This window comes from Phytobacter cepae (genome assembly GCF_054165735.1).
The window spans coordinates 3,554,104-3,611,774 of sequence record NZ_CM135107.1 but is presented as its reverse complement, the minus strand read 5'-3'; the positions used below and the strand labels follow the sequence as shown (position 1 = coordinate 3,611,774).

Annotated in this window: 51 protein-coding genes and 7 tRNA genes (2 of these 58 only partly in view); 15 read left to right on the top strand and 43 right to left on the bottom strand. The window is 53.3% G+C overall.

Annotation, left to right across the window (positions count from 1 at the left end):
• The 7 genes from dacA to ACUY4Q_RS16955 form a co-directional block, all read right to left on the bottom strand.
• Positions 1-213: the 5' end (the start) of a D-alanyl-D-alanine carboxypeptidase DacA gene (gene dacA, locus ACUY4Q_RS16985; RefSeq protein ID WP_458043886.1), read on the bottom strand. It extends 999 nt beyond the left edge of the window; 213 of the gene's 1,212 nt are visible here — the first part of the coding sequence; it begins with the start codon at positions 211-213; the stop codon falls past the left edge of the window.
• A 137-nt stretch (positions 214-350) separates the two neighbouring features.
• Positions 351-1,532, bottom strand: coding sequence for an endolytic peptidoglycan transglycosylase RlpA (rlpA, locus tag ACUY4Q_RS16980; RefSeq protein ID WP_458043885.1), 1,182 nt, complete (start codon positions 1,530-1,532; stop codon positions 351-353).
• 10 nt (positions 1,533-1,542) lie between these two features.
• A complete protein-coding gene (gene mrdB, locus ACUY4Q_RS16975; RefSeq protein WP_458043884.1) occupies positions 1,543-2,655 on the bottom strand; it encodes a peptidoglycan glycosyltransferase MrdB in 1,113 nt (370 codons plus the stop codon).
• A 2-nt stretch (positions 2,656-2,657) separates the two neighbouring features.
• A complete protein-coding gene (gene mrdA / locus ACUY4Q_RS16970; RefSeq protein ID WP_458043883.1) occupies positions 2,658-4,559 on the bottom strand; it encodes a peptidoglycan DD-transpeptidase MrdA in 1,902 nt (633 codons plus the stop codon).
• A gap of 26 nt (positions 4,560-4,585) precedes the next feature.
• A complete protein-coding gene (rlmH, locus tag ACUY4Q_RS16965; protein ID WP_041852135.1) occupies positions 4,586-5,053 on the bottom strand; it encodes a 23S rRNA (pseudouridine(1915)-N(3))-methyltransferase RlmH in 468 nt (155 codons plus the stop codon).
• Between the two features lie 3 nt (positions 5,054-5,056).
• Positions 5,057-5,374, bottom strand: coding sequence for a ribosome silencing factor (gene rsfS / locus ACUY4Q_RS16960; RefSeq protein ID WP_458043882.1), 318 nt, complete (start codon positions 5,372-5,374; stop codon positions 5,057-5,059).
• A 256-nt stretch (positions 5,375-5,630) separates the two neighbouring features.
• On the bottom strand, positions 5,631-6,242 hold the full coding sequence (locus ACUY4Q_RS16955; RefSeq protein ID WP_458043881.1) for an adenosylcobalamin/alpha-ribazole phosphatase: 612 nt from the start codon (positions 6,240-6,242) through the stop codon (positions 5,631-5,633).
• 103 nt (positions 6,243-6,345) lie between these two features.
• Here ACUY4Q_RS16955 and cobD point away from each other — a divergent pair, with 103 nt between their 5' ends.
• Entirely contained in the window at positions 6,346-7,440 is a 1,095-nt protein-coding gene (gene cobD, locus ACUY4Q_RS16950) for a threonine-phosphate decarboxylase CobD (protein WP_458043880.1), read from the top strand.
• Here the strand turns inward: cobD and nadD are convergent.
• The 4 genes from nadD to leuS are packed head-to-tail and all read right to left on the bottom strand — an operon-like array spanning position 7,415 to position 12,234.
• The gene (gene nadD, locus ACUY4Q_RS16945) at positions 7,415-8,065 is read right to left on the bottom strand and encodes a nicotinate-nucleotide adenylyltransferase (RefSeq protein ID WP_458043879.1); all 651 of its coding nucleotides are present in this window, start codon (positions 8,063-8,065) and stop codon (positions 7,415-7,417) included. The two genes, cobD and nadD, sit on opposite strands and share 26 nt — an antisense overlap.
• A complete protein-coding gene (gene holA, locus ACUY4Q_RS16940; RefSeq protein ID WP_458043878.1) occupies positions 8,058-9,089 on the bottom strand; it encodes a DNA polymerase III subunit delta in 1,032 nt (343 codons plus the stop codon). Before holA ends, nadD begins: the two co-directional genes overlap by 8 nt.
• A complete protein-coding gene (lptE, locus tag ACUY4Q_RS16935) occupies positions 9,089-9,637 on the bottom strand; it encodes an LPS assembly lipoprotein LptE (protein ID WP_458043877.1) in 549 nt (182 codons plus the stop codon). The genes holA and lptE overlap by 1 nt, the downstream gene beginning before the upstream one ends.
• A 14-nt stretch (positions 9,638-9,651) precedes the next feature.
• Complete coding sequence (leuS, locus tag ACUY4Q_RS16930) at positions 9,652-12,234, bottom strand: leucine--tRNA ligase (protein WP_458043876.1); 2,583 nt, start codon at positions 12,232-12,234, stop codon at positions 9,652-9,654.
• 225 nt (positions 12,235-12,459) lie between these two features.
• Here leuS and ACUY4Q_RS16925 point away from each other — a divergent pair, with 225 nt between their 5' ends.
• The gene (locus ACUY4Q_RS16925; RefSeq protein WP_458047371.1) at positions 12,460-12,942 is read left to right on the top strand and encodes a zinc ribbon-containing protein; all 483 of its coding nucleotides are present in this window, start codon (positions 12,460-12,462) and stop codon (positions 12,940-12,942) included.
• A gap of 505 nt (positions 12,943-13,447) precedes the next feature.
• On the opposite strand, the gene rihA is transcribed toward ACUY4Q_RS16925, so the two are convergent.
• From rihA to miaB, 10 genes are all read right to left on the bottom strand, one after another.
• Positions 13,448-14,389 (bottom strand): pyrimidine-specific ribonucleoside hydrolase RihA, encoded by a 942-nt coding sequence (rihA, locus tag ACUY4Q_RS16920; RefSeq protein WP_458043875.1) that lies wholly within the window; start codon positions 14,387-14,389, stop codon positions 13,448-13,450.
• A gap of 119 nt (positions 14,390-14,508) precedes the next feature.
• The gene (locus tag ACUY4Q_RS16915; RefSeq protein WP_458043874.1) at positions 14,509-15,234 is read right to left on the bottom strand and encodes an amino acid ABC transporter ATP-binding protein; all 726 of its coding nucleotides are present in this window, start codon (positions 15,232-15,234) and stop codon (positions 14,509-14,511) included.
• Entirely contained in the window at positions 15,231-15,908 is a 678-nt protein-coding gene (gene gltK, locus ACUY4Q_RS16910) for a glutamate/aspartate ABC transporter permease GltK (RefSeq protein WP_458043873.1), read from the bottom strand. The genes ACUY4Q_RS16915 and gltK overlap by 4 nt, the downstream gene beginning before the upstream one ends.
• A complete protein-coding gene (gene gltJ, locus ACUY4Q_RS16905) occupies positions 15,908-16,648 on the bottom strand; it encodes a glutamate/aspartate ABC transporter permease GltJ (RefSeq protein ID WP_458043872.1) in 741 nt (246 codons plus the stop codon). Before gltJ ends, gltK begins: the two co-directional genes overlap by 1 nt.
• A gap of 158 nt (positions 16,649-16,806) precedes the next feature.
• Complete coding sequence (locus ACUY4Q_RS16900; RefSeq protein WP_458043871.1) at positions 16,807-17,733, bottom strand: amino acid ABC transporter substrate-binding protein; 927 nt, start codon at positions 17,731-17,733, stop codon at positions 16,807-16,809.
• A 362-nt stretch (positions 17,734-18,095) separates the two neighbouring features.
• On the bottom strand, positions 18,096-19,634 hold the full coding sequence (gene lnt / locus ACUY4Q_RS16895; RefSeq protein ID WP_458043870.1) for an apolipoprotein N-acyltransferase: 1,539 nt from the start codon (positions 19,632-19,634) through the stop codon (positions 18,096-18,098).
• 5 nt (positions 19,635-19,639) lie between these two features.
• On the bottom strand, positions 19,640-20,518 hold the full coding sequence (corC, locus tag ACUY4Q_RS16890) for a CNNM family magnesium/cobalt transport protein CorC (protein ID WP_458043869.1): 879 nt from the start codon (positions 20,516-20,518) through the stop codon (positions 19,640-19,642).
• A gap of 102 nt (positions 20,519-20,620) precedes the next feature.
• Complete coding sequence (ybeY, locus tag ACUY4Q_RS16885) at positions 20,621-21,088, bottom strand: rRNA maturation RNase YbeY (RefSeq protein WP_043865644.1); 468 nt, start codon at positions 21,086-21,088, stop codon at positions 20,621-20,623.
• Positions 21,085-22,131, bottom strand: a complete 1,047-nt coding sequence (locus ACUY4Q_RS16880; RefSeq protein WP_458043868.1) for a PhoH family protein — start codon at positions 22,129-22,131, stop codon at positions 21,085-21,087. Before ACUY4Q_RS16880 ends, ybeY begins: the two co-directional genes overlap by 4 nt.
• Before the next feature lie 169 nt (positions 22,132-22,300).
• A complete protein-coding gene (gene miaB / locus ACUY4Q_RS16875) occupies positions 22,301-23,725 on the bottom strand; it encodes a tRNA (N6-isopentenyl adenosine(37)-C2)-methylthiotransferase MiaB (RefSeq protein ID WP_458043867.1) in 1,425 nt (474 codons plus the stop codon).
• A 210-nt stretch (positions 23,726-23,935) separates the two neighbouring features.
• Here miaB and ubiF point away from each other — a divergent pair, with 210 nt between their 5' ends.
• Positions 23,936-25,111 (top strand): 3-demethoxyubiquinol 3-hydroxylase, encoded by a 1,176-nt coding sequence (gene ubiF, locus ACUY4Q_RS16870; protein WP_458043866.1) that lies wholly within the window; start codon positions 23,936-23,938, stop codon positions 25,109-25,111.
• A gap of 90 nt (positions 25,112-25,201) precedes the next feature.
• Here the strand turns inward: ubiF and ACUY4Q_RS16865 are convergent.
• The 12 genes from ACUY4Q_RS16865 to nagB all read right to left on the bottom strand — a co-directional run bounded on the left by ACUY4Q_RS16865 (position 25,202) and on the right by nagB (position 32,209).
• Positions 25,202-25,275 (bottom strand) — tRNA-Gln (locus ACUY4Q_RS16865).
• 77 nt (positions 25,276-25,352) lie between these two features.
• Positions 25,353-25,426, bottom strand: a tRNA-Gln gene (locus tag ACUY4Q_RS16860).
• Positions 25,427-25,480: 54 nt separating this feature from the next.
• Positions 25,481-25,557 (bottom strand) — tRNA-Met (locus ACUY4Q_RS16855).
• Between the two features lie 16 nt (positions 25,558-25,573).
• Positions 25,574-25,648: transfer RNA gene (locus ACUY4Q_RS16850), tRNA-Gln, on the bottom strand.
• A gap of 33 nt (positions 25,649-25,681) precedes the next feature.
• Positions 25,682-25,756: transfer RNA gene (locus ACUY4Q_RS16845), tRNA-Gln, on the bottom strand.
• A 23-nt stretch (positions 25,757-25,779) separates the two neighbouring features.
• A tRNA-Leu gene (locus ACUY4Q_RS16840) sits at positions 25,780-25,864 on the bottom strand.
• A 9-nt stretch (positions 25,865-25,873) separates the two neighbouring features.
• Positions 25,874-25,950 (bottom strand) — tRNA-Met (locus tag ACUY4Q_RS16835).
• A gap of 228 nt (positions 25,951-26,178) precedes the next feature.
• The gene (gene asnB / locus ACUY4Q_RS16830; RefSeq protein WP_458043865.1) at positions 26,179-27,843 is read right to left on the bottom strand and encodes an asparagine synthase B; all 1,665 of its coding nucleotides are present in this window, start codon (positions 27,841-27,843) and stop codon (positions 26,179-26,181) included.
• 283 nt (positions 27,844-28,126) lie between these two features.
• Positions 28,127-28,879: an HAD-IIA family hydrolase gene (locus tag ACUY4Q_RS16825; protein WP_458043864.1), complete on the bottom strand. Its 753-nt coding sequence runs from the start codon at positions 28,877-28,879 to the stop codon at positions 28,127-28,129.
• A gap of 86 nt (positions 28,880-28,965) precedes the next feature.
• Positions 28,966-30,186 carry a DNA-binding transcriptional regulator NagC gene (gene nagC, locus ACUY4Q_RS16820; RefSeq protein ID WP_458043863.1) on the bottom strand — a complete coding sequence of 407 codons (1,221 nt, stop codon included), beginning with the start codon at positions 30,184-30,186 and terminating at the stop codon, positions 28,966-28,968.
• A 9-nt stretch (positions 30,187-30,195) separates the two neighbouring features.
• The gene (gene nagA / locus ACUY4Q_RS16815) at positions 30,196-31,344 is read right to left on the bottom strand and encodes an N-acetylglucosamine-6-phosphate deacetylase (RefSeq protein WP_458043862.1); all 1,149 of its coding nucleotides are present in this window, start codon (positions 31,342-31,344) and stop codon (positions 30,196-30,198) included.
• A gap of 64 nt (positions 31,345-31,408) precedes the next feature.
• Complete coding sequence (gene nagB, locus ACUY4Q_RS16810) at positions 31,409-32,209, bottom strand: glucosamine-6-phosphate deaminase (protein WP_437890183.1); 801 nt, start codon at positions 32,207-32,209, stop codon at positions 31,409-31,411.
• A gap of 323 nt (positions 32,210-32,532) precedes the next feature.
• Here nagB and nagE point away from each other — a divergent pair, with 323 nt between their 5' ends.
• The 4 genes from nagE (at position 32,533) to chiQ (ending at position 38,531) form a co-directional block, all read left to right on the top strand.
• Positions 32,533-34,554: an N-acetylglucosamine-specific PTS transporter subunit IIBC gene (gene nagE, locus ACUY4Q_RS16805; protein ID WP_458043861.1), complete on the top strand. Its 2,022-nt coding sequence runs from the start codon at positions 32,533-32,535 to the stop codon at positions 34,552-34,554.
• 173 nt (positions 34,555-34,727) lie between these two features.
• The gene (glnS, locus tag ACUY4Q_RS16800) at positions 34,728-36,395 is read left to right on the top strand and encodes a glutamine--tRNA ligase (RefSeq protein ID WP_458043860.1); all 1,668 of its coding nucleotides are present in this window, start codon (positions 34,728-34,730) and stop codon (positions 36,393-36,395) included.
• A gap of 385 nt (positions 36,396-36,780) precedes the next feature.
• On the top strand, positions 36,781-38,181 hold the full coding sequence (gene chiP, locus ACUY4Q_RS16795; protein ID WP_458043859.1) for a chitoporin ChiP: 1,401 nt from the start codon (positions 36,781-36,783) through the stop codon (positions 38,179-38,181).
• Between the two features lie 17 nt (positions 38,182-38,198).
• A complete protein-coding gene (chiQ, locus tag ACUY4Q_RS16790; protein ID WP_458043858.1) occupies positions 38,199-38,531 on the top strand; it encodes a ChiQ/YbfN family lipoprotein in 333 nt (110 codons plus the stop codon).
• 64 nt (positions 38,532-38,595) lie between these two features.
• Here chiQ and fur read toward each other — a convergent pair whose 3' ends face one another.
• From fur to ybfF, 4 genes are all read right to left on the bottom strand, one after another.
• Positions 38,596-39,045 (bottom strand): ferric iron uptake transcriptional regulator, encoded by a 450-nt coding sequence (fur, locus tag ACUY4Q_RS16785; RefSeq protein ID WP_437430885.1) that lies wholly within the window; start codon positions 39,043-39,045, stop codon positions 38,596-38,598.
• A gap of 287 nt (positions 39,046-39,332) precedes the next feature.
• A complete protein-coding gene (gene fldA / locus ACUY4Q_RS16780; RefSeq protein ID WP_437889239.1) occupies positions 39,333-39,863 on the bottom strand; it encodes a flavodoxin FldA in 531 nt (176 codons plus the stop codon).
• A gap of 134 nt (positions 39,864-39,997) precedes the next feature.
• Positions 39,998-40,306: a LexA regulated protein gene (gene ybfE / locus ACUY4Q_RS16775; protein ID WP_458043857.1), complete on the bottom strand. Its 309-nt coding sequence runs from the start codon at positions 40,304-40,306 to the stop codon at positions 39,998-40,000.
• Positions 40,307-40,438: 132 nt separating this feature from the next.
• Positions 40,439-41,212, bottom strand: coding sequence for an esterase (gene ybfF / locus ACUY4Q_RS16770; RefSeq protein WP_458043856.1), 774 nt, complete (start codon positions 41,210-41,212; stop codon positions 40,439-40,441).
• 182 nt (positions 41,213-41,394) lie between these two features.
• Between ybfF and seqA the strand changes: the two genes are divergently transcribed.
• On the top strand, positions 41,395-41,946 hold the full coding sequence (seqA, locus tag ACUY4Q_RS16765) for a replication initiation negative regulator SeqA (protein WP_458043855.1): 552 nt from the start codon (positions 41,395-41,397) through the stop codon (positions 41,944-41,946).
• A gap of 24 nt (positions 41,947-41,970) precedes the next feature.
• On the top strand, positions 41,971-43,611 hold the full coding sequence (pgm, locus tag ACUY4Q_RS16760) for a phosphoglucomutase (alpha-D-glucose-1,6-bisphosphate-dependent) (RefSeq protein WP_458043854.1): 1,641 nt from the start codon (positions 41,971-41,973) through the stop codon (positions 43,609-43,611).
• Positions 43,612-43,674: 63 nt separating this feature from the next.
• Here the strand turns inward: pgm and kdpE are convergent, their stop codons facing one another.
• From kdpE to kdpF, 6 genes are read right to left on the bottom strand one after another with little or no spacing between them, the layout of a single operon-like run.
• Complete coding sequence (gene kdpE, locus ACUY4Q_RS16755; protein WP_458043853.1) at positions 43,675-44,352, bottom strand: two-component system response regulator KdpE; 678 nt, start codon at positions 44,350-44,352, stop codon at positions 43,675-43,677.
• The gene (gene kdpD, locus ACUY4Q_RS16750; protein WP_458043852.1) at positions 44,349-47,036 is read right to left on the bottom strand and encodes a two-component system sensor histidine kinase KdpD; all 2,688 of its coding nucleotides are present in this window, start codon (positions 47,034-47,036) and stop codon (positions 44,349-44,351) included. Before kdpD ends, kdpE begins: the two co-directional genes overlap by 4 nt.
• Positions 47,037-47,039: 3 nt before the next feature.
• Entirely contained in the window at positions 47,040-47,615 is a 576-nt protein-coding gene (gene kdpC, locus ACUY4Q_RS16745; RefSeq protein ID WP_458043851.1) for a potassium-transporting ATPase subunit KdpC, read from the bottom strand.
• Between the two features lie 12 nt (positions 47,616-47,627).
• A complete protein-coding gene (gene kdpB / locus ACUY4Q_RS16740; RefSeq protein ID WP_458043850.1) occupies positions 47,628-49,676 on the bottom strand; it encodes a potassium-transporting ATPase subunit KdpB in 2,049 nt (682 codons plus the stop codon).
• 14 nt (positions 49,677-49,690) lie between these two features.
• The gene (kdpA, locus tag ACUY4Q_RS16735; RefSeq protein WP_458043849.1) at positions 49,691-51,370 is read right to left on the bottom strand and encodes a potassium-transporting ATPase subunit KdpA; all 1,680 of its coding nucleotides are present in this window, start codon (positions 51,368-51,370) and stop codon (positions 49,691-49,693) included.
• Positions 51,370-51,459 (bottom strand): K(+)-transporting ATPase subunit F, encoded by a 90-nt coding sequence (gene kdpF, locus ACUY4Q_RS16730; RefSeq protein ID WP_041852093.1) that lies wholly within the window; start codon positions 51,457-51,459, stop codon positions 51,370-51,372. The genes kdpA and kdpF overlap by 1 nt, the downstream gene beginning before the upstream one ends.
• 337 nt (positions 51,460-51,796) lie before the next feature.
• On the opposite strand from kdpF, the gene ACUY4Q_RS16725 reads away from it, so the two are divergent.
• The 6 genes from ACUY4Q_RS16725 to ACUY4Q_RS16700 form a co-directional block, all read left to right on the top strand.
• Positions 51,797-52,003 (top strand): YbfA family protein, encoded by a 207-nt coding sequence (locus ACUY4Q_RS16725; RefSeq protein ID WP_458043848.1) that lies wholly within the window; start codon positions 51,797-51,799, stop codon positions 52,001-52,003.
• Positions 52,004-52,629: 626 nt separating this feature from the next.
• A complete protein-coding gene (gene phrB / locus ACUY4Q_RS16720; RefSeq protein ID WP_458043847.1) occupies positions 52,630-54,048 on the top strand; it encodes a deoxyribodipyrimidine photo-lyase in 1,419 nt (472 codons plus the stop codon).
• An 11-nt stretch (positions 54,049-54,059) separates the two neighbouring features.
• On the top strand, positions 54,060-54,809 hold the full coding sequence (locus tag ACUY4Q_RS16715; protein WP_458043846.1) for a type 2 GTP cyclohydrolase I: 750 nt from the start codon (positions 54,060-54,062) through the stop codon (positions 54,807-54,809).
• Positions 54,810-55,292: 483 nt separating this feature from the next.
• On the top strand, positions 55,293-55,997 hold the full coding sequence (locus ACUY4Q_RS16710; RefSeq protein ID WP_458043845.1) for a fimbrial biogenesis chaperone: 705 nt from the start codon (positions 55,293-55,295) through the stop codon (positions 55,995-55,997).
• Between the two features lie 25 nt (positions 55,998-56,022).
• Positions 56,023-57,141 carry a fimbrial protein gene (locus ACUY4Q_RS16705; protein ID WP_458043844.1) on the top strand — a complete coding sequence of 373 codons (1,119 nt, stop codon included), beginning with the start codon at positions 56,023-56,025 and terminating at the stop codon, positions 57,139-57,141.
• A 290-nt stretch (positions 57,142-57,431) separates the two neighbouring features.
• Positions 57,432-57,671, top strand: partial view of a fimbrial biogenesis chaperone gene (locus ACUY4Q_RS16700; protein WP_458043843.1) — the start only. It continues 390 nt past the right edge of the window; only the first 240 of its 630 coding nucleotides appear in the window; its start codon is at positions 57,432-57,434; the stop codon falls past the right edge of the window.

Genomic DNA, 57,671 nt, shown 5'->3' with positions numbered 1-57,671 from the left:
TGGATCGCGACGGGCGTCGGCGTTCTGTTCTGTCAGCACCTTACCTGAGTTGTAATCAATGAGGATCCAGGATTCTGCGTCGATCTGCGGCGCACCAGGAATCATGGTTTTAATATTCAGGTCGTCGGCATGAGCGGCACCGAGAGTGGCCGCGGTCAGTGCCGTGGTGAGCGCCAGGCGCTGTACGAATCGAGCGGAGAAAGTGGTCTTCATGGTCTGAACAACGACATCCGTGATGGAGTTAAAAAAAGTGCCTTACTATAGCAAAAGCTATACGGGCAGGCATCCGACTTTCCGCATGATTTGTTAATACGGTTGACGTAACTTGACAATGTCGGATGCCTAATCCTTTACTGCGCGCCGGTCACAAATGACTGTAACTGCGCCTCGCTTTGCAGGCGTTGCTGCAAGCGACTGGCATCGGCTTTATTGGTAAATGGCCCCAGCTGTATGCGCCAGACAGCACCATTTTGCACGACACGGCCCGGCACGGAGAATTGTTGAGCCAGGCGCTGCTGGTATTGCTGCGCGCGGGTCTGATCGCTGACCGCGCCCACCTGAACCATATAACTCCCCGTGCTTGCAGCGGCAGTGGGGGCCGACGCTGCCGGCGTCACCTGACCCTGAGTGGAACCTGGGGCGGTAACCGGTGCAGGACGAGTGACCGGCGCAACAGCCGCAGGTTGAACCGTGGCGGCAGGCGCTGCGGTAGCAGCAGGGGGTTCATTTCCCTCAAGCACGCCAGAGGCCAGAGGCGCAGGCGCGCCTAAGAAACCACCGCCGTTGCTCGTGGTCGCGGCCGGTGCGGAGACGGGGGCATTATCGCCTTGATCGGGCTGCGCACCCATTTGCGGGCTGTCATCAATCGTTCTTACCGGTGCCTGCGGCTGTGGCGCCTGAGCCGGTGAGGAGACACTGCCCATTCCACCACTCAGATCCGGACGTGCCGGCAGAGCGTAGGTCTGTTTGGCGACAGTCGTACAGGCCATACCGGGGCCAGACATACTGCCGTCCTGGGCCACAATGATCGGGTCAATACGGACTTTCGTGTTATTCGATGTGTTCAGGCGATCCGCAACGGTACGCGACAATGAGATGACGCGGTCATTGCCGTACGGGCCTCGATCGTTAATACGGACGACCAGCATGCGGCCGTTCGCCAGGTTGGTGATACGCACGTAGCTCGGAATCGGCAGCGTCGGGTGCGCAGCCGTCAGCTGCGTGGGATCGAAGGCTTCACCACTGGCGGTTAAATTACTGCCCGGTTCGGCGTCATAAATGGCGGCAAAGCCCGCCTGACTGAATTTGGACGGATCCTGAACAATTTTGTAGCGCTTGCCGTCACGTTCATAGTCCTGATTGACGGAGGGATTCAGCGTTTCGAAACGAGGTTCGGCACCGGTAATTTCAACGACCGGACCGTTACATACCGCAGGTTGCGGCGCAACGATCGTCTGTTGTTGACCATCATCACTTGAACATGCCGCCAGTAATCCAGCCGCTATACAGACTCCAAGCCATTGCTTTCGCATTGCGCACCTCTTATACGCTTTTTGACAACATTTTCCTGTGGGTATGGATAGACATCACAATTCCAAACCCGGCCATCAGCACTATCAGCGCTGACCCTCCATAGCTCACCAGCGGCAACGGTACGCCCACCACCGGTAAGATACCACTCACCATACCAATATTAACGAAAACATAGACAAACAATATCAGCATCAAACCGCCCGCCATGACCCGGCCAAAGGTGGTTTGTGCCCGGGCCGCAATCCACAAACCGCGCATGATCAGCAGTACGTAAAGCGCAAGCAGAATCAGAATGCCCACCAGCCCCAGCTCTTCGGCAAGCACGGCAAAAATAAAGTCCGTGTGGCGTTCAGGTAAAAACTCCAGTTGTGACTGGGTACCATGCAGCCAGCCTTTACCGCTCAGGCCGCCCGAACCAATGGCAATTTTAGACTGAATAATATGATAGCCTGCGCCCAGCGGATCGGTTTCCGGATCGAGCAACATCATCACGCGCTGGCGTTGATAATCGTGCATCAGGAAGAACCACAGGATGGGAATAAACGCGGCAATCAATACCACCGCCACGCCAATCAGACGCCAGCTCAGGCCAGATAAAAACAGCACAAACAGACCGGAAAGGGCAACCAGAATTGAGGTGCCAAGGTCAGGCTGCGCGGCCACCAGCAGCGTCGGCATAAAAATTAAAACCAGCGCAATCGCGGTATTTTTTAAAGACGGTGGACAGACATCGCGGTTAATAAAGCGCGCAACCATTAAGGGTACGGCGATTTTGGCGATCTCAGAGGGTTGAAAGCGGACAATGCCTAAATCCAGCCAGCGCTGGGCCCCTTTTGATATGGCACCAAAGGCGTCAACGGCAACCAGCAGTATCACGCAAATAACGTACAGATAGGGTGCCCAACCTTCGTAAACCCGCGGCGGAACCTGCGCCAGTACCACCATCGCGATGAGACCCATGGCAATCTGCCCGACTTTACGCTCGGTCATACCAATGTCCTGACCACTGGCGCTCCAGATGACGATGGCGCTGTAAAACAGCAGGGCCAGGATTATCAGCAAAAATGCCGGGTCGATATGGATTTTATCCCAGAACGATTTCTTGTTCGGATTATCCGTCATGGTTATTGGTCCTCTGCGGCGACCGACGCCGGGTTTTCCGTCGGCAGGTCGGTGTTGTTATCGCCAAGCATAATATGGTCAAGGATCTGGCGCATGATGGTACCCACCGCCGGACCCGCACCGCCGTTTTCAAGAATCATCGCAACGGCAACCTGAGGATGATCGTAAGGGGCAAATGCCGTCATCAGTTTATGGTCACGCAAACGCTCCGCGATGCGGTGTGCGTTGTAAGTCTCGTTGGCTTTCAAGCCAAACACTTGTGCGGTACCCGATTTGGCGGCAATTTTATAAGGTGCGCCCGCAAAGTACTTATGACCGGTACCGTTGGCGCGGTTGGCTACGCCGTACATACCGTCCTTTGCAATTTCCCAGTAGCCGGAATGAATATCGCCTACCGGTTTCTGTTCTTCTTGTTTCCACGGTACCTGCTTGCCATCCTGCAACGTGCTCTGCAACAGATGTGGGACTTTGACGACCCCGTCGTTGATAAGAATCATCATCGCCTTGTTCATCTGTACCGGCGTCGCGGTCCAGTAGCCCTGGCCGATGCCGACCGGGATGGTATCGCCCTGGTACCAGGGTTTTTTGAAGCGCTTCAGTTTCCATTCACGGGTTGGCATGTTACCGGAGCGCTCTTCCGCAAGATCGATACCGGTGTACTCACCGTAACCGAATTTACTCAGCCATTCGGACAGGCGATCGATACCCATGTCATAAGCAATTTGATAGAAGAAGGTATCCGCAGATTCTTCCAGCGACTTGGTAATATTAAGGCGGCCATGTCCCCATTTCTTCCAGTCACGATAGCGTTTTTCGGAACCCGGAAGCTGCCACCAACCTGGGTCGAAGAGCGTGGTATTGCGGGTAATCACACCGGTACTGAGTGCCGAAACGGCGACATAGGGTTTGACCGTCGAGGCAGGCGGGTAAACGCCCTGGGTGGCGCGGTTGACTAACGGTGTATTCGGATCGTTCAGCAGGGCGGAGTAGTCCTTGCTGGAAATACCATCCACAAACAGGTTCGGATCGTAGCTTGGCGTAGACACCAGCGCCAGGATGCTGCCGGTACGTGGATCGGTCACCACTACCGCTGCACGACTGCCTTGCAGCAGCGTTTCGATATACTGCTGAAGTTTAAGATCAATGGTCAGGTAGATGTCATTACCGGCCTGCGGAGGCACTTCTTTTAACTGGCGAATCACGCGCCCGCGGTTGTTTACCTCAACTTCTTCGTAACCGGTCTGGCCGTGAAGCATGTCTTCGTAATAGCGCTCAATACCCAGTTTGCCAATGTCGTGCGTGGCGGCGTAATTGGCGAGCTTACCGTCTTTATCCAGTCGTTCGACGTCTTTATCGTTAATTTTGGAAACATAGCCGATCACGTGGGTCAACGCGGAACCAAAGGGATAATAACGTCGCTTATAGCCTTTGACTTCGACACCGGGGAAGCGGTACTGATTAACGGCAAACCGCGCGACCTGAATCTCACTTAAGTTGACTTTTACCGGGATCGAGGTGAAACGGTGCGAACGTGAGCGCTCTTTTTTAAAGTTGGCGATATCGTCATCCGTTAAATCCACCACATCACGCAGCGCATTCAGGGTCTGTTCAACGTTATCAACCTTCTCCGGCATCATCTCAATCTGGTAGATCGTGCGGTTGAGCGCCAGCGGTGTGCCGTTGCGATCGTAAATTATGCCGCGGCTGGGGGGGATCGGCACCAGCTTGATCCGGTTTTCATTCGAACGCGTTTGATAATCGGCGAAACGGACGATTTGCAGATTATAGAGGTTTGCGATGAGCACGCCGGTGAGCAGCAAAATCCCCAAAAAAGCGACTATCGCCCGGCGCACAAACAGCGCAGACTCAGCCGAATAGTCGCGAAAAGAATTCTGTAATTTCATCCGCTGCTTAGTTTACCTGGTCTTGATTACTCACGATGATAAGGATGGTTGGTCGTGATGCTCCATGCACGATAGAGGCTTTCCGCAACCAACACGCGCACCAGCGGGTGAGGAAGCGTTAACGCAGAGAGTGACCAGCTTTGTTCTGCCGCTGCTTTACAGGCGGGGGATAACCCCTCAGGACCACCAATAAGCAGACTGACGTCGCGTCCGTCCTGCTTCCAGCGTTCCAGTTCATTCGCCAGCTGCGGCGTATCCCAGGGTTTCCCGGGAATATCGAGGGTGACAATACGGTTTTTGCCTGCCGCAGCAAGCATTAACTCACCCTCTTTGTCGAGAATACGTTTGATATCTGCATTTTTACCGCGTTTTCCGGCGGGAATTTCCACCAGCTCAAAGGGCATATCTTTGGGAAAACGCCGCAAATATTCAGTAAAACCCGTCTGTACCCAGTCCGGCATTTTGGTGCCGACGGCGACCAGTTGCAGCTTCACGCATTAGCCCCAGAGTTTTTCCAGCTCGTACAGGCCACGGCTTTCTGCCTGCATAACATGGACAATGACATCGCCCAGGTCTACAACAATCCAGTCTGCAACCGTTTCGCCTTCCACACCTAATGGCAACATGCCCGCAGCGCGTGATTCCTGAACCACATGGTCGGCAATAGACATGACGTGGCGAGAAGAGGTGCCCGTACAGATGATCATACAGTCGGTGATGCTGGATTTACCGTGAACGTCGATCGCAACGATGTCCTGACCTTTCAGGTCATCAATTTTGTCGATAACAAAATCCTGGAGTGCTTTACCCTGCAAGTGTTCCCCCTGGGAAAAAGAGTGATGGTATTAATAAATGGCCCGGCATTATACCTGAACTGCAGCCATTTTCGGGACAAAAGCCCGGCTGGTCGTACGAAGTGGGCTATCATCCCACCCCTGGCACGAGATTGCATCGCCATTTTTGTAAAACAATTTCTACGAAGCTGACGATGGCGGTGCGGAGGATAACAGCCTGCTTGCCCGTGTCAATGACCAGCGTGCGTTGGCGTCAGTAAGGGCGAGAAAATAGTGTTTATTCTTCAGATTCCCATACTGCACGGCTGTTTAGCACACGCAGGGTCGCAAAATCATCATGAATATCAATAACGCTCCAGGTGCCCTGATCGACACGAAAATGCCAGAGTGATGACGCAGGCATTTTGAGTAAGGTCGCAATCAGTAAACTGAGCACGCCCTGATGGCTCACGATAAGGATATTTTCTGACGCCGACCAGGTGGGCAGTTGCGCAATAAAGCGCTGCACCCGGGCTGAGAAAGCCTGAAAACCTTCACCATTGGTCGGAACCGCGTTCTGCCAGTCCGTACACCAGGCGGCGTAGCTTTCCGGATCTTCTCTTGTCAGATCGCGATGATGGCGCATCTCCCAGTCGCCAAAAAACATTTCGTTGAGCAACGGCGTGGTGTGGGTGGGAATATCCCGCGCGTGTAGTGCCAGTCGCGCGGTGTGCTGCGCGCGTTCGAGTTCGCTACAAAGCACCTGGTCAAAAGGCACCTCTCGCAGCAGACGGTGCAGGGTATGGGCCTGAGACACCCCTTTTGCTGTCAACGGCGTTGGGGAATGGCCGCTGTAAAGACCGGCGACATTTGCATCGGTCTCGCCATGACGAATAAGCCAGAGTCGCATTTTTTACTCCCGTGCTGATTTCTGGACAAAGTTTATCATCGCCCCCACATTGGTGAGGCTTTTTTCGTTTAAGATAGCCTCTTTTAGCGGAGCAAAAGGGAAGATGGCTTTATTTCACAGCGCGCACGGAGGCAATATCCGTGAGGCTGCCTCTGTATTGGGTATTCCAGCCGAAAGTCTGTTGGATTTTAGTGCAAATATTAATCCGGCCGGCATGCCTGATTCACTCAAGCGCGCTGTTCTGGAAAACATGGCCGTGGCTGAGCGATACCCGGATCCTGCGTATCATCAACTCCATCAAACGCTGGCGGCGCATCACCAGGTCCCGGAAAGCTGGGTACTGGCGGGTAACGGTGAAACGGAATCTATTTTTGCCCTCGTCAATGGGCTTCAGCCACGCCGGGCGATGCTGATTACCCCCGGCTTCGCTGAATATCGCCGTGCGCTACAACTGGCCGGGTGCGACTGCGTCGATTATGCGCTTTGCGAAGAGGATGGCTGGCAACTCACAGCCTCAATTCTCGATGCCCTGACCGGCGGTATTGATTGTCTTTTTTTATGTACGCCGAACAACCCCACCGGCTTGTTGCCTGACGAGTCGCTATTGCACGCTATTGCTGCACGTTGCAGACAGTTGAATATCACCCTGGTGCTGGACGAAGCGTTCATGGATTTTCTCTGCGATCGCGACGGTTTTATTCCTCACCTTGCGAGCAATCCCCACATCTGGGTCCTGCGTTCCCTGACCAAATTTTACGCTATGCCCGGTTTGCGCCTGGGTTACCTGGTGAGCAGCGATGTGGCAAAGGTTGACCTTATGCGTGAACGGCAGATGCCATGGTCGATAAATGCTTTTGCGGCGCTCGCCGGTGAGGTGGTGTTACAGGACCGCGATTACCAGCAGGCGAGCTGGGCGTGGCTGCGCACGGAAGGCCCACGCCTGTATCGTGCACTGCAAAAGGTGAGGGGATTGCATGTCTGGCCGGGCGTGGCGAATTATCTGTTTCTGCGTTGCGATGTAACGGGGCTTGATTTGCAACGCGCGCTTCTGGAGAAACAGATACTCATCCGCAGTTGTGCAAATTATCCGGGTCTGGATGAACGCTATTATCGTGTGGCGGTACGAAGCGCCGTAGAAAATGATGCCCTGATTGCCGCGATGGAAAGTGTGTTTAACGATACAAGCGCTGACGTGTAATGTAATCCAGAACCGAAGAGGGCAGGAGGTCATCGCAGGCCTCTCCCTTTTCCAGTCTCTCGCGAATCACTGTCGCAGAAATGTTGAACCAGGGCGTCTCCGCCAGGTAAATTTTACCTGAAGGTTGCGCATGAAGGTCATCGGCATTGTGCGTCAGATGGGCCTCCATCCACAGTTGATCTTTCTCCTCCGCCATTGTGAGTGGATAACCCGGACGGCGGCAGACGATCAGATGGCTGTTATCAAGAATGGTCTCGTACTCATGCCAGGTCGGGAAAGTCAGTAAAGAATCCTGGCCGATGATGAAAGCCAACGACCGCGCCGGGCCTTGTTCATCACGCCATTCCCGCAACGTTTGCGCGGTATATGAGGGCGATGAGCGCTTCAGTTCACGCTCATCCAGGGCAAACAGGGGCTTATCCTGAATCGCCAGGGCCACCATCTCTTTGCGCTGTTCGCTGGTGGCTTCGGGTTGTGGGCGATGAGGAGGAACATTGTTGGGCATAATAATCACCCGTGAAAGCCCGATCTGATTGGCCAGCGCTTCCACGGGTTTCAGGTGCCCAAAGTGCACGGGATCGAAGGTACCGCCAAAGAGTGCCTGCAACTGCTTCATATCAACCATCAATAAAAACGTCAGCCAGTGCCTTATGACAGAGTAGCAGAGAAAGCCCTTCCAGCTCAGCCCAGACAGACTGACCATAATCCTGCTTAACAATCAGCTCGATTCGCCCGAGCAACTGTACCGCCTGACGGAGCTGATCGTGACTCAAACGCTGGAGCGCCTCTCCGGTAATACCCCGGCGGTTTTGCCAGACGCGATGCTTGTCGAACAGCGTCCGTAACGGCGTGTGGGCCGACTGACGCTTTAAGGTAACCAGCAGGAGCAGCTCTCGTTGAACCGTGCGCAGCAAAATGACCGGTTCACAGGCTTCCAGCCTGAGCTGGCGAAGCACATGCAACGCGCGCTTACTCTTTCCGGCGAGCAGCGCATCGACCCAATGAAATGGGGTAAAGTGGGCCGCATCGTTTACCGCCTGTTCAACGCGCGGCAGCGTCAGTTTGCCGTCCGGGAAGAGCAGTGCCAGTCGTTCCAGAGCCTGAGCCGCAGCCAGCAAATTGCCTTCATAGCAGTAGCAAAGCAGCTGATTAGCCGCATCGTCTAATTGAAGATTGTTCTGTTTGGCACGCGCGGCGACCCAGCGCGGCAGATTCGCCTGTTCGGGCGTCTGACAACTGACAGAGACGCTGCGGTTAGCCAGGGCAGTAAACCATGCGGCATTCTCTTGCGCTTTGGTCAGCTTATTACCGCGTACAATCAGAATCAGATCCTCATGCAGCAAGCTGACTAACAGAGCCAGCCGTTCATTCATGGCGGCGTTGGGGCCATTTTCAGGAAGCTGAAGGGTAAGCGTCTGCCGACTGGCGAAGAGACTGAGTGCCTGACAAATAGAATAGAGCGCATCCCAGTCGGTACTGGCATCCACGGTAAAGGTGTGATGTTCGATAAAACCCTGCGCTGCGGCTTCCTGGCGCACCCGATCCTGACTTTCCTGCAACAAAAGCGGGTCATTACCGAGGAGTAAATACGCGGCGCGCAGCCCTTCTTTGAGCTGCGCGCCGAGTTGTTCCGGATACAGCTTAAGCATCAGCTACCCGGTGTCTTCGCAACAGCGGGTGACGTTGCGGCTTTATCACTATCAGCGGCGTGAACGCTGGGCAGTTTGCGAATCAACTGCTCTGCCGCTTTTTCGTACATTTCCTGCATAATGATGCTTTGCTCTGCATCTTTTGCCAGCGCCGTCTGCGGGTTATCGAAGAACGAGCGGTAAACTTTGGTGTTGAGCGGGTAAATATCGTGACCCGGAATCAGCACGCTGGCGTTAACCGTCAGTACCAGTTGATATTCCGCTGTACGGCCATCCTGGAAAATCGATGCGGTATCACGTGCAAAGGTGGCATTGCCCAGACGAAGTGAAGGCACGTCTTTACGCAGTGACCCTTTCTCAACCAGTTCGACACCGTTCAGGCGCAGCTGATTGCGCACCGCGCGGCTAAGCGGGCCATTAGGATCTCCTGAATCGAAGATCATTGTTTTCATTTCGGAAGGCACTTGCGTCGTATCACGCAAATGCCAACCACAGCCAGCGGTGAGTAACACCGCCAGCGATAACAACCATGTTGCCAGATGTCGCACGCTTCCTCCCGCGCTTAGCCAACGACCAGATTAAGCAGTTTGCCCGGAACGTAGATCACTTTACGCAGGGTAACGCCATCAAGATATTTTGCTACCAGAGGTTCCTGGCCTGCACGTTCACGAACCTGTTCTTCGGTTGCATCAACCGCCACAGTAATTTTACCACGCACTTTGCCGTTTACCTGGACAACCACCAGGGTGGTGTTTTCCACCATTGCAGCCTCGTCGGCAACCGGCCACGGCGCGTTATCGATGTCGCCTTCGCCTTTCAGCTCCTGCCACAGGGTAAAGCACACGTGAGGGGTGAACGGGTTGAGCATACGCACGACCGCAAGCAAGGCTTCCTGCAGCAGCGCACGATCCTGCTCGCTTTCCTGTGGGGCTTTCGCCAGCTTGTTCATCAGCTCCATGATCGCAGCAATCGCCGTATTAAACGTCTGACGACGACCGATATCATCGGTGACTTTAGCGATAGTTTTGTGAACATCACGGCGCAGGGCTTTTTGATCTTCATTCAGTGCAGCCACATCCAGTTGCGCTGAGGCACCCTGTGAGCTGAGTTCGTAAACCAGTTTCCAGACACGTTTCAGGAAGCGGTTTGCACCTTCAACGCCTGACTCCTGCCATTCCAGGGTCATGTCTGCTGGTGATGCGAACATCATGAACAGACGAACGGTATCCGCACCATAACGTTCAACCATTTCCTGCGGGTCGATACCGTTGTTTTTCGACTTGGACATTTTGCTCATGCCGGTATACACCAGCTCATGACCTGCCTCGTCTTTCGCTTTGATGATACGACCTTTTTCGTCGCGCTCAACGATAGCTTCTTTCGGAGAAACCCAGTTACGCTCGCCGCTTTCGCCAACGTAGTAGAAGGCATCCGCCAGCACCATACCCTGGCACAGCAGCTGTTTAGCCGGTTCGTCGGAGTTGACCAGGCCCGCATCACGCATCAGCTTATGGAAGAAGCGGAAGTAGAGCAGGTGCATGATGGCGTGTTCGATGCCACCAATGTAAATATCAACCGGCAGCCAGTAGTTGGCCGCTTTCGGATCCAGCATACCTTCCTTGTGCTGCGGGCAGGTATAACGCGCATAGTACCAGGACGATTCCATAAAGGTATCGAAGGTATCGGTCTCACGCAGTGCTGGCTGACCGTTAACGGTGGTTTTTGCCCACTCAGGATCGGCTTTGATCGGGCTGGTAATGCCGTCCATGACCACATCTTCTGGCAGGATTACCGGCAGTTGATCTTCCGGCGTTGGCACCACGGTACCGTCTTCCAGGGTCACCATCGGGATCGGCGCACCCCAGTAACGCTGACGGGAAACGCCCCAGTCACGCAGACGATAGTTTACTTTACGCTCACCCACACCTTGCGCTGCCAGCTTGTCAGCAATGGCGTTGAAACCGGCTTCGAAGCTCAGACCGCTAAATTCACCGGAGTTAAACAGGGTGCCTTTTTCGGTCAGCGCCTGCACAGTCAGATCGGGTTCAGAACCGTCGGCGGCCAGAATAACGCCTTTGATCGGCAGGTTATATTTGCTGGCAAATTCATAGTCGCGCTGATCGTGACCCGGAACGGCCATCACTGCGCCGGTACCGTATTCCATCAGCACGAAGTTAGCGGCCCAGACCGGAATCTCTTCACCGGTCAATGGATGAACGGCTTTAAAGCCGGTATCCACACCCTTCTTCTCCATCGTGGCCATGTCGGCTTCGGCCACTTTGGTGTTGCGACATTCGTCGATAAAGGCGGCCAGCTCAGCATTGTTTGCGGCGGCTTTCTGCGCCAGCGGGTGACCCGCGGCAACGGCCAGGTAGGTCGCGCCCATGAAGGTGTCCGGGCGGGTGGTGTAAACGGTCAGCGTTTGGTCGTAGCCGTTAACGTTGAAGGTGATTTCTACACCTTCAGAGCGGCCAATCCAGTTACGCTGCATGGTTTTTACCGTGTCAGGCCACTGATCCATATGATCGAGGTCATTCAGCAGCTCTTCAGCGTAAGCGGTAATTTTGATAAACCACTGCGGGATCTCTTTGCGCTCAACTTTGGTATCGCAGCGCCAGCAGCAGCCGTCGATAACCTGTTCGTTCGCCAGGACCGTTTGATCGTTCGGGCACCAGTTGACGGCAGACGTTTTCTTGTACACCAGACCTTTTTTATACAGCTCGGTGAAGAACTTCTGTTCCCAACGGTAGTATTCCGGCGTGCAGGTAGCCAGCTCGCGGCTCCAGTCATAACCAAAGCCCAGCATTTTCAGCTGGTTTTTCATGTACGCGATGTTGTCGTAGGTCCACGGGGCCGGAGCGGTATTGTTTTTTACCGCAGCGCCTTCTGCCGGCAGGCCAAACGCATCCCAGCCAATAGGCTGGAGGACGTTTTTGCCAAGCATACGCTGGTAGCGAGAGATCACGTCACCGATGGTGTAGTTACGTACGTGCCCCATGTGTAGTCGACCAGAAGGATAGGGAAGCATCGACAGGCAGTAATACTTCTCTTTGCTCTCGTCTTCAGTTACTTCGAAGGTGCGCTTCTCTTCCCAATGAAGCTGTACTTTGGATTCTATCTCTTCCGGGCGATATTGCTCTTGCATGGCAGCCAGTGGTCCTGTTTTCGATACGGCTACAAATGTAGCGTTATTTCGTGGTTTTTCAGATCCGCATAGCATAGCCCAAACGCCAACGTCAAAACAGCCTTTCGCACATTAAGCCCGAGAAAAGCGCAGACCTGAATTTACGCACTCTGTGGGGTAATTGACAAAGCGAGCAGAAAATAACGTCTATCATTAGAACAGGTTAACGACCCGGGAGAAGAAATGATGAACAAGGTTGCTCAATTTTACCGCGAACTGGTAACGACATTAACGGAACGTTTACGCAATGGTGACAGGGACATTGATGCACTGGTGGAACAAGCCAGGCTCAGAGTCAGCCAGACCGGGGAGTTAACGCGTACCGAAATTGATGAGCTGACGCGGGCCATTCGTCGCGATCTGGAGGAGTTTGCCCGCAGCTACGAAGAGAGTCAGGACGAAGTCACCGACAGCGTTTTTATGCGCGTGATTAAAGAGAGTCTCTGGCAGGAGCTGGCGGACATCACGGATAAAACCCAGCTTGAGTGGCGGGAGGTATTCCAGGACCTTAACCATCACGGTGTTTACCACAGTGGCGAAGTGGTGGGACTCGGTAATCTGGTGTGCGAGAAGTGCCACTTCCATCTGGCGATTTACACCCCGGATGTACTGCCGCTGTGCCCGAAATGCGGGCATGATCAGTTCCAGCGCAGGCCCTTTGAGCCCTAGCAGAACGCAAAACGGCAACCTCAGTTGCCGTTTTTAGTGTTTGCTCCCTCTCCCCGTGGGCTGAGGGATCCCTAGTAATATTACGTATTACAGCGATAACACTGCGCAATGAGAACACAATAGTCACCGCGATGACTGGGTCCGGCTGAAAATCGACGAAGCGTATCCGTAAGGCCGGGGCGACGCGCAGGGATGCGCGGCGAGGGCGACTTTACAGGGACGTTACCTTCGCCCGCCCCCGATAAGCCTGAAGGCATACGCTAAGTGGACCGCGCCAGCGGCGATTTTCCTGGCCGGGAGCCCGGGTCGCCAGGGCGGTGGCGGTGAACCGCCCTGGCACGTTCACGGGTTCTGGCGCTACAGAAAAGCAAGGAACATAAGGTGAACGGAATGACCATCAGAGCCGCATGTTTCCCCTCACCCTTGCCCTCTCCCCAAAGAGGAGAGGGGACTGTCCGTGCTCGTATTATTTTGTGGGGATCTCTCAGCCGCGTGGGAGAGGGCATCAGGCCGCACTGTAGAATGTCAAACGGTCCGCCAGTAAATCCACAAACCCTTCGCGATTCACATCTGTCATCACGGTTGCGTTTGGCCTGTTCCCGGTGAGGAAATAGTAATCCACCACCGTCATTCCCTGTGTGTATTTTCCTTGCGTTTCCACCCCGACCCAGCGATCTACGGTGGTAAAAATTTCCGGCTTCAGTAGCCAGGCAATGGTGCACGGGTCGTGTAACGGTGCGCCGACAAACCCCCATTTCTCCTGCTTGTGGTACTCCATAAAGAAGTCGAGCAGCTCTGCCACAATGGTAGAGATGGGGTTACCAATCGCACGAAAACGGCTGATATCTTCGGCATGAATCTGCGCCCGGTGGGTGACATCCAGCCCGGCCATGACGACCGGAATGCCCGACTGGAAGACGATTTCCGCCGCTTCGGGATCAACATAGATATTGAATTCAGCCGCCGGCGTCCAGTTACCGAGTGACATGGCACCGCCCATGATCACGATACGCTTAATTTTGCAGTGCAACTCAGGATGGCCGTTGAGTAACAGCGCCACGTTGGTCTGAGGACCGGTGGAAACGACGGTGACAGGCACGGAAGATTCACGCAGCACCTTGGCCATCAGTTCTACCGCCGTACAACCCTGCGGGCTGAAAGCGGGATCCGGCAGTGCAGGCCCGTCCAGCCCGCTTTCGCCATGCACGTTATCGGCAATGATGAGTTCGCGCATCAGCGGTTTGACGGCCCCGCCCGCAACCGGAATATCGGTACGCTTTAATAACGTCAGCATACGCAGTACGTTGTTCAGCGTTTTATCCGGCGTCTGGTTACCGGCAGAAGAGGTAATGGCTTTGACATCGAGTTCAGGTGAGGCCAGGGCGAGAACGATGGCGATAGCGTCGTCATGACCCGGATCGCAATCAAGAATAATGGTCTGGACCATAGCAACTCCTTGTTAGCATTGAATGTGTGACAAGGGTAAGGCGTTGCTGAAATTCAGACGAGAAGCGAAAAGTTAAAGCGTGATGAGACGCGCATTCTTGCGAATGCGCGTCGACAGGATCAATGCAGAATTTTAGCGAGGAAGTCTTTCGCACGGTCGGACTGCGGATTGGCAAAGAAGGCCTCTTTCGGCGAATCTTCGACAATTTTCCCTTCGTCCATAAAGATGACCCGGTTCGCCACTTTACGGGCAAAGCCCATTTCGTGGGTCACTACCATCATGGTCATCCCTTCGTTAGCGAGTTCGACCATGACGTCCAGGACCTCGTTGATCATTTCCGGATCGAGTGCAGAGGTAGGTTCATCGAACAGCATCGCAACCGGATCCATGCAAAGCGCACGGGCAATGGCCACACGCTGTTGCTGCCCGCCTGAAAGCTGCGACGGGAACTTATTGGCATGGGCGGATAAACCCACGCGATCCAGCAACTTCAGCCCTTTCTCGCGGGCGGCGGCTTTGTCGCGCTTAAGGACTTTCACCTGCGCCAGCGTCAGGTTTTCGATGATCGACAGATGCGGGAACAGTTCAAAATGCTGGAATACCATGCCGACACGAGAACGCAGTTTGGCCAGATCGGTTTTTTTATCGTTCACCGGCGTGCCGTTGACCTCAATATTCCCTTTCTGTACGGGTTCCAGGCCATTGACCGTTTTGATCAGCGTGGATTTTCCCGAGCCAGACGGCCCACAGACCACCACCACTTCACCTTTTTTCACTTCGGTGGAGCAATCGGTCAGCACCTGAAAGTGACCATACCATTTAGAAACATTTTTCAGGGTAATCATTGAACTGTCCTTCTTTTCAAATAGCTGACCAACAATGAGGCACTCAGGCTAATAGCAAAATACACGGCGCCGGCAAACAGGATCATTTCGACCTGGGTTCCGTCACGTTCACCAATCGTAGAGGCGGTACGGAAGAAGTCGGCAAGGCTCAGCACGTAAACCAGGGAGGTATCCTGGAAGAGGACGATCCCCTGCGTGAGCAGCAGAGGCACCATTGCGCGAAACGCCTGCGGCAGAATAATCAGTTTCATGGATTGCCAGTGCGTCATCCCTAATGCCAGGGCGGCGCTGGATTGGCCACGGGAGATGCTCTGAATACCGGCACGGATAATTTCAGAATAGTAGGCTGCCTCGAACATAGAGAAAGCGACCATCGCAGAAATCAGGCGGATATCTGATTTCGGTGACAGGCCGAGCACGTTTTGCAGCAGTCCGGGCACGATCAGATAAAACCACAGCAGTACCATCACCAGGGGGATGGAACGGAAAACGTTGACGTAGACTTTTGCAAACCAGGCGATGGGGGCAAAGCTGGACAGGCGCATAACCGCCAGCAAAGTACCCCAGACAATGCCCACGATCACGGCGGTCACGGTGATTTTCAGGGTGATCACCAGCCCTGCCATTAGATAGGGCAGCGAAGGGACGATTGAACTCCAGTCGAACTCGTACATTATTTGCCTCCCATGTTGCCTGGCAGGCGAATTTTGCGTTCAACCAGGTTCATCACCAGCATGATAACGGCGTTAATCAGCACATAGGCGAGGGTGATGGCAGTAAAGGATTCCCAGGCGTGCGCCGAGTAATCCAGCAGCTTACCGGCCTGAGCGGCCATATCCACCAGCCCGATGGTGGAGGCGATGGCCGAGTTTTTGACCAGGTTCATCATCTCAGACGTCATTGGCGGCACAATCACGCGATAGGCATTAGGAAGCAGCACATACCGGTAGGTTTGCGGCAGCGTCAGCCCCATGGCCAGCCCGGCATTCTTCTGACCGCGCGGCAACGACTGAATGGCGGCACGCACCTGTTCGCAGACGCGGGCGGCGGTAAACAAGCCTAAGCAAATCATCGACGAGAGGAAGAACTGAATATTGGGATCTAACTCCGCTTTAAACCACATACCCAGATCTTCCGGCAGCAGTTCAGGCACCACCAGATACCAGGTGAAGAATTGTACGATGAGGGGCACATTACGAAACAGTTCTACGTAAAGGGTGCCAATCCCTGATAAGAAGCGATTGGGCACGGTGCGCAGAATACCAAACAGCGAGCCAACCAAAAAAGCGATAATCCAGGCGGTAATCGACAGCGCGATGGTGACCTGAAAACCACTCCACAGCCAGCCAAGATAGGTGGTGTTGCCGAACGGGGCTTGTTGCAGGAAGATTCCCCAGTTCCAGTCTATGGACATAAATCTACTCCGGAAAAAAAAGGGTAGCAGCGCTACCCTCGAAGATTGTGTGAAGAGCTTGTATTCGCGCTGAAGGGGGAACGACCCTTCAACGTATAGTCTGTCCGTGCTGCTTCGACAATCGAGAGGGCAGGAGAACCCGCCCTTATTGGTTTTAATTAGTTCAGTGCTTTGTCATTCGGCTCTTTGAACAGGGCTTTCATCTCGTCAGAGAGGTCAAAATTCAGGTTCAAGTTTTTCGGTGGGATTGGGTTTTTAAACCACTTATCAAACCATTTTTCCGCTTCGCCCGAGGTCTGTACCTGCGCGATGGTGTCATCCATCAACTTCTTAAACTCGGTATCGCCTTTGCGCAGCATACAGCCATAAGCTTCCTGCGACTGCGGTTTGCCCACGATGTCCCAGTTATCCGCTTTCTTCGCTTTCGCACGTTCGCCAGCCAGCAGAGCATCATCCATCATGAACGCAACAGCACGACCGCTTTCAAGCGTACGGAAGGAGTCGCCATGGTCTTTAGCGCTGATGATGCGCATGTCCATTTTCTGCTCATCGTTGAGTTTGTGCAGCAGGACTTCAGAGGTGGTACCGGAGGTCACGACAACGGCTTTGCCTTTCAGATCCGGGAAATCTTTAATGTCACCACCTTTTTTGGTCAGCAGGCGCGTGCCCACAACGAAAATGGTGTCAGAGAAGGCCGCTTGTTTCTGACGTTCGAGGTTGTTGGTCGTAGAACCACATTCGAAGTCAAAGGTACCGTTCTGCAACAGCGGGATACGGTTTTGTGAGGTAATTGGAATCAGTTTGACTTCCAGATTCGGTTTGTTGAGCTTTTTCTTCACCGCTTCAACAATAGCGTTTGAGTAGTCCTGGGAATAGCCCACGACTTTTTGTTCGTTGTTGTAATAGGAGAACGGTACGGAAGATTCACGGTGTCCGACCACGATCACGCCGTTTTTGGCAATTTTTTCCAACGTAGCCTGCTGCGCCGCGGCTGCATCGGCAGGTTTAGCTTCATCAGCGGCATGTGCGATACCGGCAGACATTCCCATTACCAGCATTGCAGTGGCCAGTTTACGTAATTGCATATCCAACTCCTTTATCGTCGCGTCTGAGACGCTTTGATACCCATTGTGAATGTTGTGGTTGTTATATCCTGCTGCAAATGCGTGCAGTGTTGTGTGCGTTTGTTAACATTTAGTCTGGCTTAATGTAAAGATTTTGCTGCGATATTGTTTGTTTTTGCGAAGTGCACCGCACCGTTTAAAGGCAAAAATCTTCCATTGCACCGTTTTGGTGCTCGTCGTGATCGGTTGTGGTGCGCTTGAATTGCACGACCGCAAAAAATCCCCAGAACGGATGATATTAAGCAATTGATGTGCCAGAAGTGGCATTAGGGAGAGATAAAGCGAGAAACCCTCTCCGGGCGGAGAGGGCGAAAGCGGGAGGATTATTTGCGGCGCTGTCTCAAACTCATAATCAGCGCGCCAAAGCCCAGCAGGCCTGTCATAACCCACAGCGGCCAGTTGCCCATTTGGGCATACGGCGTCAGGCCGGACGTTGGTGTCACTTTGGCTGTCAGCACCCCGCGAGTGAATTGCGGCAACTGCGCCTGAATTTCACCTTCCGGGCCAATCACGGCGGTAATGCCGTTGTTGGTGCTGCGCAACAGCGGGCGAGCCAGTTCCAGTGACCGCATACGGGCCATCTGGAAGTGCTGCCAGGGGCCGATGGATTTGCCAAACCAGGCATCGTTGGAGATGGTCAGCAGGAAATCGGTGTCCGGGCGGAAATTGTCCCGCACCTGCTCGCCAAGAATAATCTCGTAGCAGATGGCCGGGGTCAGTTTCAGCCCATGAGCTCTCAGTTGGGGTTGTACGTAGGGGCCACGACTGAATGAGGACATCGGCAGGTCGAAGAACGGTGCCAGCGGGCGCAAAATGCTTTCCAGCGGCACAAACTCACCAAACGGCACAAGATGGTTCTTGTTGTAGCGGTCAGTGGAGTTGTAGCTGTACGGATTGTCTTTGCCCAGCGTAATGATGGTGTTGTAGGTGTCGTAGCGATTCTGCTGATTCAGGCGTGCGTCAACAATACCGGTTATGAGTGAACTGTTGTTTGACTGCAACAGGCCATCAACCTTGCTGAGAAAATCCTGCTGATTAATTTCCAAATCGGAAATCGCAGACTCCGGCCAGATGATCAGTTGCGATTTTCCCATCACCGACTCGCTGGCGTTGAGATAGACCTTCAGCGTCTCCAGAAGCTGCCCTTCATTCCACTTCACCGACTGGGGGATGTTGCCCTGTACCAGCGAGACCTGCGTTGCTCTCTCCGGCAGTAGTTGATACCACTGGATATAGCGCAGCGGGAAGGGCAGGACGAAGAGCACCAGGGCGATAATCAGCGGGCGCCACGAGCGTGTGGTCGCAGCCAGCACCAGTAAGCCGCTCACTGCCATCAGCAGGAAGGTAATCGCATCGACGCCCAGCACCGGTGCCAGCCCCTTCAGTGGCCCATCAATCTGACTGTAGCCAAACTGAAGCCACGGGAAGCCGGTGAGCACCCAGCCGCGCAGGTATTCGCTTAGCTGCCAGACCACGGGTGCGGCGATAGTGACGCGCAGCCAGGTTGTTTTCGGCCATAAGCGCGACAGCACACCGGCAAACAGGCCGGTATAGAGCGACATGTAAGCGGCGAGCAGCACCACCAGGAAGACATTAACCGGGCCGGGCATACCGCCAAACTGCGCGATGCTCACATAGACCCAATGCACGCCAGAGCCAAACAGACCCATCCCCCAGAAATAGCCAACAGCGGCAGCTTGCACCGGGCGTCGATTAAGGGTGAGCGCTTGCAGACCCATCAAGGAGATGAGGGCGGCAGGCCAGATGTCATAAGGAGAAAAAGCCAGCGTTCCGCTGGCTCCGAATAGCAGCGCCAGCAGCAGTCGTACGCGCTGGCGTTCAAACAAGGGGGCAAATGCCATTTACGTTATTCGTCCAGTTTCGGTTCGGGGGAATCGTCCGGTATTTTGACATGAACCTGAATAATACGTCGACTGTCGGCCATGGCGACCTTAAATTGGTAACCATCAATATCTATGGACTCACCACGAGCTGGCAGATGCCCGAAGGCCTGCATCACCAGTCCGCCGATGGTGTCGACTTCGTCATCGCTGAAGTGGGTGCCGAAGGCTTCATTGAAATCTTCAATCGGGGCAAGCGCACGCACCGTCCAGGTGTGACGGCTGAGCTGACGGAAATCGATATCCTCTTCTTCGTCATACTCATCTTCGATTTCGCCGACGATAAGTTCGAGAATATCTTCAATAGTGACCAGACCAGAGACGCCGCCGAACTCATCGATAACAATCGCCATATGGTAGCGCTGGGAGCGGAACTCTTTCAGCATACGGTCAACGCGTTTGCTTTCGGGAACGACGACCGCCTGACGCAGTACTTTTTCCATACTGAAGGCTTCGGCATCGCTGCGCATGAACGGCAGCAGATCTTTGGCCATCAGGATCCCTTCGATGTGATCCTTGTCCTCACTAATGACCGGGAAACGTGAGTGCGCAGATTCAATGATGACATCAAGACATTCATCGAGGGTCTGGTTACGTTTCAGGGTGATCATTTGCGAACGGGGGATCATGATGTCGCGGACGCGCTGGTCTGCGATGTCCATCACCCCTTCAAGCATTTCGCGCGTATCCTGGTCGATAAGCTCGTTTTGCCCGGAATCTCGGATGAGCGCCAGTAAATCCTCACGGTTTTTCGGTTCGCCGTGGAAGAGTTGGCTCAGTAAAAGAGAGAAAAATCCCTTTTTATTGGTCAGGGTGTCACTACTGTGGGAGTTGTCGTCGCTCATGGCGTCGTGTGGGTTCTCATGTTAGTTAAAATAACGCCGTCACGCGTGAATTCAGCACCTGACGGCATAGTGCTCTGCTGCGCCTGTTAACGGGCTGCAGGGCTATTCCTTTTCGGCAATGTACGGATCCTCATAGCCCAGAGCAAGCATTATCTCTGTTTCGAGGCCTTCCATCTCTTCCGCTTCGTCATCGTCGATATGATCATAACCCAGCAGGTGTAAACTGCCGTGGATCACCATATGTGCCCAATGTGCTTCCAGCGGTTTGCCTTGTTCTTTTGCTTCCTGCTCGACGACCTGACGGCAAATAATCAAATCACCCAGCAGCGGCAGTTCAATCCCCGGTGGGGCTTCAAACGGGAAAGAAAGCACGTTGGTTGATTTATCTTTCCCGCGGTAGGTCAGGTTTAATTCATGGCTTTCAGCCTCATCCACGATGCGGATGGTGACTTCTGCTTCTTCCTGAAACTGCGGGATAACCGCGTCCAGCCAGCCCTGAAACTGGGCTTCTTCCGGCAGACCGCTGTTATCCTCACATGCCAGTTGTAAATCGAGTATTACCTGACTCATTTTTGCTCGTGCTCCTGGGCTTCGCGTTTACGCTCTGCGGCTTGTTCCGCACGGCGTTTTTGATCGGCTTCTTCCCATGCCTCATAAGCATTCACGATGCGTGCGACAACAGGATGACGAACAACGTCTTCGCTGTGGAAAAAGTTAAAACTGATTTCGTCAACGTTAGCCAGCACTTCGATGGCATGACGCAGCCCGGATTTAAGATTGCGCGGCAGGTCGATTTGCGTCACGTCGCCGGTAATGACCGCTTTCGAGTTAAAGCCGATACGGGTCAGGAACATTTTCATCTGTTCGATGGTGGTGTTCTGGCTTTCATCCAGAATGATAAAGGCATCATTCAGGGTGCGGCCACGCATATAGGCTAACGGTGCGACTTCGATGACGTTGCGCTCAATTAGCTTCTCAACTTTTTCAAAGCCCAGCATCTCAAACAGCGCGTCGTACAGTGGGCGCAGGTACGGGTCCACCTTCTGGCTTAGGTCACCGGGCAGGAAGCCCAATTTTTCACCTGCCTCTACCGCCGGACGGGTCAACAGAATGCGGCGAATCTCCTGGCGCTCCAGCGCATCTACCGCAGCGGCCACCGCCAGATAGGTTTTACCCGTACCTGCCGGCCCCACGCCAAAGGTGATGTCGTGATCGAGAATATTGGCGATGTACTGCGCCTGATTCGGCGTGCGCGGTTTAATCACGCCACGTTTGGTTTTGATATTTACAGCTTTACCGAACTCCGGCACGCTCTCAGCGCTTTGTTCAAGCACACGAGCTTCTTTGATAGCCAGATGAATTTGTTCCGGTTCAATATCCTGAATCTGACCGCGCATCGGGGCGGTATCAACATACAGATTCAACAGGATATCGGCAGCCGCATGGACACATATCGGGCGTCCGGTAAGTTTGAAGTGGTTATCGCGACGGTTGATTTCGATGCCCAGTCGCCGCTCCAGTTGTTTGATATTGTCATCAAACGGTCCACACAGGCTCAGCAGGCGAGCGTTATCTGCTGGCTCAAGGGTGATGTCACGGGTATCTATATTCAAACTGTTCCTCTTATCTATGGATTGCCGGATGGGCTTCGCTTACTGCCTGACGGACAATAAGCCTTTCAGAGAATTATTCACGCCACTCAATAAAGGCGCAAGCGCTGGAAGTGATATGGGGGAGTTGAAAGACAAAAACAAGGCCTGCCAGGTTGGCAGGCCGGCAGCATTAAGGCTGGTAGAAGCCTACGCCCGCCTCATTCTCTTTACGGGTGCGGGCAATAACCGACGCCGGAGATTGCGCGATGCGCAGCCCCATCTCGGCCTCCGTCCGCACGACTTTTCCACGGAGCGAGTTGGTGAGGACATCCGTAATCTCGACATCGACGAATTTGCCGACCATATCCGGCGAGCCTTCGAAGTTCACCACGCGGTTGTTTTCAGTGCGCCCGGTTAGCTCCATCAGGCTTTTGCGTGACGTCCCTTCAACCAGAATACGCTGAGTCGTGCCTAACATACGGCGGCTCCAGGCCATCGCCTGTTGAGTGATGCGTTCCTGCAGAATGTAAAGGCGCTGCTTCTTATCTTCTTCCGGCACATCGTCAACCATATCCGCGGCTGGCGTTCCCGGTCGGGCAGAGAAGACAAAGCTATAGCTCACATCAAAATTCACATCAGCAATCAGCTTCATCGTCTGCTCAAAGTCCTGCACGGTTTCACCCGGGAAGCCCACGATAAAGTCGGAACTAATTTGGATATCCGGGCGCGCGGCGCGCAGTTTACGAATAATGGACTTGTATTCCAGTGCGGTGTGGGTGCGGCCCATCAGGTTCAGGACACGATCGGATCCACTTTGCACCGGCAGGTGCAGGAAGTTCACCAGCTCAGGAGTATCGCGATAAACTTCAATGATATCGTCGGTAAACTCAATCGGATGGCTGGTGGTAAAGCGAATGCGGTCAATGCCGTCGATTGCTGCAACGAGACGCAGCAGATCGGCAAAGGATCCGATGCTGCCATCGTAATTTTCACCGCGCCAGGCGTTGACGTTCTGACCCAGCAGGTTGACTTCACGCACACCCTGCGCGGCCAGTTGCGCAATCTCAAACAGAATATCATCACTGGGGCGGCTGACCTCTTCACCACGGGTGTAGGGGACGACGCAGTAAGTGCAGTATTTATTACACCCTTCCATGATCGAAACAAAGGCGGTCGGGCCATCTGCTCGCGGCTCAGGCAGACGGTCAAACTTCTCGATTTCCGGGAAGCTGACGTCAACGACCGGGCTGCGGTTACCCCGCACTGCGTTAATCATTTCAGGCAAGCGGTGCAGCGTTTGCGGCCCAAAAACAATATCGACATAGTGAGCGCGCTGGCGGATAAGCTTCCCTTCCTGAGACGCCACGCAGCCGCCGACGCCAATGATCAGCTCAGGATTTTTCTCTTTGAGTAATTTCCAGCGACCCAACTGATGAAAGACTTTTTCCTGTGCTTTCTCGCGGATAGAACAGGTATTAAGCAGCAGCACATCCGCCTCTTCCGCCACCTCGGTAAGCTGATATCCGTGGGTGGCATCCAGCAGATCGGCCATCTTTGATGAATCATATTCGTTCATCTGACAGCCCCAGGTTTTAATATGGAGTTTTTTTGTCATCGACTTGCTCATGCTTAAGGTTTGTATACCCGAATTTTTGTCGTTTTCCGCTGGCGCATCTTAGATGCGAAGCGTGACGGGTATAACGTCAGAATTGCAGGGGGAATAGTGTAATGCTTTGGTTGCGCGCTGACCAGTATGACGCTTCTCAGTCTCAAGCTGTCAAAAATCCGGTAAACTTAAGGGATTCTCGTTAAAGGACAATGAGCCATGAATAATCAATCCACTGAGGTCGCGGTTGTCGGCGGCGGAATGGTCGGCGGGGCGCTGGCGCTGGGCCTGGCGCAACACGGCTTTGCCGTCACGGTTATTGAGCATCAGGTGCCTCCCGTATTCAGAGCGGACGCCCAACCTGATGTGCGTATTTCTGCCATTAGCGCGTCGTCAGTCTCCCTGCTCAGAGGGCTGGGTGTCTGGGAGCGTATTCAGGCAATGCGTTGTCATCCCTATCGCCGTCTGGAGACCTGGGAGTGGGAAAACGCCCATGTGGTGTTTGACGCGCGGGAGTTAAAACTTCCTCTGCTGGGGTACATGGTAGAAAATAACGTCCTGCAGCGTGCCTTGTGGGAAGCGCTGGATGCTCACCCGCAGGTGACGCTGCGTGTGCCGTCGTCGCTCCGTTCAATCGACTTCCAGGCCGACAGTCATCAGCTGGTGTTTGAAAATGGCGAAACCTTGTCGGCAAAACTGGTGGTCGGCGCTGATGGCGCAAATTCCCGCGTCCGGGAGTCTGCGGGGATTGGTATCCATGCCTGGCACTATCAGCAGGCCTGTATGCTGATTACCGTGCAATGTGAAAACGATCCCGGCGACAGCACCTGGCAGCATTTCACACCCACGGGTCCGCATGCTTTCTTACCGTTATTCGATAACTGGGCCTCTCTGGTGTGGTACGACACGCCAGCGCGTGTGCGACAGCTTCAGTCGTTGACCCTGCCGCAGCTGCAACAGGAGATTGGGCGGCATTTCCCTGCACGATTAGGACGCGTCACGCCGGTGGCCGCCGGGGCATTTCCGTTGACACGTCGCCATGCCCTGCAATACACCCGTCCGGGGCTGGCGCTGGTTGGCGATGCCGCGCATACCATTCACCCGCTGGCGGGGCAGGGCGTTAATCTTGGCTATCGGGATGTGGACTGCTTGCTGGATGTATTAACCCGCGCGCGTAGTCACGGCGAAGCCTGGTCGAGTCAGCAGGTGCTTAAGCGTTATCAGGCACGAAGAATGGCGGACAATTTTGTGATGCAAAGTGGAATGGACGTGTTCTATGCCGGGTTCAGCAATGACCTTGGGCCGGTGCGCATTTTGCGTAACCTCGGTTTGATGGCGGCAGAGCGTGCGGGCGTGCTGAAACGCCAGGCGTTAAAGTATGCGTTAGGTCTGTAATGCCAGAGGCCTCTCTCGTTAGGGGAGGCCAGCATTCTCTGGACGCAAAAAAGCAAAAAGCCCGCCGAAGCGAGCTTTTTACTTTTTAAGTGGCTGGGGTACAAGGATTCGAACCTCGGATGGCGGAATCAGAATCCGCTGCCTTACCGCTTGGCGATACCCCAATAGCGTGAAATTTTACGCATTTATTATAAAACTTCAACTACTGTGCGCTTACCCGAGAGCAAACGACTTTTTAAATTGGCTGGGGTACAAGGATTCGAACCTCGGATGGCGGAATCAGAATCCGCTGCCTTACCGCTTGGCGATACCCCAATAATTTTTCTTCATGCACCGCTAAAATTACAGCGATACGTTAAATCTTTAATTTGGTGGCTACGACGGGATTCGAACCTGTGACCCCATCATTATGAGTGATGTGCTCTAACCAACTGAGCTACGTAGCCAAACTGCTTTCTTCGATGGCTGGGGTACCTGGATTCGAACCAGGGAATGCCGGTATCAAAAACCGGTGCCTTACCGCTTGGCGATACCCCAAAAACCGCGGAGAACCGCTAACTCGAAGAAATATGGCTGGGGTACCTGGATTCGAACCAGGGAATGCCGGTATCAAAAACCGGTGCCTTACCGCTTGGCGATACCCCATCCGTGCAACGCTGACTGGTGAATGGTGCGGGAGGCGAGACTTGAACTCGCACACCTTGCGGCGCCAGAACCTAAATCTGGTGCGTCTACCAATTTCGCCACTCCCGCAAAAAAAGATGGTGGCTACGACGGGATTCGAACCTGTGACCCCATCATTATGAGTGATGTGCTCTAACCAACTGAGCTACGTAGCCATCTTTTTTTCGCGTTACCTTATCGGCGTTGCGGGGCGCATTATGCGTATTGGGCCTGGCAGCGTCAATACCTTTTTCATCGAAAATTGCCGTAATGTGACTGTTTGGTTAGGTTGCGAACAGCCTGGCGCATAATTCGGCAATTATTGGTTATTTATCGCTTTTGTGCCCTAAAAAATGCGCATAAACGAAAACAGGCCCCGCAGGGCCTGTAATGAGAACAGTCGCTTATTTATAAGCAGACTGATGAACACCTACTGCGCGGCCTGATGGATCGTTCATCGATTTGAAAGATTCATCCCATTCAATGGCTTTCGCAGACGAACAGGCCACTGACGGACCGCCCGGAACACATTCCGCAGCGCTTGGCAGCGGGAACAGCTCTTCAAAAATTTCACGGTACAGATACGCCTCTTTCGAGCCAGGCGTGTTGTACGGGAAACGGTAGCTGGCGGTCGCGAGCTGTTGGTCGCTAACCTGCTGGGCAGCCACTTCTTTCAGCGTATCAATCCAGCTATAACCTACGCCATCAGAGAACTGCTCTTTCTGACGCCATGCAACGCTTGCCGGCAGGTAAGACTCGAAACATTCACGCAGGACGTGTTTTTCCATTTTGCCGTTGCCGCACATTTTGTCCTGCGGGTTGATACGCATAGCCACATCCAGGAATTTCTTGTCCAGGAAGGGAACACGCGCTTCCACACCCCAAGCAGACATGGCTTTGTTAGCACGTGCACAGTCGAACATGTGCAGCGCCTGCAGCTTGCGTACTGTTTCTTCGTGCAGTTCTTTGGCGTTGGGCGCTTTGTGGAAGTAAAGGTAGCCACCAAAGACTTCATCTGAGCCTTCACCAGACAGCACCATCTTAATGCCCATCGCTTTGATTTTACGGGACATCAGGTACATCGGTGTTGAAGCGCGGATTGTCGTCACATCGTAGGTTTCGATGTGGTAAATCACGTCGCGGATTGCGTCCAGACCTTCCTGTACGGTGAAATGGATCTCGTGGTGAACCGTACCCAAATGGTTGGCCACTTCCTGCGCCGCTTTCAGATCCGGCGCACCTTTCAGGCCGACCGCGAAGGAGTGCAGCTGTGGCCACCAGGCCTCAGAACGCTCTTCATCTTCAACGCGACGGGCGGCAAATTTCTTGGTGATGGCGGAGATAACGGAGGAGTCCAGACCACCAGAAAGCAATACGCCATAAGGGACGTCAGACATGAGATGACTTTTCACCGCATCTTCCAGCGCCTGACGCAGTTCGTTTTTGTCGGTGACGTTGTCTTTCACCGCATCATAGCTGAACCAGTCACGCTGGTAGTAAGAGCGGATTTCACCGTCCTTGCTCCACAGATAGCTGCCTGCCGGGAACTCTTTAATGGTACGACAGACCGGCACCAGCGCTTTCATTTCTGACGCGACATACATGTTGCCGTGCTCATCATGGCCCATGTACAGCGGGATAATACCGATGTGGTCACGGCCAATCAGGTACGCATCTTTTTCAGTATCGTAGAGAACAAAGGCAAACATGCCTTGCAGTTCATCAAGGAACTCCGGTCCTTTTTCCTGATAGAGCGCCAGAATGACTTCGCAATCAGAGCCGGTCTGGAATGCGTAACGGTCGCCATACTCCGCGCGCAAAGCCTGGTGGTTGTAGATTTCACCGTTAACGGCCAGCGCATGTGTTTTTTGTTCGTTGTAAAGCGGCTGGGCACCGGCGTTGACGTCGACAATCGACAGACGCTCATGCGCAAGAATCGCTTTATCACTGGCATAGACGCCAGACCAGTCCGGACCGCGGTGACGCATCAGGCGGGATAATTCCAGCGCTTTCTTACGCAATTCAACCGCGTCGGTTTTAATATCCAGTACGCCAAAAATAGAACACATAGACTTCTCCGTTACCTTCAGGCATTGCATGTTGTGGTGTGCAGACATCGCTCCATCGCGTTGTCTTATCGCTTGTTTAAGAAAATGCCGTAAAGCCGAAGCGTTCGCAAGCCTTTTGCAGTCAGAAAAATAAAAAGCGCAATGACCATTGTGGAAAGCTGAAAAAAGAACATGAAATAAGCATCATTATTGACGAATTATCATTTTTTGAGGGTTTTTGCTGAATTGATGTTCTTTGGTGGCGGCTAAAAATAAAAAACCACGTCCTGAGACGTGGTTCGTTTTAGAGAACGTCGATTTCGGCCACCGACGGGTAAATCCAGGAGGGGCGGAAGGGCATACTATCAATGTCGTCCAGCGTTGAAACGCCCGAGAGAACCAGAATGGTTTCCAGCCCGGCCTGGAAGCCTGCCAGAATATCGGTGCGTAAATTGTCGCCGACAATCACCGTTTGCTCAGAGTGCGCCTGCATCTTGTTCAGTGCGGCACGAATGATCCACGGGCTGGGCTTACCCACATAAAACGGCTCTCGGCCGGAGATTTTCTCGATGCCTGCGCAAAGAGCGCCACAGCCAGGGTAATAACCGCGCCCGTGTGTATCCGGATTGGTAGCAATAAAGCGTGCACCATTGGCCACGAAAAAAGCCGCTTTATGCATCATCTCCCAGTTGTAGGAGCGCGTTTCACCCACAATCACAAAGTCCGGGTTGATGTCGGTAATGGTAAAACCAGCTTTATATAATTCGTGGATTAATGCCCCTTCGCCCACGACATAGGCTTTCTTCCCCTCCTGACGTTTCAGGAAATCTGCTGTTGCCATGGCTGAGGTATAAAAGACCGTGGACGGCACATCAATGCCTGCAGAGGCGAAACGGTTCGCGAGATCCTGACCCGTTTGAGAGGGGTAATTTGTCAGGACAACCAGCGGCATGCCCTTCTCCAGAAGGCGCGTAAGAAATTCAGCGGCCCCTGGCACGGCGACGTTATCGTGCATCAGCACACCGTCGATATCACATATTACGTTCTGAATGGTCATTGACTATCCGGCTCATAAAAAGAAGCAGTAACTATACCTGGCATACCTGAAGTTGCCTATGCGTTGGCGATGATTGCGCACACCGGTCAGCTTTCCAGCAAACGTTGCAACAATAAACCGTTGAGCATGGCGCGTTTAACCAGGGCGAAAGCGCCAATGGCGGAGCGGTGGTCCAGCGTGGAGCGCACCACCGGAAGATTCTTGCGAAATGCCTTAAGCGACTGCGTATTGATGCAGCCTTCTATGGCCGGGAGCAAGACTTTCTCAGCTTCAACGATCTCTCCGGCAATCACCACTTTCTGCGGATTGAAGAGGTTAATCGCAATAGCAATGGTTTTACCCAGATGGCGCCCGACGTGCTCAATGACTTCGCACGCCAACGCATCACCTTTGTTTGCGGCTTTACAGATGGTCTTGATGGAGCAGTCATCAGAGGTTAAGCGACTTTGATATCCCTGCTGCAAGAGATGGCGAACCCGCTGCTCGATGGCTGCATTTGCCGCAATGGTTTCGAGGCAGCCAAAATTTCCGCAGTGACAACGTTCGCCTAGCGGCTCAACCTGAATGTGCCCAATCTCACCGACATTACCGTTACGACCGATAAAAATGCGGCCATTCGAGATAATTCCGGCGCCCGTACCACGATGCACACGCACCAGAATAGAGTCTTCACAATCCTGACTTGCCCCAAAATAGTGCTCGGCAAGGGCCAGGCTGCGAATATCATGACCAACAAAACAGGTTAATTTAAAACGTTTTTCCAGTGCCTCGACCAGTCCCCAGTTCTCCACCGGAATATGCGGCATATAGCGAATGACGCCGCTCTCCGGATCGACCAGTCCGGGTAAAATAACCGAAATGGCGATCAGCTCGCGAATTTTGCGCTGGCAGGATTCAATAAAGGTATGGATGGTATTCAGCAGCGCATGCTCCAGCGTTTCCTGGGTGCGTTCCGGCAGCGGGTAATGTTCTTCCGCAAGGACCTTGCTGCTCAAATCATAGAGCGTCAGCGTGGTATCGGTGCGGCCAAGACGCACACCGATAGCCTGAAAATTGCGGGTTTCCGTAACGATGGAGATGGCGCGGCGACCGCCGGTTGAAGCCTGCTGATCCACTTCTTTGATCAGGCCGCGCTCGATAAGTTGGCGCGTGATTTTAGTCACGCTGGCGGGGGCAAGCTGGCTTTGTTCGGCAATCTGAATGCGCGAAATAGGGCCAAGCTGGTCGATCAGGCGGTAAACGGCCGCGCTGTTAAGTTGTTTAACGAGGTCAACGTTACCGATTTGAGCTTGTCCGCCTGATGTCATACCTTTTACTTACTCAGTGACGACCTCGTTACCATTAACGATGGTCTTGATTATTTTATAATCGCGCGTGAAGGCAGTCAGGTTCGCTACCTTACCCGGCGCAATGCTGCCGAGACTGTCCGCAAACCCCATCGCCCGGGCAGGGTAGAGGGTTGCCATACGCAGAGCTTCATCGAGTGCAATACCGACGTGCTCAACCAGATTACGTACCCCTTCGATCATCGTCAGGGCAGAGCCACTCAGGGTACCGTTTTCATCTACGCACAATCCATTACGGTAGTATATTGTTTTACCAGCAAAAATGAACTGGTCAATATCAGCGCCTGCCGGAGCCGTTGCATCGGTCACCAGGCAAAGCTTGTCTCCCTTAAGGCGTTTAGCAGTACGTACATTAACGTAATCGACATGCAGGCCATCTGCAATGATACCGCAATATACTTCTGCTTCATCAAGGATAGCGCCTGTCAGACCCGGTTCACGCCCGGTAATGTAGGGCATTGCATTGAACAAATGCGTGGCGAAGGTGATACCTGCACGAAAACCGAGTTTCGCTTCTTTAAGCGTGGCATTTGAGTGCCCGGCGGAAACCACAATCCCGGCAGCGGCCAGCTTAGCGATCACCTCGGCACCCGCCACTTCAGGGGCGAGAGTGACCTTGGTAATGACATCGGCGTTTTTACACAACAAATCCACCAGCTCAGCGTCAGGTTTACGGACATAGTCAGGGTTGTGCGTCCCTTTTTTCACCATATTCAGCCACGGACCTTCAAGGTGAAGCCCCAGCGCTTGATTAGGATGCTGGCGCAGGTAATCACGCATTACCTGAATACCCTGCTTCATTAGCGCATCGCTGCTGGTAATCAGCGTCGGCAGGTAGCTGGTGCAGCCAGATTTTTCGTTCGCACGCTGCATAATTTCAAGCGTTTCAACGCTCACGGCTTCCGGGGTATCGTTAAACTGAACGCCACCGCAGCCGTTAAGCTGAACATCAATGAAACCGGGGGCAAGCAGGGCGCCATGCAGGTCACGCTGCTCAATGCCTGACGGTAGCTCCGCCAATGGACAGACACGCTCAATCAGGCCATTCGCGACGAGAAGCGCGTGGTCATCCAGAATTTCATAGCCGGTGAAAATGCGGCAATGGGTTAAAGCATACATAACGACCCCCGGTTAACAAATGAGTGCCGTTCCGCACAATCACTGTGGCAGAACGGAAACACAATTACAGACCTTTAATATTTTCGGCTTCTAATTCATTGAAGTATTTCAATGTCTTAACTTTCAGTTCCATGGTTGACGGCTCATCGCATACCATAACGGCTTTAGGATGAAGCTGCAGACAACTGATGGTCCACATGTGGTTGACGTTACCTTCAACCGCCGCTTGTAACGCCAGCGCCTTCTGATTACCCAGCACCAGAATCATCACCTCTTCTGCATCCAGCAGCGTACCCACACCGACGGTTAAGGCATATTTCGGCACCAGGCTTACATCGCCATCAAAGAAGCGCGAGTTCGCCACACGGGTGTCATGGGTCAGGGTTTTGATACGCGTACGAGAGGCCAGCGAAGACGCAGGTTCGTTGAATGCGATGTGACCGTCGTTACCCACGCCACCCATAAACAGGTGAATTTTGCCGTAGGAACGGATTTTTTCTTCGTATTGACGACATTCTGCGTCAATATCCGGGGCATTACCATCCAGCAGATTAATATTTTCTGCCGGAATATCAACGTGATCAAAGAAGTTGCGGTGCATAAAGCTATGGTAGCTTTCCGGATGCTCTTTTGGCAGGCCGACATATTCGTCCATGTTGAAAGTTACAACATGCTGGAAGCTAACCTGGCCCGCTTTGTGCATTTCAACTAATGCCTTATAGGCCGTCAGGGGAGTGCCGCCAGTTGGCAGGCCGAGAACGAACGGGCGATCTGCGGTAGGTTTAAAGGCGTTGATACGGTTTACGATATGACGTGCAGCCCATTTACCGACTTGTTCTGCTGTTGCCAGAGGGATCAGTCTCATTGTTCATCTCCAGGTTGAATTTAAAAGTTCGTGGATTGCAAGCCGTACTGAAGTAAGCGTAATGCAGTTTTGCTCTACAAGGGGGCAATCCGTGTTGATTTTTTTAATCATAAAATAAGTTTTGCTTGTTAGCCAGCAAAGTGGAGGGTTAATAACGATATTTGGTGACTGTAATCACAAAAAGTGTGCATTTAATTTGCGAGGCGAATTAATTTTTCACACACTGATACTGTCGTAAAAAAAGGCCGTGCTTTCAGGTTTAAGTAAGACAATAAAAAAATACTGTTTCTAAGCGCCCGGTGTGGGGTCAGAGGGGGAATAACGTGAGTCTTTTAGGTTACTTACAAAAGGTAGGTCGCGCACTGATGGTGCCGGTCGCCACGCTGCCTGCAGCAGCAATTTTAATGGGGGTCGGTTACTGGATCGACCCGGTAGGTTGGGGTGGTGATAATGCGCTGGCAGCGCTCTTTATCCAGTCTGGATCTGCCATCATCGATAACATGGGCGTGCTATTTGCAGTGGGTGTTGCCTACGGTATGTCCAAAGATAAAGACGGTGCTGCCGCGTTGGCAGGCTTCGTCGGCTTCCTGGTATTAACGACGTTGTGTTCGCCAGCAGCCGTTGCCATGATTCAAAAAATTCCGGCCGATCAGGTGCCTGCTGCATTTGGCAAGATCAAAAACCAGTTCGTTGGGATCATGGTCGGTATCATCGCGGCAGAGCTTTACAACCGCTTTAGCAGCGTTGAGCTGCCGAAAGCGTTGTCGTTCTTTAGCGGTCGCCGTCTGGTGCCGATTCTGACCTCTTTCGTGATGATCGTTGTAGCGTTCATTCTGATGTATATCTGGCCGGTGGTGTTCAGCGGTCTGGTAGGCTTTGGTGAACATATTCAAAAACTTGGCTCTGCGGGCGCGGGTATCTATGCCTTCTTTAACCGCTTGCTGATTCCGGTAGGTCTGCACCACGCGCTGAACTCCGTATTCTGGTTCGACGTAGCGGGTATCAACGATATTCCTAACTTCCTCGGTGGCGCGCAGTCTATCGCTGCAGGTAAAGCTGAAATCGGGATTACAGGTCGTTATCAGGCGGGCTTCTTCCCAATCATGATGTTCGGTCTGCCGGGTGCAGCACTGGCTATCTACCAATGCGCACGTCCAGAAAACAAAGCCAAAGTTTTGGGTATTATGATGGCGGGTGCCTTTGCCGCCTTCTTTACCGGGATTACTGAACCGCTGGAGTTCTCCTTCATGTTCGTGGCGCCGGTACTGTATTTCATCCATGCAGTGCTGACCGGTATTTCCGTGTTTATCGCTGCGACCATGCAGTGGATTGCCGGTTTCGGGTTCAGTGCGGGTCTGGTGGATATGGTGCTCTCGTCACGTAACCCCCTGGCCGTACACTGGTACATGCTGATTCTGCAAGGCCTGGTATTCTTTGTTATTTACTACGTGGTGTTCCGTTTCACCATTCTGAAATTCAACCTGTTGACGCCGGGCCGTGAACTGGCTGTTGCGGGTGACGAAGCTGATGGTCGGGACGTCAACGTGAGCGCAGGTTCAGAGCAGGATGTTGCAGGTCTGGCTCGCCAGTACATTGCCGCTATCGGCGGTTCTTCTAACCTGACCGGTATTGATGCCTGTATCACCCGTCTGCGTCTGAATGTAAAAGACTCTGCGCTGGTGAATGAAGCGATGGCGAAACGTCTTGGTGCGACCGGTATTATTCGTCTGAATAAAACCAGCGTGCAGATTATCGTCGGCTTTGTGGCTGAGAAAATCGCGAACGCGATGAAGACTGCGGGCAACGTACCTGCCGCTGATACGGCAGCCCCGGTTGCGCCAGTGACGGCTGCAGCGGTTAAGCCTCAGGCGGTGCCTAACGCATCCGTCATTGCAGAACTGGTCTCCCCGATTACCGGCGATGTCGTTTCTCTGGATGAAGTGCCGGATGAAGCCTTCGCCAGCAAAGCGGTCGGTGATGGTGTGGCGATTAAACCGACAGACAAAGTGGTTGTCGCTCCGGCAGCCGGGACCATTGTGAAAATTTTCAACACGAATCATGCGTTCTGTCTCGAAACCGAGAAAGGGGCGGAGATCGTGGTTCATATGGGTATTGATACCGTCGCGTTGGGCGGCCAGGGCTTCTCCCGCCTGGTTGAAGAGGGTGCCGTTGTGGTTGCCGGCCAGCCAGTCCTCGAAATGGACCTGGACTACCTGAACGCAACAGCACGTTCGATGATTAGCCCGGTCGTTTGCAGCAACATCGACGACTTCTCGGGTCTGGTACTTAAAGCGCAAGGGTCGGTCGTTGCAGGGCAAACGCCGCTGTATGACATCAAAGGCTAATGACTTAACCCGTTAGCATTATCAAAGCGGCAGAGGATTTCCTCTGCCGCTTTTTTTTGCCGCCGTTTCACGCTTCCGCTTTGTATATATTTTCCGTAACTAAGGGTTGTCTCCAGGACCCGCTTATAAGATCATGTGCCGTTATACGTTGTTTACGCTTTGAGGAATCTACGATGAGTGAGGCTGAAGCCCGCCCGACAAACTTTATTCGTCAGATCATTGACGAAGATCTGGCCACTGGTAAGCATAATTCTGTTTGCACCCGTTTCCCGCCAGAGCCGAATGGTTATCTGCACATTGGTCATGCTAAATCTATCTGCCTGAACTTTGGCATCGCCCAGGATTACAACGGACAGTGCAATCTGCGCTTCGATGACACGAACCCAGTAAAAGAAGATATCGAGTACGTTGAGTCTATAAAACATGACGTAGAGTGGTTGGGTTTCCACTGGTCCGGCGATGTGCGTTATTCCTCTGACTATTTCGATCAACTGCACCAGTATGCGGTTGAACTGATCAACAAAGGGCTGGCGTTTGTTGATGAACTCTCCGCTGACGAAATCCGCGAATATCGTGGTTCGCTGACCGCACCGGGCAAAAACAGCCCGTTCCGCGATCGCAGCGTGGAAGAGAACTTGGCGCTATTCGAAAAAATGCGCGCGGGTGGCTTCGAAGAGGGTAAAGCCTGCCTGCGTGCTAAAATCGACATGGCATCGCCGTTCATCGTGCTGCGCGACCCGGTGCTCTACCGCATTAAGTTTGCCGATCACCACCAGACCGGCAGCAAATGGTGCATCTACCCGATGTATGACTTCACCCACTGCATCAGTGATGCGCTGGAAGGGATTACCCATTCTCTGTGTACGCTGGAGTTCCAGGACAACCGTCGCTTATACGACTGGGTACTGGACAACATCTCTATTCCGGTTCATCCGCGTCAGTACGAATTCTCGCGTCTGAATCTGGAATACACCGTGATGTCCAAGCGTAAGCTGAACCTGTTGGTCACCGACAAGCACGTTGAAGGCTGGGACGATCCACGTATGCCGACCATCTCTGGCCTGCGCCGTCGTGGTTATACTGCGGAGTCTATTCGTGAATTCTGCAAACGCATTGGCGTGACCAAGCAGGATAACACCATCGAGATGGCCTCTCTTGAATCCTGCATTCGTGAAGATCTGAACGAAAACGCGCCACGTGCGATGGCCGTTATCGATCCGGTTAAACTGGTTATCGAGAACTATCCTCAGGGCGAAAGCGAAATTGTGACCATGCCGAATCATCCGAATAAACCGGAGATGGGCAGCCGTGAGGTTCCGTTTAGCGCAGAGATTTGGATCGATCGCGCCGACTTCCGCGAAGAAGCCAACAAGCAGTACAAGCGCCTGGTGATGGGCAAAGAAGTGCGCCTGCGTAACGCCTATGTGGTGAAGGCTGAGCGTGTGGAGAAAGATCCCGACGGCACTATCACCACCATCTTCTGTACTTATGATGCGGACACCCTGAGCAAAGATCCAGCGGATGGCCGTAAAGTGAAAGGCGTCATTCACTGGGTGAGTGCGGCCCACGCGCTGCCGGTTGAAATCCGTCTTTATGACCGTCTGTTCAGCGTGCCAAACCCAGGCGCCGCTGAAGATTTCCTCTCGGTGATGAATCCGGAATCTCTGGTCGTTAAACAGGGTTATGCTGAGCCGTCATTGCAGTCTGCCGCAGCCGGTAAAGCTTACCAGTTTGAGCGTGAAGGTTACTTCTGCCTCGATAGCCGTTATGCAACAGCTGATAAGCTGGTCTTCAACCGCACCGTGGGTCTGCGTGACACCTGGGCGAAAGTCGGCGAGTAATTAACGCGCGACTTTATCTGAACGCCGCCCCGTGCGGCGTTTTTTTATTCTTCCCATCTGAAATTTTAATAATTGTCTGTGATTGACATGAAAAGTTGTTTTAATTTTTTCATTCTCATCCTTCATTTTCCCGATTATTTAACGCGATAAATTACCATTCCCAACTGTTATTCCACGTCTGCGCCAAAACGGATTGAAATCTGTGTTCCTGGTCATATTCCTGATGCTCATTCAGGTAAAGTGCTTGATCATTCATGCGGGCAAAAATAATCTTGATTCGTGGTGTGAAACAAGTTTTTAGCACTCACAGCTATTCCCTGGTTTTAATTTGTTGCTGAATGCCTTTGCACAGCACTTTTGTTTTTTTAGTCAAAGAGGAACAATTATGATCGCGTTTGTCGCTAAACGTAAGGCGATAGCGTTAGCTATTGCCAGCACAACAGCAATATCAGGTTTAATGATAACCCCTGCGGTAAATGCCGAAGGTTTTGTCGATGATTCAACGCTTACCGGCGGGGTGTATTACTGGCAGCGTGAACGCGATCGTAAGGACGTCACCGACGGTAATAAATATAAAACAAACCTTGCACACTCAACCTGGAATACTAACCTCGATTTCCAGTCCGGTTATGCAGCAGATATGTTCGGTATCGATATTGCCGCGTTTGCGGCAATCGAAATGGCAGAGTCATCCGGCAGTGCACACCCTAATGAAATGGCGTTTTCCAATAGTCACAAAGTCTATGACGAAGACTGGGCGGGCGACAGAAGTGGGGCCAGTCTTTATACCGCGGCGGCAAAATTTAAATATGGTCCGGTATGGGCGCGAGCGGGTTACATTCAGCCAACGGGGCAGACACTGCTGGCCTCCAACTGGAGCTTTATGCCGGGTACGTATCAGGGTACGGAACTAGGTGCAAAACTTGATTATGAAGATTGCGGTGCACTGAGTTTCTCGTATATGTGGGCCAATGAATATAAAGCCCCCTGGTACAACGAAACCGATTATTTCTATCAAAATGATGGCGTGAGCAAGATTGATTATGTCCATTCACTCGGCGCGCAATATGATTTTAAAAACGATCTCATTTTAGAAGCGGCATTTGGTCAGGCGCAGGGCTATGTTGACCAATACTTTGCAAAAGCCAGTTATAAATTTGATATTGCGGGCAGCCCATTGTCGACAAGCTATCAGTTCTACAGCTCACGCGATAAAGCATCTAATCACACCATCAATGATATTTATGACGGTACGGCCTGGTTACAGGCACTGACCTTTAATTATACCGCAGGGCCTGTCGATTTACGTCTTGAGGGAACATGGGTCAAAGCCGATGGTCGCCAGGGATATTTCAATTCGCGTATGACGCCGCTTTATGGCTCGTCAAATGGCCGACTGGATATCTGGTGGGATAATCGTTCTGACTTTAACGCCCATAATGAGAAAGCGGTATTTGTTGGCGCTATGTATGATCTTAAAGATTTAAATCTTCCGGGCTGGGCGGTAGGCGCATCCTATGTGTATGGCTGGGATGCCAAGCCATCCAACGTTTCCTCTGGCGACCAATACTATAAAGCCAATAATTCAATTAAGGAATCCGCTTACAGCCTCGACGTCGTTTACACCCTGCAGGATGGTCTGGCGAAAGGGACGTTATTTAAACTGCACTTCACGCAGTTTGATAACCACTCTGATATTCCAAGCTGGGGCGGTGGTTACAACAACATCTTCCAGGATGAGCGCGATGTGAAATTTATCGTGATCGCACCGTTTACGATTTTCTGATGCGAGAGAAGGGCAAAATGAAAAAAAGCATAATGATTCTGTTTATGACCCTGGGACTTGCTGGCTGCGTACAGCAACCCTCAGCGCCGAAAGAAGATATGCGTTTGAGAGCAGCTTACAGTGCCTGCATTAACACCGCAGAAGGATCGTCGGAAAAACTTGAAGCCTGCCGTAGCGTGTTAGACGTGTTGAAGTCAGAAAAGGCACATCAACAGTTTGCTCATGAAGAATCCGTCCGTACACTGGATTATCAGCAGTGTCTGGACGCCACGCATACGGGCAATGGTCAGGCGGTAAAAGCGAACTGCGATCGTATCTGGCAGGAAATTCGCAGCAACAATACGCCGTAGACACTCTTTTTGTACCACCAATAAAAAAGCCAACCGGAGGTTGGCTTTTTACGTTTACGGAAGATTACTTCGCAATCTCGTGGGCGTTTTCATCGCTGCGGCAATCGCCTTCAGCGCAGTGGCCATAGAGGTACAGGCTATGGTTCGTCAGGCGAATGCCGTGTTGAGAGGCGATTTCACGCTGGCGAGCTTCAATGGAGTCATCACTGAATTCAATCACTTTGCCGCAATCGAGGCAAATCAAGTGATCGTGGTGATGTTGCTGAGTCAGTTCGAAGACAGATTTGCCGCCTTCAAAATTATGACGGGTTACGATCCCGGCATCATCAAACTGGTTCAGAACACGGTAAACCGTGGCCAGCCCGATCTCTTCGCCCATGTCAATCAGGCGCTTATATAAATCTTCCGCACTGACATGATGGTTGTCCGGCTCCTGAAGCACTTCCAGGATTTTCAAGCGAGGAAGCGTGACTTTCAGGCCGGCCTTCTTTAATGCGGTATTGTTGTCAGTCATGCGGAATCTGTCCTGTTGCTAAACGGTTCGCTCCCCAAGGGGAAGCTACAAGGAATGCACTGGGAAATGCGTCTCATTATAGAACTGCCATGTCTAAATGAAAACTGCAAGCCCTCAAGTAAAGTAAGCGTATAAAACGTGGTAGTGCCAACAAAGTCCGTTGCGCTACCCGTTTTAACCAGGCCATATTGTACAGTGCTGGCGGCAAAAGTTAAAAAAATGTAGCAATTATTTCCATTGGTTTTAACTATCGATCTGGCGCAACCCGCAGGATGCGCCAAACAGCATCAGGCATTGATGATATCGTTAAGATTCAGCTCTTCGGAAATCTGTTTAACCCATTTATCCACGCGTGCAGCGGTCAGTTCTGGTTGACGATCTTCGTCAATGGCCAGCCCAACAAAATGGTCATCATCGGCAAGGCCTTTAGAGGCTTCAAAGTGGTAGCCTTCGGTCGGCCAGTGACCCACAATCACCGCGCCACGTGGTTCGATGATGTCACGAATTGTCCCCAGCGCATCACAGAAGTACTCTGCATAATCTTCCTGGTCACCACAGCCAAACAATGCGACTAACTTGCCATTGAAATCAATGTCTTCCAGCGTCGGGAAAAAATCATCCCAGTCACACTGCGCTTCGCCGTAATACCAGGTCGGGATGCCAAGCAGCAGAATGTCATAGCCTTCCAGATCCTCTTTGCTGCTCTTTGCAATGTCGTGTACATCTGCAACGTCTTTACCAAGCTGTGCCTGGATCATCTTTGCGATGTTTTCGGTATTACCGGTGTCGCTGCCGAAAAAAATGCCAGTGATTGCCATGAGTAAAATAACCTCTTGAAACTTAATGATATGGTGGTGGCGTTTAGCCCACGGATAAGGGCAATCATAGCAGATCAGAGAAGCACGCGGAAACTGCAATCGCGTCGGACTGCACTCTCTGCTACATGAAAACGTTATTCAGATGAAGAATCAGAGGAATCAATGCTGTTCAGCGCTTTTAGCTGCTCCAGCAACATCTCTTCGATGAGTTCGCTGCGACTCATTTGACGCGCGTCAGCCAGGGCGTTTAATGCGTCAACGGCCTCCGCGTTGATTTTCAGTTCGACGCGTTTAAGCCCACGAAATTTATCGCGTTTAAGCTGATTGCGTTTGTTAATGCGCAATTGCTCGTCGCGAGAGAGCGGATTGGTTTTAGGACGTCCCGGGCGACGCTCATTCGCGAACAGATCTAGGGTCGTGCGGTCCGTTTGTTCTTTAGCCATGATTTAAGAAATACTACGGGAAGTACAAGCAATCGAGCCTGAGCCCGGGTTGATTAGCGCGCCATCATACATCAGGGAGGCAGGGACGCCAACGCCCGGGCGCGTTATGATGACCGAGCGCCGGGTTTTTAATCAGTTTGTCTTTTCAGCAAGATAACGACGAATAGCGCGCAAAACCGCTTCCGGCTTTTCCGCATGCACCCAGTGTCCGGCACCGGCAATGACATGCGCCTTCGCCTGCGGAAACTGTTTAAGCAGAGGCTGACGATACTGCTCGGTCACGTAAGGGGAGTTGCCACCGGGGATGAACAGGGCAGGGTGGTCCCAGACCGGCACCTCTTCCCAGCCGACAATGTGGGGGTACTGCTCCCACAGCACGGGGACATTAAAGCGCCATTGCCCGTCAACAAAGGACTTCAACAAAAATTGAATCACCCCTTCTTCATCGATGACGGTGCGCATCACGGTGGCCGCTTGTTGTCGCGTCGTGGCCCCGGCATCCGTCACCGCATTGATAGCAGCAAAAATCTCATCGTGGCGACGCACGGCATAATCCACGGGGGCAATATCAATCGCTACCAGTCCGTCAATACGTTCCGGGGCAATCGCGGTTAAGGCCATGACCGCTTTCCCTCCCATTGAGTGACCGATAAAGGTGGCCCGCTCAAGGGAATGCGCGTCCAGCGTATCAACCAAATCCTGGGCCATCGCGGGGTAATTCATTTCGTCCGAACTCGCAGAAAGCCCATGATTACGCATGTCCACCTGAAGGATGTCATGGTCGCTCACAAGGTCGCGCGCCAGAATGCCAAGGTTATCCAGGCTGCCAAACAGGCCGTGGACTAACACGATGGGAGAATTGTTGTGCGATTGTTGTGCAGATTGCGCTCGGGTATTCAATTTCATGGCAAAGTTCTTTTTTTCGCTCTTTCGGATTAGGGTATTATGTTGAACATTCTGCCGCCCGGCTGCAAGGTTCAGACACAATCTAACTTAGCCGCCACTCAGGTTTAGCGCTATCCGCTGTTGAGATTTGACTTTATAATCTCAATAACTTGTATTCAGATAAGACACTGCACTGGATTAAAATGAAAACGATTGAAGTTGATGATGAACTCTACAGTTATATTGCCAGCCACACGAAGCATATTGGTGAGAGCGCATCCGACATTTTACGGCGCATGTTGAAATTTTCCGCCTCCTCTCAGCCTGCCGCCACGACGCCTGCCGCTGCAAAAGAAGCCCCTGTTACGCCGAAAGTCGAAGAGAGTAAGCCGACCAACACCGCGAAAGACAAAGTTCGTGCGGTGCGCGAGTTGCTGCTTTCTGACGAATACGCCGATCAGAAAAAAGCCGTTAACCGTTTCATGCTGGTGCTGTCTACACTCTATTCTCTGGACAACAAAGCCTTTGCAGAATCCACCGAGTCCCTGCACGGGCGTACCCGCGTATACTTTGCGTCTGATGAACAAACCTTGTTGCAAAATGGCACGCAGACCAAGCCAAAACAGGTGCCAGATACACCATACTGGGTCATCACCAACACTAATACGGGTCGTAAATGCAGCATGGTAGAACACATCATGCAGTCAATGCAGTTCCCGGCGGAATTGATTGAAAAGGTTTGCGGCACAATTTAATCCTTGCATAAGAAGGACCAGGCAATGGCTAACCATGAACGTGCGGGTCAACCTGCACAACAGAGCGATTTGATCAACGTCGCCCAGCTTACCGCGCAGTACTACGTGCTGAAACCGGAAGTGGGTAATTCTGAACATGCAGTTAAATTTGGTACGTCCGGGCATCGTGGTAGCGCAGGGCGTCATAGCTTCAACGAACAGCATATCCTGGCGATTGCCCAGGCCATCGCTGAAGAGCGCGCCAAAAACGGTATCACCGGGCCATGCTATGTGGGCAAAGATACCCACGCCTTGTCTGAACCTGCCTTTATCTCTGTGCTGGAAGTGCTGGCGGCCAACGGTGTTGACCTGGTTGTGCAGGAAAACAACGGCTTTACGCCGACGCCTGCTGTTTCCAATGCCATTCTGGTCCACAACAAAAAAGGTGGCGCGCAGGCGGACGGTATCGTGATTACCCCGTCGCACAACCCGCCGGAAGATGGTGGCATTAAATACAACCCGCCAAACGGTGGGCCGGCTGATACCAACGTCACCAAAGTGGTGGAAGACCGTGCTAATGCCCTGTTAGCCGACGGCCTGAAAGGCGTGAAACGTATTACGCTGGACGCGGCCCTGGCTTCAGGTCACGTGAAAGAACAGGATCTGGTGCAACCCTTCATTGAAGGGCTGGCCGACATCGTCGATATGGCGGCTATCCAGAAAGCCGGTCTGAAGCTTGGCGTTGATCCACTGGGCGGCTCCGGCATTGAGTACTGGAAGCGCATTGCCGAATTCTACAAGCTTGATCTCACTATCGTGAACGATCAGGTCGATCAGACTTTCCGCTTTATGCACCTCGATAAAGATGGTGTGATCCGTATGGATTGCTCATCCGAATCCGCAATGGCAGGTTTGCTGGCGCTGCGTGATAAGTTCGACCTGGCGTTCGCCAACGACCCGGACTATGACCGCCACGGCATCGTCACGCCGGCAGGGTTAATGAACCCGAACCATTATCTGGCTGTTGCCATTAATTACCTGTTCCAGCATCGTCCGCAGTGGGGCAAAGATGTGGCTGTGGGCAAGACCCTGGTCTCCTCCGCGATGATCGACCGTGTGGTTAACGATCTGGGCCGCAAACTGGTAGAAGTGCCGGTCGGCTTCAAATGGTTTGTGGATGGCCTGTTCGACGGTAGCTTTGGTTTTGGCGGCGAAGAGAGCGCAGGGGCATCCTTCCTGCGTTTTGACGGCACCCCGTGGTCTACCGATAAAGACGGCATCATCATGTGCCTGCTGGCTGCGGAAATCACCGCCGTCACCGGTAAAAACCCGCAGCAGCACTACGATGAGCTGGCCGCGCGTTTCGGTGCGCCAAGCTATAACCGCCTGGGCGCCAGCGCCACCTCCGCACAGAAAGCCGCGCTGTCTAAGCTTTCTCCGGAAATGGTCAGTGCCAGCACGCTGGCAGGTGACCCGATCACCGCTCGTCTGACGGCGGCTCCGGGTAACGGTGCTGCCATTGGCGGTCTGAAAGTGATGACCGACAACGGCTGGTTTGCCGCACGTCCATCAGGCACGGAAGACGCCTACAAAATTTACTGCGAAAGCTTCCTCGGCGAAGAACACCGTAAGCTGATTGAAAAAGAAGCGGTAGAAATTGTCAGCGAAGTGCTGAAAAACGCCTGATAACCCTCGGTGAATGACCCGGCCCGGTTGCGTAAACGTGACCGGGCTTTTTTATGTCTGCAGTTACAGCATAAACCGGTAGCCGATACCCGTTTCGGTTAGCAGATGACGCGGACGCGCAGGATCGGCCTCAAGCTTTTGCCGCAAATGGCCCATGTAGATGCGTAAATAGTGGCTATGTTCGACGGCGTTAGGCCCCCAGACCTGACTTAACAGTTGGCGCTGGGTGAGCACTTTTCCGGCGTTGTTTAACAGCACTGCGAGCAAGCGAAACTCAATAGGGGTGAGGTGCAGCTCTTCGCTACCGCGTAGAATACGTCGGCTGGCGAGATCGACCTGAATATCCGAAAAAGTCACTACCGGATCGTTTTGCGGCGTACCGGCATGACGGCGTAAGGCCACCCGCAGCCTCGCCTGTAATTCCCCGATGCCAAAGGGCTTACTGAGATAATCATCGGCGCCCGCATCCAGGGCAGCAATTTTATCGCTCTCTTCCGTTCTGGCAGATAACACAATGACCGGCATCTGGCTCCACTGACGCAGGTCACGTATAAAATCGATACCGTCGCCGTCCGGTAAACCTAAATCAAGAATGACCAGATCCGGTTTACGCGTTGCCGCTTCAATCAGCCCGCGCTGCAGCGTTTCCGCTTCAAAAACCCGCAGCCCTTCTGCTTCCAGCGCGCTGCGCAGAAAACGGCGAATGGCCTGTTCATCTTCGACAATAAGTACGTTAATCACAGATCCTCGGGAAGGTCGTCCAGCAGCGGTGGCGTGTCCAGCGGCAGTGTAACATGAAAACAGGCGCCGCCTTCCGGGCGGTTTGTGGCAAAAATAGTGCCGCCATGGACATCGACAATGGCCTGGCAGATTGCCAGTCCCAGGCCGACGCCGGGGATCGCCGACTCTTTCGTCCCCCGCGCAAACTTGGCAAAAATTGCCTGCTCCTGTCCGGCAGGGATCCCCGGCCCGTTATCCCACACTTCCAGCGTTAATTGCGAAAGGTCTGCCCGAGCACAAATACCGATTTCGGCGCGGTAACCGGCATATTTCACGGCGTTTTCCAGCAGATTAATTAGCACCCGTTCGAACAACGGCCCGTCCACATGCACCAGCATCAGCGGGTCCGGCAGGTCGAGGGCAATGTGTCGCCCACCGAGCCCTGGCTCCAGCGTCCGCAAGGCGCTGCCCACCACCTCTTCCAGCGTCAGCCACTCTTTCTTTAAATTAAAGCCGCCGGACTGAATACGCGCCATATCAAGCAGATTGTTCACGAGGCGCGTGGTGTTCAGCACATGCTGACGAATTTCACTTGCCTGGGGCGCATGCTTAGAGCCTTCACTGGCAAGATCCAGCGTCAGGATTTCTGCCTGGCCGAACAGCACAGTTAGCGGTGTACGCAGGTCATGGGAGAGGGCGGCCAGCAGGGAGTTACGGATGCTTTCGCGTTCGCTGGCAAAGCGGGCCTGCTGTTCACTGGTGATCAAAGACTGACGTTCCAGCGCACTGGCGACCAACAGGGTAAAGGTTTCCAGCAAGCGCTGCTGCTCCGGTACCATCAACAGGCGCAGGTTAGCCGGTTCGACGACCACCAGTCCGTGAGTTTTCTGCGCACTCTTCAGCGGTAAAATTTGATAAGGCACGCCGGGCAGCGTATCGGTACCGGCACCTGCCGGTTGGCCTTTATCGAAGCTCCAGCGGGCGATGGCGTCGTCCCAGGAGGGGATGTTTTGCGTTCCGGTAATAGCCACCAGTTTCCCCGTGCTGTCCGGCAGCAGCACCTGGCTTCGGGCATTAAAGGTTGAACGGATAAAGGTCTCACTGGTGGCGGCAATGTCTTTGTCGCTGCGTCCTGTGGCCAGCGCTTTGGACATCTCATACAGATGGCGGGTGCGCTGTTCACGATAACGCGCCACCCTGGCCTGATAACGCACCCCGGCGGTCAGGTTGCCGATCACCAACCCGACGGTCATCATGACCCCAAAGGTGAGTAAATATTGCACATCCGACACCGCCAGCGTCCCACGCGGCGCAATGAAAAAGAGATCAAAGCTGATGACATTGATGACCGTGGCGAAGGCTGAAGGCCACCGCCCGTATAACAGGGCGATGATCACCACACCCAGCAGATAGACCATGACCAGGTTGGCGGCATCAAACGCGACCAACCACTGCATCGCAATCAGCGTGATGGCCGCACACAAGGCCAGTGCGACAACGCAGCCCTTCAGCTGTACGCGCCAGCGCTCCATAAACGGACGGCTATCATTCGGGCGCGAGGGGAGGGAGACGGGAGTATCGTCCGGCGCAATGATCACCAAATCGAGGTCCGGGGCGCGTCGTGCCAGGCGGTCGGCAAACGACTCGCGGTTAAACCAGCCGCGTTTTGCCCGTCTGCCAATCAGAATTTTGCCGAGATTATGCTCCCTTGCGTAGCGCAAAATGGCTTTGTCTTCAGCGGTGTCTGAGAGCGTGGCCGTTTCAGCGCCCAGCTCTTGCGCCAGATGCAGGGAGGCCAGAATCGCCCGCCGCTGTGGTTCCGGCAGTTTGTGTAAGGTGGGGGTTTCTACATAAACCGCATGCCAGACGCTGCCGAGTTTAGCGGCCAGCCGTGCGGCGGTGCGGATCAATTTTTCATTACCGCTACCGTGTCCTACGCAGAGCAGGATAGCGTCACGGGTATGCCAGACCTTTTCCTCACCCAGACGGTCACGCCATGCGCGCATCTGGTCATCAACGCGGTCTGCGGTTCGGCGTAACGCCAGCTCACGCAGGGCGATGAGATTGCCCTTGCGAAAGAAGTGCTCGATGGCACGTTCCGCCTGACCGCCGATATAGACCTTGCCCTCATGTAGACGCTGGCGAAGGTCGTCAGGAGGCAGATCCACCAGCACGATTTCATCGGCGGCATCAAAAAAAGGATCGGGCACCGTTTCACGGACCTGAATGCCTGTGACGCCGCTGACCACATCATTCAGACTCTCCAGATGCTGCACGTTCACCGTGGTCAGCACATCGATACCCGCTTCCAGCAGCTCTTCAACATCCTGCCAGCGTTTTGGGTGGCGCGTGCCTGGCGCATTGCTGTGCGCCAGTTCGTCCATCAGTATCAACGCCGGACGCCGCGCAAGGGCGGCGTCGAGATCAAACTCCTGAATCAGCCGCCCGCGATGGGCGACCCGTTTGGGCGGCAGAACGGTAAGACCGTTCAGCAGGGCGGCAGTCTCCTTCCGCCCGTGGGTTTCCACGACGCCGATAAGGATATCCAGCCCCTGCGCCCGCTGCCGCTGGGCTTCCTGCAACATGGCAAAGGTTTTGCCGACCCCGGCGCAGGCGCCGAAGAAAATTTTGAGTTTTCCCCGGTGGGTGGTTGCGGTCTGCTCCAGCAATCGGTCGGGATCCGGGCGCAAAGGCTCGTCGGTCATGGCTTAGTTATCCTTACGCGCATCCAGCGCCAGATTCAGTTCGACAATATTTACCACCGGCTGGCCAATAAAATCTACCAGCGGTTTTAGCGTGTGTTCAGCCACCAGCTTTGCCACCACTTCACGGCTCAGCCCTCGGGCTTGCGCGACGCGGGGAATTTGCCATGCGGCGGCTGACGGCGTCAGATTATTATCCAGCCCGCTCGCCGAAGCCGTGAGTAGCTCAACCGGGATACTGGCACCAGCCTCGGGGTTTTGCGCACGCAGTGCCGCCACGCGGGCGCTGACCTCTTTGTCCAGTTCAGGATTGCTCGCCGCCAGGTTGCTACCGCCAGAGGCCAATGGATTATAAGGCGCATCTGCGGTCGCCGATGGACGGCCATGAAAATAGCCCGGCGCGGTAAAGTTTTGCCCAATCAGACGGGAGCCGCGCACCTGCCCGGCATCCTGTATTAACGAGCCGTTGGCCTGCGCCTTGAACCACCATTGACCCAGCGCGGTGGTGACCAGCGGATAGAGCCCGCCCGTAACCAGCGTCAGTACGATTAAAAGAAGAAAAGCAGGACGAATGAAAGACATTTTATATTCCTCTTACACCAGGCCGAACAGCGTTAACAGCAGGTCGATAAGTTTGATACCGATAAAGGGCACGACCAACCCGCCGAGACCATAAATCCAAAGGTTGCGACGCAACATGGCGGGCGCACTCAGCGGTTTGTAGCTCACCCCCTTCAGCGCCAGCGGAATCAGGAAGACAATGATCAGCGCGTTAAAAATTACCGCGCTCAAAATGGCGGAGGCAGGGGAGTGCAGGTGCATGACGTTGAGCGCGTTGAGCTGTGGATAGGTCGCCGCAAAGGCTGCCGGAATAATGGCAAAATACTTCGCCACATCGTTGGCAATACTGAACGTGGTCAGCGAACCGCGCGTCATCAGCATCTGTTTACCAATGTGCACCACTTCAATGAGCTTGGTGGGGTTGGAATCGAGATCCACCATATTGCCCGCCTCTTTGGCAGCCTGGGTGCCGGAGTTCATTGCCACCGCCACATCCGCCTGCGCCAGAGCAGGGGCATCGTTGGTGCCGTCTCCGGTCATCGCCACCAGACGGCCTTCAGCCTGGTACTGACGAATCAGCGCCAGCTTGGCTTCCGGTGTGGCTTCCGCAAGAAAGTCGTCCACCCCCGCTTCGGCGGCAATCGCAGCCGCGGTCAGGCGGTTGTCACCGGTGATCATTACGGTTTTGATGCCCATTTTACGCAACTGGGCAAAACGCTCTTTAATGCCGCCTTTCACCACATCCTTCAGTGAAATAACGCCCAATACGCGCGACCCTTCTGCGACGACCAACGGTGTGGCTCCCAGCCGGGCAACGCGCTCGACTAAGGTATCGACATCGGCAGGGAACTGACCATTATTGGCTGCAATGTGGCGACGAATGGCGTCAACGGACCCTTTGCGGATCATTCGGTCACCGACATTGATCCCACTCATTCGTGTCTGGGCGGTGAAGGGAACAAAGGTCGCCTGCAGGCTTTGTACATCACGCTCACGCAAATTAAAGCGTTGCTTGGCCAGCACCACGATGCTGCGGCCTTCCGGAGTTTCATCTGCCAGCGAAGAGAGTTGGGCGGCATCGGCCAGCGTTTTCTCATCCACTCCCTGGGCCGGAAGAAATTCTGAGGCCTGACGGTTGCCGAGCGTGATGGTGCCGGTTTTATCCAGCAGTAATACATCGACATCGCCTGCTGCTTCTACGGCACGGCCGCTGGTGGCAATCACATTTGCGCCCAGCATACGGCTCATTCCGGCGACACCGATGGCTGATAGCAAGCCGCCGATGGTGGTGGGAATCAGGCACACCAGGAGGGCAACCAGCACCGTCACGCTGACCGCCGTACCGCCGTAGACCGAGAAGGGCCAGAGCGTGGCGGTCGCCAGTAAAAAGACGAGGGTCAGGGCAACCAGCAGAATGGTCAGCGCAATTTCATTTGGCGTTTTACGCCGTTGCGCGCCCTCTACCATGGCGATCATTCTGTCGAGGAAGGTTTCCCCCGGATTAACGCTACATTGAATGACCAGCCAGTCAGAAAGAATCCGCGTGCCACCCGTCACCGAGGCAAAGTCACCGCCGGATTCGCGAATAACCGGTGCGGATTCTCCGGTAATGGCGCTTTCATCAACCGATGCGCCCCCTTCAATCACTTCACCATCGCAGGGGATAATGTCCCCGGCTTCCACCAGCACGATGTCGCCTTTACGCAGATCTTCCGCCGGAACGTGATCGACCTCGGCATCATGCCGGGGAGCACGCAATTTACGGGCGAAAGCCGTTTTCTTCACCCCTTTCAGACTGTTGGCCTGGGCTTTACTGCGGCCTTCTGCCAGCGCTTCAGCGAAGTTAGCGAAGAGAACGGTAAACCACAGCCACAGGCTGACGGCAGCGGTAAACCCGGTGCTGCCATCAAGATGGCCGGTCGCCATCGCCAGTGCCAGCAACGTGGTCAACAGGCTGCCTAGCCAGACGATGAACATGACCGGGTTACGCCACTGGGTATGCGGGCTTAATTTGATAAAGGAATCGATCAGCGCCTGACGGACCAGGGTGGGTTCGAGCAGGGCCATTTGTTTACGACTCATACAAGATCCTAAATTCAGCGTAAAGAGAGATATTCCGCCACCGGCCCCAGGGCCAGCGCGGGAATAAAGGTCAGGGCACCCACAAGCAACACGGTGCCGATCAGCAGGCCGACAAACAGTGCACCATGGGTCGGCAAGGAACCGGTGCTGGCTGGCTGGATCTTTTTCGCCACCAGTGAACCGGCAATCGCCATCACCGGGATGATGACGCCAAAGCGACCAACGAACATGCAGAAGGCCAGCAGACAGTTCCAGAAGGGCGTGTTGGCGCTGAGGCCAGCAAAGGCGCTGCCGTTGTTGTTCGCGGCTGACGAGACGGCATAAAGCACTTCGCTAAAACCGTGGATGCCGGGGTTAAACATGCCGCTGCGCCCGGCCTCGGTCATCATGGCAAGGGCAGTGCCGAGCAGGACCAGCGCGGGCGTGACGAGGATCGCCAGCGCGGTCATTTTCATTTCGCGCACGTCGATTTTTTTACCGAGATATTCTGGTGTGCGGCCAATCATCAGCCCGGCGATAAACACCGCCAGCAACACGAACAGCAGCATGCCATAAAGACCGGATCCCACGCCGCCAAACACCACTTCACCAATCTGCATTAACCACATCGGCACCATGCCGCCGAGTGCGGTAAACGAATCGTGCATGGCATTGACCGCGCCGCAGGATGCCGCGGTGGTCACCACGGCGAACAGGCTGCTGGCGAGAATGCCGAAGCGGCTCTCTTTCCCTTCCATATTGCCGGCGCTGTCGCCCCCAAGGGTCAGGAAGTGCGGGTTACCCTGCCACTCCGCCCACATCACGATGGCGGCGCAAACCACAAAGATGACCGACATCGCCCACAGAATCGCGTGGCCCTGGCGACGGTCGCTGACCGCATCCCCAAAGGCAAAACAGAGCGCCGTGGGAATCAAAAAGATGGCCAGCATTTGCAGGAAATTGGTCAGTGCCGTTGGGTTCTCAAAGGGATGTGAGGAGTTGGCGTTAAAGAAGCCACCGCCGTTGGTACCGAGCATCTTGATCGCTTCCTGAGAGGCGACCGGCCCCATCGGCAGGATGTGCTGCACGCCTTCAAGCGACGTGAATGGCTGGTAAGGCAGCAGGTTTTGCAGTGCCCCTTGTTGAATGAAGACAAGGGCGAGCACCAGCGACAGCGGCAGCAGGATCCACAAGGTGATGCGTGTGATATCGACCCAGGCATTGCCCAACGTGTTAACGCTATGGCGGGAAAAGGCGCGGATGAGCGCAAAAATCACCGCAATGCCGGTAGCGGCAGAGAGGAAGTTTTGCACCGTCAGACCGACCATCTGGCTGAAGTAGCTCATCGTGCTTTCACCGGCATAGGACTGCCAGTTGGTATTCGTAACAAAGCTCACGGCGGTGTTCAGCGCCAGATGCCAGGGGAGTCCAGGGAGCTGCTGTGGATTGAGGGGCAACACGCCCTGAAGCATCAGCAGGGTAAAGAGCAGGGCCAGGCCCAGCAGGTTAAGCAGCAAAATGGCTACCAGATACTGGCGCCAGTCCATTTCACGGGGATCAACACCCACTATGCGCCAGAGACCGGCCTCCATTCTGCCGGTGCCCGCAAGCGGTGTGCCTGCTACCAGTGTTGCCAGTACCGTTCCCAGCGGGCGGGCCAGAATAAACAGGACCAGCAGGAAACTGGCAATCAGTAAAAATGCCTGGGCCGTCATCAGAAAGCCTCCGCATTGATCAGGGCATAAACCAGGTAGCCCAACAACAGGAACACCAGCACGATGCCGGTTACGACGCCTGCACTCACAATCCACCTCCGGGTGTTTTCATTGATAAGGGGAGGTTAGGATTTCACGTGCAAAGATTTCGCAAAAATCAGACAGGCAGATGTAAAAAAAGTATAAAAACGGCGAAGACCATGTTTTAACTAATGGTTAGTATTAATTTAACTTTTTTGTAACTCAATTACGGCATGAATGTAAATAAAGCTTAAATTGATAAAAAATAGTGGTCGGATGAGTAGTAAAATTACCAACAAAACGGTACTATTTTAACCAGATTCCAGTTGAGCCCTGAATTAAGAATGTCGTCAGGGTATCTATTTTCCGGTGAAGATTACCGGCCAACAAAAAGGGGAGAGTATTATGGCTATCTATAAAGCGTTTCCGGCTCACATCGTGTTAATGCGTCGTACTTTCGCCGTGCTGGCGGGTATCCTGGCATTGCCGGTAATGATGTTCTGGAAAGACCGCGCACGTTTTTACAGCTATCTGCATCGCGTCTGGGCAAAAACCAGTGAAAAACCGGTATGGATGGACCAGGCCGAAAAAGCGACCTGCGATTTTTATTGATCACTTGATTACACACAGCAATAAAAAAAACCGCTACGTTTCTGCGTAGCGGTTTTTTTTGTCCCTCAGGATTCGCGGTCCGTTGGGGGAAAGTCTCAAGCCCCATCCAGGGAAATCTATTCTTATACTCCTCGCAATCATCGTCAACCCATCGCCCCTAAACGTATTCCTAAAAAACCTTATGGCGCTGGCTCACTGATTTTTTTTTCAATTATTATGCCTCGTCCCTTTCCGCTATCTCGCAAATGGGCATCGGCTGTAAGGAAGGTGTACTTTCCATCGTAAAACGAGCTCCATCCAGGGCTTGTGTCTACCGCATTGTCGCCGGTGGCAATACGGTGGAGCGGTGTATACAGGGAATGTAAAAAATGAATCGCTATCTCTGCATAGTATTCATTATCACCAGCGTGATGCTGGCAAAAAGTGATCGGCCAGTGCGGTTGCTTGATACTGCCAGTGTTGCGTTAAGCAAGTAACGTTCAAAGGCCGCTACGTGCGGCCTTTTTTCCTTCCCCTGCTACAGTTACACTTTTGATTGTCGCAACATACAACCTCTGCTTGCACTGATCACTTTCCTTTAACACACTACGCTACGTTTCTGACGGACATCATTTATCAGGAGAGTTATGGCCACCCATCTGGTCTGGTTTCGTGCGGACTTACGCGTCCACGATAATTTTGCCCTTGCTGCAGCCTGCAGCGATCCCTCGGCCACCGTTAAAGCGCTATTCATTGCCACGCCGGGTCAGTGGAAATCGCATGCGATGGCTCCGCGTCAGGCGGCGTATCTCAATGCCCATCTGAATGCGCTTCAACAAACGCTGGCTGAAAAAGGGATCCCACTGATTTATCGGGAAGTGAACGATTTTTCCGCCAGCGTCGATGCGCTGGTGTCGGTGTGTGAAGAGGAGCAGGTCAGCCACCTTTTTTACAACTACCAGTATGAAATCAATGAACGCTTGCGCGATGCCGCCGTCGAAAAGGCGCTGCCGAATGTGGCGTGTCAGGGATTTGATGACAGCGTCATGCTCCCGCCGGGTAGCGTGATGACCGGCAATCATGAGATGTATAAGGTCTTCACGCCGTTCAAAAATGCGTATCTGCGCCGCTTAAAAGAGGATTTACCTGAGTGCGTCGGTGCTCCGCGCGTGCGGGAATCCGGGGCGATGAACGGGAATTTACCGGCTCTTAATGTTGACTATCCGCAGCAGGAATTTGACCCGGCGCTGTTCCCGGCTGATGAAAAAAGCGCCATTGGTCAGCTGCGTCATTTCTGCCAGCATCATGCGGGTGAATATGACGAGCGGCGTGACTTCCCGGCTATCGAAGGTACCAGCCGTCTCTCGGCATGTCTCGCTCTTGGCGTTCTCTCTCCGCGCCAGTGTTTGCACCGCTTACTTGCAGAGCAACCCGATGCCCTGAACGGCGGGAAGGGCGCTGTCTGGCTGAGTGAGTTGATCTGGCGAGAGTTCTACCGCCATTTAATCACCTACCACCCTTATCTCTGTAAGCACCGACCTTTCATTCCCTGGACAGATAATGTGAAATGGAATGATACGCCTGATTTATTCCAGGCCTGGCAGCGAGGGGCGACCGGTTTTCCCATTGTCGATGCGGCAATGCGTCAGTTGAACAGCACGGGCTGGATGCATAACCGTCTGCGCATGATTGTCGCCAGTTTCCTGGTCAAAGATCTGCTTCTCGACTGGCGTCTTGGCGAGAACTATTTTATGTCTCAACTGATTGATGGTTGCCTGGCGGCGAATAACGGCGGCTGGCAGTGGGCAGCCTCTACCGGCACCGATGCGGCTCCCTATTTCCGCATTTTTAACCCGACGACCCAGGGCGAACGCTTTGATGCTGAGGGCGAGTTTATCCGCCAGTGGCTCCCTGAGCTGGCGGCAGTGCCTGGCAAGGCCATCCACGATCCCTGGTCGTGGGCGGATAAAAAGGGCGTTAAGGTCGATTACCCACGACCAATCGTGGATCACAAACAGGCTCGTGCTGCTACGCTTGCAGCCTATGAAGCCGCCCGTAAAGCGTAAAGAGAGTGACGATGAAAAATACCGAACTGGAAAAACTGGTTAACGAAAAACTTAACAGTGCGGCGTTCAGCGATTACGGCCCGAATGGCCTGCAGGTTGAAGGACGCGAGACCGTACAGAAGATTATTACCGGCGTAACGGCAAGCCAGGCGTTGCTGGATGAAGCGGTCCGCCAGCAAGCGGATGCCGTCATCGTGCATCATGGCTATTTCTGGAAGAATGAACCTGCCATTATCCGTGGGATGAAGCGCAATCGCCTGAAAACGCTGTTGGCGAATGACATCAACCTGTATGGCTGGCACCTGCCGCTCGATGCGCACCCGGAGTTGGGGAATAACGTTCAGTTAGCCTCATTGCTGGGCATTACCGTGATGGGCACCGTGGACGGTGAACAGCTTCTGCCGTGGGGCGAACTGTCGATGCCGGTGCCGGGGCTGGAACTGGCCTCCTGGATTGAAGCCCGTCTTGGGCGCAGACCGCTGTGGTCGGGTGATACCGGGCCAGACCTGATTAAGCGTGTGGCCTGGTGCACCGGTGGCGGGCAAGGGTTTATCGACAACGCTGCGCGCTTTGGTGTGGATGCGTTTATCACCGGCGAAGTTTCCGAACAAACCATTCATTCTGCCCGTGAGCAGGGGTTGCATTTCTACGCTGCGGGTCACCACGCCACCGAACGCGGCGGAATTCGTGCGCTGAGCGAATGGCTGAATGAAAATACGGATCTGGACGTGACGTTTATTGATATTCCGAATCCGGCGTAAATCTGCAGGCGCGATACCGCTAGCGTGTCGCGCCTGAGTTAATCCTGACTGTACTAATATCTTTGCAATAAATATTATTCATAATTTAAATATGATTTTTTTGAATATTATTTTGGGCGGTTGTTCTTGGTTTTTATTTTATTCTCTTATTGATGTTGTCGATATCGCTTTTGTTGCGAGGCCTGATTAAGGGGGTTATATACGGATGGTGAATGTTTGTATGAAGTAAGTATCTTGCTGGTTAATGTAGGGGTGAAATGATGCACTGATTGTTAACGAGTTTTTATCTCAATAGGGGTATTGTATTTGACGTGTTTTTGTTAATAATTCTTGTTAAGGGTGAGAGTGAGGAAATCATCGTTGCATTTTTATTGGTATGGATTTTTTTTATATTCTTAAAATCGTTTTTCTAATATCTAATCTGAGAGCGAACCAGGTGAAATGATGGTGGCCGGTCAGTCTTATTAAGATGAAGGGCACCTGATGGGTTCTGGTTATTACTCGATTCTTTTACTTCTTATTACCCTCATAAATTTCAGCGCGCAGGCCGGGATTGTCGTGGCCGGGACGCGGGTTGTTTACCCTGCGGATAAAAAAGAAGTGACCGTCAGTATGAAGAATACTGGGCAGTCGCCTGCGCTGGTCCAGAGCTGGATCGACACCGGCGATCCGACTGAAGTGCCGCAGAATATACAGGTGCCTTTTGTGCTGACGCCACCCATCGCCCGCATTGACGGCGGTAAGGGCCAGACGTTGCGGCTGATGTACACGGGCGGGGCGCTGCCGCAGGACCGGGAGTCCGTTTTCTGGCTGAATATTCTCTCCGTACCGCCCAAAAAATCAGACGCGCATAATCAGTATCTCAATGTGGCGTATCAGACGCGAATCAAGCTTTTTTACCGACCTGCCGGACTGAAGTTGAGTGCAGAGGCTGCCGGGGAGAAGCTGCAGTGGAAAAGAGAAGGCGACACCCTCAGCGTATTTAACCCCACGCCTTATCATATTACGTTGCTTAACGTCAGCGGAGAAGCAAACAATAAAGCCACCTCACTTCAGGGCGAAATGATTCATCCTTACGAAAAGCGTGTCATAGCGAAACAGATCGGTATGAAAAGCGGGGAACAGATAAATTACGCTATCGTGGATGATTTGGGGAAAGCGCTGCCACTGACTGCCAGGCTGAACTAAAAGGATTTAATAAAAGGAGCAGGGGATGCGATATTTTTTATTGATAATAATGTGGGTGATGTTTATAAAACCCGTTTATGCTACCGCATGGGGCACGGACTGCAGTTATACAACAAAAGATGTTAATGTTCAGATACCTTCCGGTAAGAAAATTACCATCGACCCGAATGCGCCCGTGGGGACCGTTTTTTTTGAGCATTTTGTACCGGTAGTTACCGGCCAGGATTTCAAATGCCAGACGGCGGGCGATTATACTCGTCAACATGCTTTAACCTATGGAGCCGGGGGGCAGACCGTAAGCATAAGCGGTGGTGGGTTGAACAATACCTATACAGTTTATAAAACGGACGTGCCGGGTATTGGCCTTGTTGCCCGCAATGGGATGTCCGGATTGCCTGTCTATTGGTCTGCAGTATCGTATACCAATAAGGTGTTAAACTACTCTACCAATAGTCAGACAATGGTTTTTGATATTGATGTTGTTAAGTATGGTGATATTCCGCCGGGGGCGCGTACTGTGCATATTGACTCAACAGTTATTACAAGTGTTGACTGGATAGTCAAAATAACAAACAGCAGCAATACTTCCCGGCTACCCAACGGCAGTGTACCAACGGTCCGTTTTGTTTTATCTCCTGCCACCTTCGATATAGTTACCGGCACCTGTGACACCCCGGACTTCACTGTTGATCTGGGCAAGCGCAGGAAGGGGGATACGAGTAACCGTGAGGGCGGGAAATTTGCCACCCCCTGGACGGATGCCAGCATCCGTTTAACCAACTGCCCGGTGTTCTACGGAACGGGCCAGCGTGAACTCAAAGAAACCACGCGCGACAACGTCATGACCGTCACCCTGACGCCGAATAATGCGACCACCAGCAACCAGGGGATCATGCCAGTCGACGCGGGCAGTGATGCGGCAACAGGAGTGGGTATTCAACTTGCCTACGGCACTGCCGCTTCACCACAGCTTGTTAGCTTTTCGGGAGGGAAAGCAAAGCAAGACTCTACCATGTCGTCCAGCCAGGGGCAGAACTACACCATCCCTCTGGTGGCGCGCTATATTCAAACGGCAGGTTCAATAAACGATATCACGCCCGGAAAAGCCAATGGCAAAATCACCTACCTGATTAATTACAATTAACCGCCTGTTACCAAATTACAGACGCGCCTGCGGGCGCGTTTTTTGTCATATGTGAAGGTTTAAAGTAAGCATACGTGATCGCGTTATTGTGCTCTGAATGTTTGAGCATTATTCTTTAAGCAATTCACTACATCCGTTTTTCTAATATCTAATCTGAGAGAGTACCAGGTGAAATGATGGTGGCCGGTCAGTCTTATTAAGATGAAGGGCACCTGACGGGTTCTGGTTATTACTCGATTCTTTTACTTCTTATTACCCTCATAAATTTCAGCGCGCAGGCCGGGATTGTCGTGGCCGGGACGCGGGTTGTTTACCCTGCAGATAAAAAAGAAGTGACCGTCAGCATGAAGAACACCGGGCAGACACCTGCGCTGGTCCAGAGCTGGATCGACACTGGCAACCCGACTGAAGCGCCGCAAAACATAACGGTGCCTTTTGTGCTGATGCCGCCGTTTGCCCGTATTGATGGCGGTAAGGGCCAGACGTTGCGGCTGATGTACACGGGCGGGGCGCTGCCGCAGGACCGGGAG

Excerpts from the sequence above, each read along its gene's own strand:
- miaB (WP_458043867.1), bottom strand. The coding sequence starts at position 23,725 with ATGACAAAAAAACTCCATATTAAAACCTGGGGCTGTCAGATGAACGAA.
- ACUY4Q_RS16725 (WP_458043848.1), top strand. The coding sequence starts at position 51,797 with ATGGCTATCTATAAAGCGTTTCCGGCTCACATCGTGTTAATGCGTCGT.
- ubiF (WP_458043866.1), top strand. The coding sequence starts at position 23,936 with ATGAATAATCAATCCACTGAGGTCGCGGTTGTCGGCGGCGGAATGGTC.
- chiQ (WP_458043858.1), top strand. The coding sequence starts at position 38,199 with ATGAAAAAAAGCATAATGATTCTGTTTATGACCCTGGGACTTGCTGGC.
- ACUY4Q_RS16710 (WP_458043845.1), top strand. The coding sequence starts at position 55,293 with ATGGGTTCTGGTTATTACTCGATTCTTTTACTTCTTATTACCCTCATA.
- holA (WP_458043878.1), bottom strand. The coding sequence starts at position 9,089 with ATGCTTAAGCTGTATCCGGAACAACTCGGCGCGCAGCTCAAAGAAGGG.
- kdpD (WP_458043852.1), bottom strand. The coding sequence starts at position 47,036 with ATGACCGACGAGCCTTTGCGCCCGGATCCCGACCGATTGCTGGAGCAG.
- cobD (WP_458043880.1), top strand. The coding sequence starts at position 6,346 with ATGGCTTTATTTCACAGCGCGCACGGAGGCAATATCCGTGAGGCTGCC.
- rihA (WP_458043875.1), bottom strand. The coding sequence starts at position 14,389 with ATGGTCCAGACCATTATTCTTGATTGCGATCCGGGTCATGACGACGCT.
- mrdA (WP_458043883.1), bottom strand. The coding sequence starts at position 4,559 with ATGAAATTACAGAATTCTTTTCGCGACTATTCGGCTGAGTCTGCGCTG.
- phrB (WP_458043847.1), top strand. The coding sequence starts at position 52,630 with ATGGCCACCCATCTGGTCTGGTTTCGTGCGGACTTACGCGTCCACGAT.
- fldA (WP_437889239.1), bottom strand. The coding sequence starts at position 39,863 with ATGGCAATCACTGGCATTTTTTTCGGCAGCGACACCGGTAATACCGAA.
- ACUY4Q_RS16715 (WP_458043846.1), top strand. The coding sequence starts at position 54,060 with ATGAAAAATACCGAACTGGAAAAACTGGTTAACGAAAAACTTAACAGT.
- leuS (WP_458043876.1), bottom strand. The coding sequence starts at position 12,234 with ATGCAAGAGCAATATCGCCCGGAAGAGATAGAATCCAAAGTACAGCTT.
- ybfF (WP_458043856.1), bottom strand. The coding sequence starts at position 41,212 with ATGAAATTGAATACCCGAGCGCAATCTGCACAACAATCGCACAACAAT.
- nagB (WP_437890183.1), bottom strand. The coding sequence starts at position 32,209 with ATGAGACTGATCCCTCTGGCAACAGCAGAACAAGTCGGTAAATGGGCT.
- nadD (WP_458043879.1), bottom strand. The coding sequence starts at position 8,065 with ATGGTTGATATGAAGCAGTTGCAGGCACTCTTTGGCGGTACCTTCGAT.
- seqA (WP_458043855.1), top strand. The coding sequence starts at position 41,395 with ATGAAAACGATTGAAGTTGATGATGAACTCTACAGTTATATTGCCAGC.
- nagC (WP_458043863.1), bottom strand. The coding sequence starts at position 30,186 with ATGACATCAGGCGGACAAGCTCAAATCGGTAACGTTGACCTCGTTAAA.
- ybfE (WP_458043857.1), bottom strand. The coding sequence starts at position 40,306 with ATGGCTAAAGAACAAACGGACCGCACGACCCTAGATCTGTTCGCGAAT.
- kdpA (WP_458043849.1), bottom strand. The coding sequence starts at position 51,370 with ATGACGGCCCAGGCATTTTTACTGATTGCCAGTTTCCTGCTGGTCCTG.
- corC (WP_458043869.1), bottom strand. The coding sequence starts at position 20,518 with ATGAGCGACGACAACTCCCACAGTAGTGACACCCTGACCAATAAAAAG.
- asnB (WP_458043865.1), bottom strand. The coding sequence starts at position 27,843 with ATGTGTTCTATTTTTGGCGTACTGGATATTAAAACCGACGCGGTTGAA.
- pgm (WP_458043854.1), top strand. The coding sequence starts at position 41,971 with ATGGCTAACCATGAACGTGCGGGTCAACCTGCACAACAGAGCGATTTG.
- ACUY4Q_RS16925 (WP_458047371.1), top strand. The coding sequence starts at position 12,460 with ATGAACAAGGTTGCTCAATTTTACCGCGAACTGGTAACGACATTAACG.
- ACUY4Q_RS16825 (WP_458043864.1), bottom strand. The coding sequence starts at position 28,879 with ATGACCATTCAGAACGTAATATGTGATATCGACGGTGTGCTGATGCAC.
- gltJ (WP_458043872.1), bottom strand. The coding sequence starts at position 16,648 with ATGTCCATAGACTGGAACTGGGGAATCTTCCTGCAACAAGCCCCGTTC.
- kdpB (WP_458043850.1), bottom strand. The coding sequence starts at position 49,676 with ATGAGTCGTAAACAAATGGCCCTGCTCGAACCCACCCTGGTCCGTCAG.
- ACUY4Q_RS16900 (WP_458043871.1), bottom strand. The coding sequence starts at position 17,733 with ATGCAATTACGTAAACTGGCCACTGCAATGCTGGTAATGGGAATGTCT.
- kdpC (WP_458043851.1), bottom strand. The coding sequence starts at position 47,615 with ATGTCTTTCATTCGTCCTGCTTTTCTTCTTTTAATCGTACTGACGCTG.
- nagA (WP_458043862.1), bottom strand. The coding sequence starts at position 31,344 with ATGTATGCTTTAACCCATTGCCGCATTTTCACCGGCTATGAAATTCTG.
- fur (WP_437430885.1), bottom strand. The coding sequence starts at position 39,045 with ATGACTGACAACAATACCGCATTAAAGAAGGCCGGCCTGAAAGTCACG.
- ACUY4Q_RS16915 (WP_458043874.1), bottom strand. The coding sequence starts at position 15,234 with ATGATTACCCTGAAAAATGTTTCTAAATGGTATGGTCACTTTCAGGTG.
- lnt (WP_458043870.1), bottom strand. The coding sequence starts at position 19,634 with ATGGCATTTGCCCCCTTGTTTGAACGCCAGCGCGTACGACTGCTGCTG.
- ybeY (WP_043865644.1), bottom strand. The coding sequence starts at position 21,088 with ATGAGTCAGGTAATACTCGATTTACAACTGGCATGTGAGGATAACAGC.
- mrdB (WP_458043884.1), bottom strand. The coding sequence starts at position 2,655 with ATGACGGATAATCCGAACAAGAAATCGTTCTGGGATAAAATCCATATC.
- glnS (WP_458043860.1), top strand. The coding sequence starts at position 34,728 with ATGAGTGAGGCTGAAGCCCGCCCGACAAACTTTATTCGTCAGATCATT.
- ACUY4Q_RS16955 (WP_458043881.1), bottom strand. The coding sequence starts at position 6,242 with ATGCGACTCTGGCTTATTCGTCATGGCGAGACCGATGCAAATGTCGCC.
- ACUY4Q_RS16705 (WP_458043844.1), top strand. The coding sequence starts at position 56,023 with ATGCGATATTTTTTATTGATAATAATGTGGGTGATGTTTATAAAACCC.
- gltK (WP_458043873.1), bottom strand. The coding sequence starts at position 15,908 with ATGTACGAGTTCGACTGGAGTTCAATCGTCCCTTCGCTGCCCTATCTA.
- chiP (WP_458043859.1), top strand. The coding sequence starts at position 36,781 with ATGATCGCGTTTGTCGCTAAACGTAAGGCGATAGCGTTAGCTATTGCC.
- rlpA (WP_458043885.1), bottom strand. The coding sequence starts at position 1,532 with ATGCGAAAGCAATGGCTTGGAGTCTGTATAGCGGCTGGATTACTGGCG.